Annotated in this window: 53 protein-coding genes and 1 pseudogene (2 of these 54 cut by a window edge); 21 read left to right on the top strand and 33 right to left on the bottom strand. The window is 66.5% G+C overall.

Going from position 1 to position 55441, the window contains the following annotated elements; translation table 11 throughout:
• Positions 1-1008, top strand: partial view of an ATP-dependent chaperone ClpB gene (gene clpB, locus AC5RWA_RS10050; RefSeq protein WP_494057494.1) — the final stretch only. Its footprint begins 1635 nt before the window's first position; only the last 1008 of its 2643 coding nucleotides appear in the window; its start codon lies beyond the left edge, outside the window; the stop codon is at positions 1006-1008.
• A gap of 38 nt (positions 1009-1046) precedes the next feature.
• Here clpB and AC5RWA_RS10045 read toward each other — a convergent pair whose 3' ends face one another.
• Complete coding sequence (locus AC5RWA_RS10045) at positions 1047-1754, bottom strand: septum formation family protein (protein ID WP_494057493.1); 708 nt, start codon at positions 1752-1754, stop codon at positions 1047-1049.
• Between the two features lie 273 nt (positions 1755-2027).
• On the opposite strand from AC5RWA_RS10045, the gene AC5RWA_RS10040 reads away from it, so the two are divergent.
• Both AC5RWA_RS10040 and AC5RWA_RS10035 read left to right on the top strand, forming a co-directional pair.
• A complete protein-coding gene (locus AC5RWA_RS10040; RefSeq protein ID WP_050053419.1) occupies positions 2028-2261 on the top strand; it encodes a DUF3073 domain-containing protein in 234 nt (77 codons plus the stop codon).
• A 247-nt stretch (positions 2262-2508) separates the two neighbouring features.
• Positions 2509-3285 (top strand): VOC family protein, encoded by a 777-nt coding sequence (locus AC5RWA_RS10035; protein WP_494057492.1) that lies wholly within the window; start codon positions 2509-2511, stop codon positions 3283-3285.
• Positions 3286-3348: 63 nt separating this feature from the next.
• Here AC5RWA_RS10035 and purM read toward each other — a convergent pair whose 3' ends face one another.
• From purM to AC5RWA_RS10020, 3 genes are read right to left on the bottom strand one after another with little or no spacing between them, the layout of a single operon-like run.
• Positions 3349-4494 (bottom strand): phosphoribosylformylglycinamidine cyclo-ligase, encoded by a 1146-nt coding sequence (purM, locus tag AC5RWA_RS10030; protein WP_115523662.1) that lies wholly within the window; start codon positions 4492-4494, stop codon positions 3349-3351.
• On the bottom strand, positions 4491-6161 hold the full coding sequence (gene purF, locus AC5RWA_RS10025) for an amidophosphoribosyltransferase (protein ID WP_079595245.1): 1671 nt from the start codon (positions 6159-6161) through the stop codon (positions 4491-4493). The genes purM and purF overlap by 4 nt, the downstream gene beginning before the upstream one ends.
• A 59-nt stretch (positions 6162-6220) precedes the next feature.
• Positions 6221-6535, bottom strand: a complete 315-nt coding sequence (locus AC5RWA_RS10020; RefSeq protein WP_115523663.1) for a hypothetical protein — start codon at positions 6533-6535, stop codon at positions 6221-6223.
• Positions 6536-6775: 240 nt separating this feature from the next.
• On the opposite strand from AC5RWA_RS10020, the gene AC5RWA_RS10015 reads away from it, so the two are divergent.
• From AC5RWA_RS10015 to AC5RWA_RS10000, 4 genes are all read left to right on the top strand, one after another.
• A complete protein-coding gene (locus AC5RWA_RS10015) occupies positions 6776-7861 on the top strand; it encodes an S-(hydroxymethyl)mycothiol dehydrogenase (protein WP_494057491.1) in 1086 nt (361 codons plus the stop codon).
• Positions 7861-8481 carry an MBL fold metallo-hydrolase gene (locus tag AC5RWA_RS10010; RefSeq protein ID WP_494057490.1) on the top strand — a complete coding sequence of 207 codons (621 nt, stop codon included), beginning with the start codon at positions 7861-7863 and terminating at the stop codon, positions 8479-8481. Before AC5RWA_RS10015 ends, AC5RWA_RS10010 begins: the two co-directional genes overlap by 1 nt.
• Before the next feature lie 99 nt (positions 8482-8580).
• Positions 8581-10932, top strand: a complete 2352-nt coding sequence (locus AC5RWA_RS10005; RefSeq protein ID WP_494057489.1) for an FdhF/YdeP family oxidoreductase — start codon at positions 8581-8583, stop codon at positions 10930-10932.
• Positions 10933-11080: 148 nt separating this feature from the next.
• Positions 11081-11746, top strand: coding sequence for a PhzF family phenazine biosynthesis protein (locus AC5RWA_RS10000; protein ID WP_494057632.1), 666 nt, complete (start codon positions 11081-11083; stop codon positions 11744-11746).
• An 83-nt stretch (positions 11747-11829) separates the two neighbouring features.
• Here AC5RWA_RS10000 and AC5RWA_RS09995 read toward each other — a convergent pair whose 3' ends face one another.
• The 4 genes from AC5RWA_RS09995 to uraD all read right to left on the bottom strand — a co-directional run bounded on the left by AC5RWA_RS09995 (position 11830) and on the right by uraD (position 16335).
• On the bottom strand, positions 11830-14337 hold the full coding sequence (locus AC5RWA_RS09995; RefSeq protein ID WP_494057488.1) for a GcvT family protein: 2508 nt from the start codon (positions 14335-14337) through the stop codon (positions 11830-11832).
• A 212-nt stretch (positions 14338-14549) separates the two neighbouring features.
• Positions 14550-15362 carry an IclR family transcriptional regulator gene (locus AC5RWA_RS09990; RefSeq protein WP_115523669.1) on the bottom strand — a complete coding sequence of 271 codons (813 nt, stop codon included), beginning with the start codon at positions 15360-15362 and terminating at the stop codon, positions 14550-14552.
• A 140-nt stretch (positions 15363-15502) separates the two neighbouring features.
• Positions 15503-15841 carry a hydroxyisourate hydrolase gene (uraH, locus tag AC5RWA_RS09985; RefSeq protein ID WP_275728995.1) on the bottom strand — a complete coding sequence of 113 codons (339 nt, stop codon included), beginning with the start codon at positions 15839-15841 and terminating at the stop codon, positions 15503-15505.
• Positions 15838-16335, bottom strand: coding sequence for a 2-oxo-4-hydroxy-4-carboxy-5-ureidoimidazoline decarboxylase (uraD, locus tag AC5RWA_RS09980; protein ID WP_494057631.1), 498 nt, complete (start codon positions 16333-16335; stop codon positions 15838-15840). The genes uraH and uraD overlap by 4 nt, the downstream gene beginning before the upstream one ends.
• A gap of 265 nt (positions 16336-16600) precedes the next feature.
• Here uraD and AC5RWA_RS09975 point away from each other — a divergent pair, with 265 nt between their 5' ends.
• Positions 16601-17827, top strand: a complete 1227-nt coding sequence (locus AC5RWA_RS09975; protein WP_494057630.1) for a GAF domain-containing sensor histidine kinase — start codon at positions 16601-16603, stop codon at positions 17825-17827.
• A gap of 45 nt (positions 17828-17872) precedes the next feature.
• Here the strand turns inward: AC5RWA_RS09975 and AC5RWA_RS09970 are convergent, their stop codons facing one another.
• From AC5RWA_RS09970 to AC5RWA_RS09955, 4 genes are read right to left on the bottom strand one after another with little or no spacing between them, the layout of a single operon-like run.
• Positions 17873-18298 carry an ATP-binding protein gene (locus tag AC5RWA_RS09970; RefSeq protein ID WP_115523672.1) on the bottom strand — a complete coding sequence of 142 codons (426 nt, stop codon included), beginning with the start codon at positions 18296-18298 and terminating at the stop codon, positions 17873-17875.
• The gene (locus tag AC5RWA_RS09965) at positions 18291-18623 is read right to left on the bottom strand and encodes an STAS domain-containing protein (RefSeq protein ID WP_079595233.1); all 333 of its coding nucleotides are present in this window, start codon (positions 18621-18623) and stop codon (positions 18291-18293) included. The genes AC5RWA_RS09970 and AC5RWA_RS09965 overlap by 8 nt, the downstream gene beginning before the upstream one ends.
• Positions 18613-20583 (bottom strand): glycosyltransferase family 2 protein, encoded by a 1971-nt coding sequence (locus AC5RWA_RS09960; protein ID WP_494057487.1) that lies wholly within the window; start codon positions 20581-20583, stop codon positions 18613-18615. Before AC5RWA_RS09960 ends, AC5RWA_RS09965 begins: the two co-directional genes overlap by 11 nt.
• The gene (locus AC5RWA_RS09955; protein ID WP_494057486.1) at positions 20580-21692 is read right to left on the bottom strand and encodes a PP2C family protein-serine/threonine phosphatase; all 1113 of its coding nucleotides are present in this window, start codon (positions 21690-21692) and stop codon (positions 20580-20582) included. The genes AC5RWA_RS09960 and AC5RWA_RS09955 overlap by 4 nt, the downstream gene beginning before the upstream one ends.
• Before the next feature lie 258 nt (positions 21693-21950).
• Between AC5RWA_RS09955 and AC5RWA_RS09950 the strand changes: the two genes are divergently transcribed.
• Positions 21951-22403 carry a hypothetical protein gene (locus AC5RWA_RS09950; RefSeq protein ID WP_494057485.1) on the top strand — a complete coding sequence of 151 codons (453 nt, stop codon included), beginning with the start codon at positions 21951-21953 and terminating at the stop codon, positions 22401-22403.
• Positions 22404-22735: 332 nt separating this feature from the next.
• Positions 22736-25030 carry a catalase/peroxidase HPI gene (gene katG / locus AC5RWA_RS09945; protein ID WP_494057484.1) on the top strand — a complete coding sequence of 765 codons (2295 nt, stop codon included), beginning with the start codon at positions 22736-22738 and terminating at the stop codon, positions 25028-25030.
• A 61-nt stretch (positions 25031-25091) separates the two neighbouring features.
• On the opposite strand, the gene AC5RWA_RS09940 is transcribed toward katG, so the two are convergent.
• The 10 genes and pseudogenes from AC5RWA_RS09940 to AC5RWA_RS09895 form a co-directional block, all read right to left on the bottom strand.
• Entirely contained in the window at positions 25092-25664 is a 573-nt protein-coding gene (locus tag AC5RWA_RS09940; RefSeq protein WP_494057629.1) for a GNAT family N-acetyltransferase, read from the bottom strand.
• A gap of 129 nt (positions 25665-25793) precedes the next feature.
• Positions 25794-26324, bottom strand: a pseudogene (locus tag AC5RWA_RS09935) (glycoside hydrolase family 16 protein); the annotation flags it as partial.
• A gap of 367 nt (positions 26325-26691) precedes the next feature.
• A complete protein-coding gene (gene bcp, locus AC5RWA_RS09930) occupies positions 26692-27171 on the bottom strand; it encodes a thioredoxin-dependent thiol peroxidase (RefSeq protein ID WP_115523679.1) in 480 nt (159 codons plus the stop codon).
• An 80-nt stretch (positions 27172-27251) separates the two neighbouring features.
• On the bottom strand, positions 27252-27926 hold the full coding sequence (locus tag AC5RWA_RS09925) for a winged helix-turn-helix domain-containing protein (RefSeq protein WP_494057483.1): 675 nt from the start codon (positions 27924-27926) through the stop codon (positions 27252-27254).
• Between the two features lie 9 nt (positions 27927-27935).
• Complete coding sequence (gene allB, locus AC5RWA_RS09920; RefSeq protein ID WP_079595225.1) at positions 27936-29279, bottom strand: allantoinase AllB; 1344 nt, start codon at positions 29277-29279, stop codon at positions 27936-27938.
• Entirely contained in the window at positions 29272-30468 is a 1197-nt protein-coding gene (locus AC5RWA_RS09915; RefSeq protein WP_494057482.1) for a glycerate kinase, read from the bottom strand. The genes allB and AC5RWA_RS09915 overlap by 8 nt, the downstream gene beginning before the upstream one ends.
• A gap of 21 nt (positions 30469-30489) precedes the next feature.
• Positions 30490-32280, bottom strand: coding sequence for a glyoxylate carboligase (gene gcl / locus AC5RWA_RS09910; protein WP_494057481.1), 1791 nt, complete (start codon positions 32278-32280; stop codon positions 30490-30492).
• A gap of 244 nt (positions 32281-32524) precedes the next feature.
• Complete coding sequence (locus tag AC5RWA_RS09905) at positions 32525-33403, bottom strand: 2-hydroxy-3-oxopropionate reductase (RefSeq protein ID WP_494057480.1); 879 nt, start codon at positions 33401-33403, stop codon at positions 32525-32527.
• A gap of 111 nt (positions 33404-33514) precedes the next feature.
• Positions 33515-34315, bottom strand: a complete 801-nt coding sequence (locus AC5RWA_RS09900) for a hydroxypyruvate isomerase family protein (RefSeq protein ID WP_494057479.1) — start codon at positions 34313-34315, stop codon at positions 33515-33517.
• Positions 34316-34568: 253 nt separating this feature from the next.
• Positions 34569-35081: a hypothetical protein gene (locus AC5RWA_RS09895; RefSeq protein ID WP_494057478.1), complete on the bottom strand. Its 513-nt coding sequence runs from the start codon at positions 35079-35081 to the stop codon at positions 34569-34571.
• 544 nt (positions 35082-35625) lie between these two features.
• On the opposite strand from AC5RWA_RS09895, the gene AC5RWA_RS09890 reads away from it, so the two are divergent.
• Entirely contained in the window at positions 35626-35796 is a 171-nt protein-coding gene (locus AC5RWA_RS09890; protein WP_494057477.1) for a hypothetical protein, read from the top strand.
• 9 nt (positions 35797-35805) lie between these two features.
• Here the strand turns inward: AC5RWA_RS09890 and AC5RWA_RS09885 are convergent, their stop codons facing one another.
• Positions 35806-37095, bottom strand: coding sequence for an MFS transporter (locus tag AC5RWA_RS09885; protein WP_079595219.1), 1290 nt, complete (start codon positions 37093-37095; stop codon positions 35806-35808).
• A gap of 70 nt (positions 37096-37165) precedes the next feature.
• Positions 37166-38398: a M20 metallopeptidase family protein gene (locus tag AC5RWA_RS09880; protein ID WP_494057476.1), complete on the bottom strand. Its 1233-nt coding sequence runs from the start codon at positions 38396-38398 to the stop codon at positions 37166-37168.
• 138 nt (positions 38399-38536) lie between these two features.
• On the opposite strand from AC5RWA_RS09880, the gene AC5RWA_RS09875 reads away from it, so the two are divergent.
• Positions 38537-39565, top strand: coding sequence for an Lrp/AsnC family transcriptional regulator (locus AC5RWA_RS09875; RefSeq protein WP_476245793.1), 1029 nt, complete (start codon positions 38537-38539; stop codon positions 39563-39565).
• Between the two features lie 3 nt (positions 39566-39568).
• Here the strand turns inward: AC5RWA_RS09875 and glgX are convergent, their stop codons facing one another.
• Positions 39569-41755, bottom strand: a complete 2187-nt coding sequence (gene glgX / locus AC5RWA_RS09870) for a glycogen debranching protein GlgX (protein ID WP_494057475.1) — start codon at positions 41753-41755, stop codon at positions 39569-39571.
• Between the two features lie 175 nt (positions 41756-41930).
• Between glgX and AC5RWA_RS09865 the strand changes: the two genes are divergently transcribed.
• Positions 41931-42230, top strand: a complete 300-nt coding sequence (locus AC5RWA_RS09865) for a putative quinol monooxygenase (RefSeq protein WP_079595215.1) — start codon at positions 41931-41933, stop codon at positions 42228-42230.
• 101 nt (positions 42231-42331) lie between these two features.
• Entirely contained in the window at positions 42332-43228 is an 897-nt protein-coding gene (locus tag AC5RWA_RS09860) for a Rieske (2Fe-2S) protein (RefSeq protein WP_494057474.1), read from the top strand.
• A gap of 7 nt (positions 43229-43235) precedes the next feature.
• Here the strand turns inward: AC5RWA_RS09860 and AC5RWA_RS09855 are convergent, their stop codons facing one another.
• The 4 genes from AC5RWA_RS09855 to AC5RWA_RS09840 are packed head-to-tail and all read right to left on the bottom strand — an operon-like array spanning position 43236 to position 47294.
• Positions 43236-44441: an N-acetylglucosamine-6-phosphate deacetylase gene (locus AC5RWA_RS09855; protein ID WP_494057473.1), complete on the bottom strand. Its 1206-nt coding sequence runs from the start codon at positions 44439-44441 to the stop codon at positions 43236-43238.
• Positions 44442-44443: 2 nt separating this feature from the next.
• Positions 44444-45208 carry a copper homeostasis protein CutC gene (locus AC5RWA_RS09850; protein WP_494057472.1) on the bottom strand — a complete coding sequence of 255 codons (765 nt, stop codon included), beginning with the start codon at positions 45206-45208 and terminating at the stop codon, positions 44444-44446.
• A gap of 2 nt (positions 45209-45210) precedes the next feature.
• Entirely contained in the window at positions 45211-45990 is a 780-nt protein-coding gene (nagB, locus tag AC5RWA_RS09845) for a glucosamine-6-phosphate deaminase (RefSeq protein ID WP_494057471.1), read from the bottom strand.
• A gap of 53 nt (positions 45991-46043) precedes the next feature.
• The gene (locus AC5RWA_RS09840) at positions 46044-47294 is read right to left on the bottom strand and encodes a PTS transporter subunit EIIC (RefSeq protein ID WP_079595210.1); all 1251 of its coding nucleotides are present in this window, start codon (positions 47292-47294) and stop codon (positions 46044-46046) included.
• A gap of 229 nt (positions 47295-47523) precedes the next feature.
• On the opposite strand from AC5RWA_RS09840, the gene AC5RWA_RS09835 reads away from it, so the two are divergent.
• The gene (locus AC5RWA_RS09835; RefSeq protein WP_079595209.1) at positions 47524-47754 is read left to right on the top strand and encodes a PTS sugar transporter subunit IIB; all 231 of its coding nucleotides are present in this window, start codon (positions 47524-47526) and stop codon (positions 47752-47754) included.
• On the top strand, positions 47754-48212 hold the full coding sequence (locus AC5RWA_RS09830; protein WP_494057470.1) for a PTS sugar transporter subunit IIA: 459 nt from the start codon (positions 47754-47756) through the stop codon (positions 48210-48212). The genes AC5RWA_RS09835 and AC5RWA_RS09830 overlap by 1 nt, the downstream gene beginning before the upstream one ends.
• Before the next feature lie 36 nt (positions 48213-48248).
• Here AC5RWA_RS09830 and AC5RWA_RS09825 read toward each other — a convergent pair whose 3' ends face one another.
• Together AC5RWA_RS09825 and AC5RWA_RS09820 are read right to left on the bottom strand one after the other, a co-directional pair.
• The gene (locus tag AC5RWA_RS09825; protein WP_494057469.1) at positions 48249-49001 is read right to left on the bottom strand and encodes a GntR family transcriptional regulator; all 753 of its coding nucleotides are present in this window, start codon (positions 48999-49001) and stop codon (positions 48249-48251) included.
• Positions 49002-49112: 111 nt separating this feature from the next.
• Positions 49113-50411 (bottom strand): MFS transporter, encoded by a 1299-nt coding sequence (locus tag AC5RWA_RS09820; RefSeq protein WP_494057468.1) that lies wholly within the window; start codon positions 50409-50411, stop codon positions 49113-49115.
• 172 nt (positions 50412-50583) lie between these two features.
• Here AC5RWA_RS09820 and AC5RWA_RS09815 point away from each other — a divergent pair, with 172 nt between their 5' ends.
• Both AC5RWA_RS09815 and AC5RWA_RS09810 read left to right on the top strand, forming a co-directional pair.
• On the top strand, positions 50584-51426 hold the full coding sequence (locus AC5RWA_RS09815; protein WP_494057467.1) for an IclR family transcriptional regulator: 843 nt from the start codon (positions 50584-50586) through the stop codon (positions 51424-51426).
• Between the two features lie 134 nt (positions 51427-51560).
• Positions 51561-52415 carry a hypothetical protein gene (locus tag AC5RWA_RS09810; protein WP_494057466.1) on the top strand — a complete coding sequence of 285 codons (855 nt, stop codon included), beginning with the start codon at positions 51561-51563 and terminating at the stop codon, positions 52413-52415.
• 45 nt (positions 52416-52460) lie between these two features.
• Here the strand turns inward: AC5RWA_RS09810 and AC5RWA_RS09805 are convergent, their stop codons facing one another.
• On the bottom strand, positions 52461-53069 hold the full coding sequence (locus AC5RWA_RS09805) for a nucleoside/nucleotide kinase family protein (protein WP_494057465.1): 609 nt from the start codon (positions 53067-53069) through the stop codon (positions 52461-52463).
• 224 nt (positions 53070-53293) lie between these two features.
• Between AC5RWA_RS09805 and AC5RWA_RS09800 the strand changes: the two genes are divergently transcribed.
• Both AC5RWA_RS09800 and AC5RWA_RS09795 read left to right on the top strand, forming a co-directional pair.
• Positions 53294-53566: a hypothetical protein gene (locus AC5RWA_RS09800; RefSeq protein ID WP_494057464.1), complete on the top strand. Its 273-nt coding sequence runs from the start codon at positions 53294-53296 to the stop codon at positions 53564-53566.
• A 1-nt stretch (position 53567) separates the two neighbouring features.
• Positions 53568-54500, top strand: a complete 933-nt coding sequence (locus AC5RWA_RS09795; protein ID WP_494057463.1) for a threonine/serine dehydratase — start codon at positions 53568-53570, stop codon at positions 54498-54500.
• Between the two features lie 34 nt (positions 54501-54534).
• Here the strand turns inward: AC5RWA_RS09795 and AC5RWA_RS09790 are convergent, their stop codons facing one another.
• Complete coding sequence (locus tag AC5RWA_RS09790; RefSeq protein WP_079595203.1) at positions 54535-54873, bottom strand: hypothetical protein; 339 nt, start codon at positions 54871-54873, stop codon at positions 54535-54537.
• Positions 54874-55024: 151 nt separating this feature from the next.
• On the opposite strand from AC5RWA_RS09790, the gene AC5RWA_RS09785 reads away from it, so the two are divergent.
• Positions 55025-55441, top strand: partial view of a YncE family protein gene (locus AC5RWA_RS09785; protein ID WP_494057462.1) — the 5' end (the start) only. Its footprint extends 522 nt past the window's final position; 417 of the gene's 939 nt are visible here — the first part of the coding sequence; the start codon lies at positions 55025-55027; its stop codon lies off the right edge, out of view.

The raw sequence follows: 55441 nt of genomic DNA, 5'->3' as shown, positions 1-55441 counted from the left end.
TCCGCCTGGACCGGTATCCCTGCGGGCCGCATGCTGCAGGGTGAAAGCCAGAAGCTGCTCCATATGGAGGAGGAGCTGGGGAAGCGGCTCATCGGCCAGGGCAAGGCCGTCACGGCCGTGTCCGACGCCGTCCGCCGTGCCCGGGCAGGCATCAGCGACCCCAACCGGCCCACCGGTTCCTTCCTCTTCCTGGGCCCCACCGGCGTGGGCAAGACCGAGCTGGCCAAGGCCCTGGCGGACTTCCTGTTCGACGACGAGCGCGCCATGGTCCGGATCGACATGTCCGAGTACGGCGAGAAGCACTCCGTGGCACGGCTGGTGGGTGCACCTCCGGGCTACGTGGGCTATGAGGAGGGCGGCCAGCTCACGGAGGCCGTCCGGCGCCGGCCGTACTCGGTGGTGCTGCTGGACGAGGTGGAGAAGGCCCACCCCGAAGTCTTCGACATCCTCCTGCAGGTGCTCGACGACGGGCGCCTCACCGACGGCCAGGGCCGTACCGTGGACTTCCGTAACGTCATCCTGGTGCTGACCTCCAACCTGGGCAGCCAATTCCTGGTTGACCAAAACCTGGATGCCGAAGCCAAGCGGAACGCCGTAATGGCCACCGTGAACGCCTCCTTCAAGCCGGAGTTCCTGAATCGACTGGACGAAGTGGTGCTGTTCGACGCTCTGAACATGGAGGAGCTCGCGCGCATCGTGGAACTGCACGTTGGCGAACTGGGCCGGCGCCTGCACGAACGGCGGCTCACGCTGGAGGTTACCGACGGGGCGAAGGCCTGGCTCGCCATCTCCGGCTTCGATCCCGCCTACGGGGCCCGGCCGCTCCGCCGCCTGGTCCAGCGCGAGATCGGCGACCGGCTCGCTAAGGCCATCCTCTCCGGCGACATCAGCGACGGCGACACCGTGCTCGTGGACACCGCGGCCGACCTAGGGGAGTTGGCAACAGGCGACGTGGACGCCCTGACCGGCGCGTCAAATTCCGGACTCTCCGTCCGTCGGAAGGAATAAACGCAAAAAGGGTGCGTGCTGCCCTGGCGGCCTGGCCGCTAGGGCAGCACGCTCGCGTTGATGACGTTGCCGCCGTCTGCAGTCACGTAGCAGTCCACCCTGCGGTCACCGGAGCCCCAGCTGGTATCGCTGGGGAAGCTGCGCTGGAAATTGAGCGGGTACTGGTCGGCCGCCGGGCCCAGCCTGGCAGCCTGGCAGGCTTCCAGTGCTTTGGCCTTGAGCGCGTCCGCCCCGGGGTAGTCCCCGGCCTCCGGGTAGCGGAAGACTGCCACCAGCTGTGCGGAATGGCCTGTGTCGCACGGGACCACCCTGGACGCCAGCGCTTCGGGGTTGAAGTCGGCGAAACAGTCGCCCAGCGCATACTCGGTGGCCGGCACTCCTTCCCGCGGCAGGGGCAGCGGTGTTGCGGGCGGGGTGACAGTGGTCTCAAGCACGCCGGAAGTTTCGGCATCCGCTGTTTGGGAACCCTGGCCGGAGTTCAGCCAGATGGCGAGCCACACCAGTCCGCTGACCACGGCCAGGAGCACGACGACGAAGAACGCCTTCCACAGGGCGCGTTTGGTTCCTGCCCGCATCCTTGGCTTCGCTTCCGGCACATGCTGGGACCAGGTGACGGATTCGGGTGCGGGGGCAGGGCCTGCGGCTGGGCTGTGACCGCGGCCGGGGTCCTCGTTCCCGGCAGGAACCTTCGGAAGGCCGCCAGTGGGCGGCGAGGTGGGCTTCGGCGGGACGTCCTGGTTGTTCACGTGGGTGCATCCTCCTGCGTTCTTTCCGCGGTGGCAGCCTGTCAGCCGTCCAGTTTCGGCAGTTGTTTTAGCGACTCTACCGAAGAAAAAAGCTGGAAACTCGCGGGTGGAGCAGAGGAATAGTAGCGCAAACCACGGCAGGGCGTCCCGTCTGGCAAGCAGGGCAGGCGGAAAGCATGTAATCTAGGTGTACGACAAATTGACCAAACATTCCGGGGCCTCACCTACGCCAAGGTGACCACCTCCGGTCCAAGTACAAAAGGGGGTCACGCCATGGGGCGCGGCCGTCAAAAGGCAAAAGCTACCAAGCAGGCTCGGGATATCAAGTACTACTCCCCGAACACTGACTACTCGGCACTTCAGCGTGAGCTGACGGGTCCAGGCAGTCGTGCCACGAGCCATTATGCGAATGAGCCGGTCGAACCGGACTATTCGGCTTATGTGGATAAGTACGCGGATGATTTGGAAGAAGACGACGACGAGGTAGACACCCGTCGGATCGGCTAGTTGTCGCAAGCTGCCAACGCCTGAGGGCGGCAGCCCTGTGACGCCGCGGCACCAATGGATGCAGCAGGTGTTTCTGCAGTTTCCAATGGATCAGTGCAGCGCTTCTTTTTCAGTACCCTGATCCCCGCGGATCCAGGGTCCTGACTTCAGTTGGAAAGCCCGCTGTCCGCACCTTCAAAGGTGCTGGCAGCGGGCTTTTTGTTGCCGGTTTGCCGGGCAGTCCTGCCCGCACTGGTAGCCTGACCGCATGACTGCCCGCACCAAGTACGCCGAGGGTGAGCCCTGCTGGGCGGACCTGCAGACACCCGATGTTGCCGCTGCCAAGGACTTTTACGCGACGGTGTTCGGCTGGACGTATGAAGACCTGCCCACGCCGGATGGCCGCAGCTTCGCCCGCGCCTTCATGAATGGGCAGCTCGTCGCGGTCATCGCCCCCCAAAACCCGCTGCAGCAGGCTGCCGGAACCCATGCCCAGTGGAACATCTACCTCGCCTGCAGTGATGCCGCAGCCACTGTGCAGGACGCCGGCCACGCCGGCGGGGCTGCGGAGTTCGGACCCGAAACAGTAGGGGATACCGGCGTCCTCGCTTTTCTGAGGCCTCCCGGGGGCGGTACTACCGGCATCTGGCAGGCCGGAACGCATGCAGGAAGCCACCTGTACGACGAACCCGGTGCACTGGCATGGGCGGAACTGTCAACGCCCGAGCCGCAGGCCGCCGTCGGCTTCCTCCAGCAGCTTTTCGGGCATGAGGTCACCGAATATCCCCAGGACGACGGCGGCAGCTACAGCACGCTGCTGGTGCAGGGTGAGGAGGTGGCCGGGGTTGTCCCTGCCGAGGCGGGGGAGGAAGCCGGCTGGCAGATTTACTTTGGTGTTGCCGACCTTGCCGCAGCCGTACAGTCCGCAGTGGCCGCCGGCGGCGGGATTCTTGTGGAGCCGGACGACCGCCCGGGGAATGGTTCGTTGGCCACCATCCGCGATCCGCAGGGCGGGATCCTGAACCTCATCCAGGTACAGGGTTAAACGCAGCGGCGCCCCGCAGCCGCCCGTCAGAGGGCGGCCGCGGAGCGCCCACGGGAGTAGTGCTTACGCGTAGGCGTTGACCAGGCGGACTGCGCCGCCGTCCACGCCCTTGGCGCCCTGGACATAGTCCGGGCCGGACTTCAGGATTGAGTCCGAATCCTCGGTGACAGTGCCCATGACCCAGGACGGGAGGCCACGGTCGTTCAAGCGGGATACGGCGGCGTCCGCCGCTTCGGGGGAAACGATGGCCACCATGCCCACGCCAAGGTTGAGGGTGCGCTCCAGGTCTGCCAGCGGGACGTTGCCCAGCTCGGAGACCAGCTTGAAGATGGCCGGCAGTTCCCAGGTGGCGCGGTCCACCGTTGCCACCAGCCCCTGGGGGAGGACGCGCGCCAGGTTGGCGGCGAGGCCGCCGCCGGTCACGTGGCTGAAGCCGTGAACGGCAGCGCTGCCCGTCACCGGGAACGTGCGGGCCAGGTCCAGGCAGTCCGCGGCGTAGACGCGGGTGGGCTCGAGGAGCTCCTCGCCCAAGGTACGGCCGAGTTCGGAAACCTGGCGGTCCAGTGCCCAGCCGGCGTGGTTGATCACGCGGCGCACCAGGGAGTAGCCGTTGGAGTGCAGGCCTGAGGAGGCCATGCCGATCACCACGTCGCCCGCGCGGACGCGCTCCGGGCCCAGGAGGTGGTCCGCCTCGATGACACCGGTGGCGGCACCGGCGACGTCGTACTCGTGCTCGCCCAGCAGGCCCGGGTGCTCGGCGGTTTCGCCGCCCACCAGCGCCGTGCCGGCCACCGAGCAGGCAGCCGCGATGCCGCGGACGATGTCTGCGATGCGCTCCGGCACCACCTTGCCGCAGGCGATGTAGTCGGTCATGTACAGGGGTTCGGCGCCCACCACCACGATGTCGTCCACCACCATGCCCACCAGGTCGAAACCGATGGTGTCGTGGATGTCCATGGCCTGGGCGATGGCAACCTTGGTGCCCACGCCGTCGGTGGAGGTGGCAAGGAGCGGCTTCTTGTAAGTCAGCAACCGGGAGACGTCGTAGAGGCCGGCGAAGCCGCCCACCCCGCCGATCACCGAAGAGTTGTGGGTTGCCTTGATGGCACCCTTCATGAGCTCGACGGCGCGGTCGCCGGCTTCAACATCGACGCCGGCGGAGGCGTAGGTGATGCCGGCGTTGTTTGCGGCGGGCGTTGCGGAAGTCATACGGACTCTTTCTTGTCAGCGCCGGCGGCGGCGTGTACGTCCGGCACGAGGTCGGCTTCGGTCAGCAGGTTTTCAAACTCGGAGTCCGGTCCGGGGTCGCAGCCGGTGGCGCCGGACTTTTCCGCCGGGTCCACTTCGGGGTCCACGGCAAGGGCCGCAGTTTGGCCCGGGAGGGCGGACGGGGAGGGCTTCAGGCCGCCCAGGTCGGTGCGCTCCAGGAGGTTCTTGCCCAGCTTGTCCGAACCCGGGAGTTCGATGGGGTACTTGCCGGTGAAGCAGGCGGTGCAGAGGCGTTCACGCGGCTGCCGGGTGGCGCCGATCATGCCGTCCTCGGAGATGTACGCCAGCGAATCGGCACCGATGGCCTGCGAGATCTCCTCGATGGTGGCGCCGTTGGCAATCAGTTCCGCCCGGGAGGCGAAGTCGATGCCGTAGAAGCAGGGCCACTGGACGGGCGGGGAGGAAATCTTGACGTGCACGGCGGCGGCGCCGGCCTCCCGGAGCATCCGGACGATGGCGCGCTGGGTGTTGCCGCGGACGATCGAATCATCCACCACCACCACGCGCTTGCCGCGGATCACGGACTCAAGGGCGTTGAGCTTGAGCCGGATACCCAGCTGGCGGAGGGTCTGCGAGGGCTGGATGAAGGTACGGCCCACGTAGGAGTTCTTGACGAAGCCGTGGGCGAAGGGGATGCCGGATTCCTCGGCGTAGCCCACCGCGGCAGGGGTGCCGGATTCCGGAACCGGAATGACGATGTCCGCAACCTGGGTGTTTTCCCGGGCCAGCTGGCGGCCCATCTCCACGCGCGATTCGTAGACGGAGCGGCCGGCGATGGCGGCGTCCGGGCGCGCAAGGTAGACGTATTCGAAAACGCAGCCGGCCGGCGTGGGCTCGGCGAAGCGCTTGGAACGCACGCCCTCTTCGTCGATGGCGATGAACTCGCCGGGCTCGATTTCGCGGATGAAGCTGGCGCCCACGGTTGCCAGTGCGGACTGCTCCGAGGCGACCACCCAGCCGCGCTCCAGCCGGCCAAGGACCAGCGGGCGGATGCCGTAGGTGTCCCGCGCGGCGTAGAGGGTGCCTTCGTCCATAAAGACAAAGCAGAAACCACCCTTGATCTTGGGCAGGAGTTCGGTGGCGGTCTCCTCGAGGGTCTTGCCCTCTTCGCCTTCCAACAGGGCCGTGACCAGGGCGGTGTCCGAGGTGTTGCCCTGCTTCATTTCACCGGTGAGGTTGCCGCCGTTGCGTTCCAGGATCATGGCGTTGAGCTCGGCGGTGTTGGTCAGGTTGCCGTTGTGCGCCAGGGCCACGGTGCCGGTGCTGGTGGCACCGAGGGTGGGCTGGGCGTTGGCCCAGTGGCTTGCGCCGGTAGTGGAGTAGCGGCAGTGGCCGACGGCCAGGTGCCCGGTCAGGGTGTTCAGCGTGGTCTCGTCGAAGACCTGGGAGACAAGTCCCATGTCCTTGTAGACGTTGATCCGCTTGCCGTCGCTGGTGGCTATACCAGCCGACTCCTGACCGCGGTGCTGCAGTGCATACAGCCCGTAATAGGTAAGTTTTGCTACTTCTTCACCTGGTGCCCAGACTCCGAAGACGCCACAAGCGTCCTGCGGGCCTTTTTCGCCAGGGAGAAGATCATGGGAAAGTTTTCCATCGCCGCGTGCCACTGGTCGATTATCTCACGACATGGGGTATGACTTTTCCGGCCCGCGGTTTATGACCGGAGCTAGGGCTGGGGATCGGTGTCCGGCTCAGAGTCGGGAACTGACTCCACCACGGCCCGCTGCCGGCGCTTAATACTGCGGCGGTCCAGGATAAGGGCCAGCGCGGCGCCCAGGATGGCACCGAAGCCGGCAAACATCACCAGGAAGAAGCCGAAGACCGAGCCGGCATCGAAGCTGGCGTTCCCGGGAAGGCCGTACGCCACTACCGCCGCGGCCACAATCCCCACCAATGCGCCCAGGATCAGGAAGGGCACATATTTGGGGGCCCGGCGCACTGTTACTTCGCGCCGCTCAGCAGGGGGTTGTTCAGAAGCCATGCCATCCAGCCTACTGCGGGCAGCAGATTAAGCACTCCAGACTGATATATCTATTGACAGGGGCTGTGGCCACTGTCATATTTTCCTGTAGCGCTATGCGCAATTGGTTGTGTAATACGCAATTTATTGCGGCTGGCAAACCAGGAGGACGGCCTCGTCAGGCACATTTGCGTCAGCTAGATTGGCACGTGGTGCCGAGTCGCCGGATCCGCCCGGGTCCAGGAAAGGAACACGAGAACAATGGTCCATAAAGTTCAAGCCGTCATCGCCCGGGAGAAGGATGCCCCGGTTTCGCTGGAGACCATCCTGGTGCCGGACCCGGGTCCGGGGGAGGCGCTGGTGGATATTCTCACCTGCGGCGTCTGCCACACTGACCTGCATTACAAGCAGGGCGGCATCGGCGACGAGTTCCCGTACCTGCTGGGCCATGAGGCCACCGGCGTGGTCAGTGCTGTTGGTCCGGACGTCACCGAGGTGTCCCCGGGCGACCGCGTGATCTTGAACTGGCGTGCGGTGTGCGGCCAGTGCCGGGCGTGTGCCAAGGGCCAGCCGCAGTACTGCTTCAACACGGCCAACGCTACCCAGAAGATGACCCTGGAGGACGGCACCGAACTCTCCCCGGCCCTGGGTATCGGCGCCTTCGCGGAGAAGACGCTGGTCGCGGCGGGGCAGTGCACCAAGGTCGATCCCGAAGCTGATGCTGCCGCGGTGGGCCTGCTGGGTTGCGGTGTGATGGCCGGCATTGGCGCTGCCATCAACACCGGTGAAGTCAAGCGCGGCGAGTCCGTGGCCGTGATCGGCTGCGGCGGTGTGGGCATCGCGGCGATCGCCGGTGCGAAGCTGGCCGGTGCCACGACGATCATCGCCGTGGACATCGACGACAACAAGATCGAGATGGCCAAGTCCCTGGGCGCCACGCACGGGGTGAACTCCAAGCAGGAAGACGCCGTCGAGGCGATCCGTGCCCTCACCGGGGGCAACGGCGCTGACGTGGTGATTGACGCCGTCGGCCGTCCCGAAACCTACAAGCAGGCGTTCTACGCCCGCGACCTTGCCGGCCGGGTGGTCCTGGTGGGCGTCCCGACGCCGGAAATGACGCTGGAGCTGCCGCTGCTGGACGTGTTCGGCCGGGGCGGGTCGCTGAAGTCCTCCTGGTACGGCGACTGCCTGCCCTCCCGCGACTTCCCGATGCTGGTCAGCCATTACAAGCAGGGCAACCTGGACCTGGACGCCTTCGTGTCGGAGCGCATCACCATCGACCAGGTGGAGGAAGCCTTCGAAAAGATGCACCAGGGCAAGGTCCTGCGCTCGGTGGTGGAACTGTAATGGCAGTACAGATTGAGAACCTGGTCACCTCGGGCACGTTTTCGCTCGACGGCGGCACGTGGGACGTGGACAACAACGTCTGGATCGTCGGCAACGACGAGGAATGCGTGATCATTGACTCCCCGCACGACGCCGCGGCGATCATCAACCAAGTCCGCGGCCGGAAGGTCAAGGCCATCCTGCTGACGCACGCGCACAACGACCACATCGGCGCCGCCCGGGAAGTCGCAGACGCCGTGGGCGCCCCGATCGTGCTGAACCCGGAAGACCTGGTCCTGTGGAAGCAGGTCTACCCGGACTACGAACCGGACCGGGAGCACCACGATGGTGACCTGTTCGAAGTCGGCGGCGCTACGCTGCGGGCCATCCACACCCCTGGCCACTCGCCGGGCTCCACCTGCTTCTACCTGGAAAGCGAAGGAACGGTCTTCACCGGGGACACGCTGTTCAATGGCGGCCCCGGGGCAACCGGCCGGTCCTACAGTGACTACCCCACCATCCTGGCCTCGATCCGGGAGCGGCTGCTGGTGCTGCCGGCCGAGACGGTGGTCCGCACCGGCCACGGCGACAACACCACCATCGGCGCGGAGCAGGAAACCCTGGCGAAGGTCGCCCAGTAGCCATTGAAGTAACAGCAGTGTCCCGCAAAGGCGCGCCAGGAACCTTGGTGCGCCTTTGCTGGTGCCAGAACTACGTATGCCGGTAAGGAAGTTGGAACAATGAAGTTCGGTAAGCTGCCCGCACCCGTTGCGGACATCAACGAGGACGACCTCGAAGTCCATAAGCCCAAGACCGAGGCGGCAGGGGTGAAGGCCGTGATGGTCGCCCTGGAACGTGCGGTGGCGCAGGCGGGTGTGACGCGCACGGCGCAGTCGTTGCTGCGGTTGAACCAGCGCGGCGGGTTTGACTGCCCGGGCTGCGCGTGGCCGGAGTCGGACAAGAAGCGCAAGGCGGCCGAGTTCTGCGAGAACGGCGCCAAGGCCGTGGCCGAGGAAAACACCCTGCGTACGGTGGGGGCGGAGTTCTGGGCTAAGCACTCGATCGCGGAGCTCTCCACCAAGACGGAGTATTGGCTGGGCAACCAGGGCCGGCTGAGTGAACCGGTGGTGATCCGCGAAGGTGACACCCACTACTCACCGATCTCCTGGGCTGACGCGTTCGAGCTGATCGGTGAGCACATGCGGGCTACCACGGCTGACCGGTGCGTCTTCTACACCTCGGGCCGGACCGCGAACGAGACAGCGTTTATGTACCAGCTGTTCGCCCGGGCGCTGGGCACCAACAACCTGCCGGACTGTTCCAACATGTGCCACGAGTCCTCCGGCTCGGCACTGAACCCGACCATCGGCATCGGCAAGGGTACCGTGTCCCTGGAGGACATCCACGATTCAGAGCTGATCTTCGTGGTGGGCCAGAACCCTGGCACCAACCACCCCCGGATGCTGTCCGCGCTGAAGGAATGCAAGGACAAGGGCGGCAAGGTGGTGGCGGTCAACCCGCTGCCCGAGGCCGGGCTGTTCAACTTCAAGGACCCGCAGACCGTTTCCGGTGTGGTGGGCGGCGGCACTCCGCTGGCCGACGAGTACCTGCAGATTAAGGTGGGCGGGGACCTGGCGCTGTTCCAGGCGCTCGGGCACCTGCTGCTGGCGGAGGAGGAACGGAACCCGGGCACCGTCGTCGACCATTCCTTCATCGCAGCCCAAACTGACGGGTTCGACGCCTACCGCGACGCCCGCAAGGAGCTGGACTGGGCCGAGACCGAGCAGGCCACCGGCCTGTCCCGGGAACAGATCGAGACAGTGGCCGGGATGCTCATCAAGTCCAAGGCCACCATCTTCTGCTGGGCGCTGGGCGTGACGCAGCAGCCGCACTCGGTGGACACCATCAAGGAAATGGTCAACGTCCTGCTGCTGCAGGGCAACTTCGGCAAACCCGGCGCCGGCGCTTGCCCCGTGCGCGGGCACTCCAACGTCCAGGGCGACCGGACCATGGGCATCTGGGAAAAACCCAAGGAATGGCTCCTTAAAGCGCTCGACACCGAGTTCGGCATTACCTCCCCGCGGCACCACGGCTACGACGCCGTGGAGTCCATGGAGGCGTTCGAACGCAACGAGGTGGACGTGTTCGTCTCGATGGGCGGCAACTTCTCCCTGGCCTGCTCGGACACCGAAATGCTGGAGGCAGGGATGCAGCGGATCGGGCTGACCGTGCACATCTCCACCAAGCCCAACCGCTCCCACATCGTCCACGGCCGCACCTCGCTGATCCTGCCCACCCTGGGCCGGACCGACAAGGACGACAAGCACCCCAAGGGCGCGCAGTTCCTGTCCGTGGAGGACTCCATGTCCGTGGTCCACTCCACGCAGGGCCGGCTGACGCCGGTCTCGGAGCACCTGCTCGCCGAGCCGGTGATCGTAGCCCGGATGGCTGAGGCCACCTTTGGCCCGGACCACTCCGTGGACTGGAAGGCCATGGCCGAGGACTACGACGTGATCCGGGACCACATCGAACGGGTCCTGCCCGGGTTCGAGGACTTCAACGCCCGGGTCCGGACCAAAAACGGGTTCGTGCTGCCCAACCCGCCCCGGGACACCCGCTCGTTCGCCACGGACATCGGCCGCGGCCGGTTCACCGTCAGCCCGCTGGAATACCTCACCCCGCCGGCCGGGCACCTGGTGCTGCAGACCATCCGCAGCCACGACCAGTACAACACCACCTACTACGGCCTGGACGACCGCTACCGCGGCATCTCCGGCGGCCGCCGCGTGATCCTCATCCACCCCGAAGACCTCGCCGAACAGGGCTACAACGACCGCGACCTCGTGGACGTCGTCAGCACCTTCGGCGGCGTTGACCGCCGTGCCGAGAAGTTCCGGCTCGTGGCCTACCCCACCGCGAAGGGCTGCGCCGCCGCGTACTTCCCCGAAGCCAACGCCCTGGTGCACAAGGAAAACGTCGCCCGGGAATCCAACACCCCCGGCTTCAAAGCCATGTTCGTACGCTTCGAACCACACACCGAAGCAGCAGCGGAGGATGCTGCCGGGGCGCTGGAGCCGGCCACGGCCGGATAACCCGCGGCTACCCGCCACAAACAGCGACGGCGTCCTTCCGGCTGATGCGGAAGGACACCGTCGCCGTGTACGCCAAGGCCACTTCCTGCAACTGGCTCTAACTTTGCAGTCCAGTCCGCCGCTACGGTAGTGGGAACTCGTCCCGGAGATCCCGGATGGGGCCACGCCCTTCGACTTCGCGCAGCCCGCCTACCACCTCCGCTGGTTCACGCCGGCCATCGAGGTGGACCTGTGCGGGCATGCAACCCTGGCCACGGCGTCCTACCTCTTCACCGATGTCCACCCGGACGCCAAGCGCCTGCAGTTCTGGAGCCGCAGCGGCTGGCTGTATGTGGAGCGGGACGGCGAGGGCTACGTCCTGGATTTCCCTTCCGAAATGCCCGAACCGGTGGCCGTCGACCCGGTTGTCAGCGAGGCCCTCGGGGTTCCGGCGCTGGAGGCTTTCCTGGCCACCGACCTCATCCATGTGGTCGAGGATGCCGAGACAGTGCGCACGCTGTCGCCCGATTTTGGCGCGCTTGCGAAGCTGCCCGTCCGCGGCGTTGTAGTGACCGCTGCAGGCGGTGAAACGGGCTATGACTTTGTCTCCCGGTTCTTCGGTGCCCGGGCCGGCATCGACGAGGACCCCGTGACCGGTTCGGCCCACTCCCAGCTTGCGCCGCTTTGGGCCGGCCGGCTGGGCAGCACGGTCCTGGCCGCCCGGCAGCTCTCTGCCAGGGGCGGCACGGTGCTTTGCCGCGTGGAGGGCGCACGCACCCTGCTCTCCGGCACGTGCGTGCGGTACCTCGAAGGCTCAGTCCAGCTGGCGGACTAGCGGAACTGAAAGGTGGTTGAGCCCGCCGGGTTTCGACAGGCTCAACCACCGGGGGTTTCCGGTGGGCCCAGCCACTGGTTTGCTTAGCCGCGCAGGCGCTCCATGCCCGGATCGAACAGCGGTTCGGCGGTGACGGTGGCGGCGACGCGCCGGCCGAAGTATTCGATCTCCACAGCGTCCCCGACGTCCACGGCGGACGGCAGCCAGGCGTAGGCGATCGGTTTGCCGATGGAGAAGCCGTAGGCGGCGCTGGTGACGTAGCCCGAGGCTTCGCCGTTGACGTAGACAGGTTCCTTGCCCAGCACCACCGAGGTGCCGTCGTCGACCGTCAGGCAGCGCAGCGTCTTGGCCGCCGGCTGCGACTTGCGGGCGGCCAGCGCATCGCAGCCCACGTACCCAACCTTGTCCTTGGCCACGGAGAAGCCCAGGCCGGACTGGTAGGGGTGGTGCTCCGTGGTCATGTCCGTGCCCCAGAGCCGGTAGCCCTTTTCCAGCCGCATGCTGTTGAAGGCGCCGCGGCCCGCAGCGATGATGCCGTGCTCCCGGCCCGCTTCGAAGAGCAGGTCCCACAGCTTCAGGCCGTATTCGGCGGTGGTGTACAGCTCCCAGCCGAGCTCGCCCACGTAGGAGAGCCGCATTGCCGTGACGGGAATGCCGCCGATGGTGATTTCCTTGGTGCGGAAGTACTTCAGGCCGTCGTTGCTGAGGTCGGCGGTGCTGACCTTGGCCATCACTTCACGCGCCAGCGGTCCCCACAGGCCGATGCAGCAGGTGCTGCCGGTGATGTCCGTGACATGCACCCACCGCGACGGGTCCCCGGCGGACTGCTTCCGGGCCTCCACGCGCAGGTAGTCGAAGTCCACGTTGCTGTTCACGCCCAGCTGGAAGTCCTGCTCGCCAAGCCGGGCGACGGTCACGTCGCTGCGGATGCCGCCGTCGTCCGCCAGCAGCAGGCAGTAGGTGACTGCTCCGGGCTTCTTGGCGATGTTGCCGGTGCTGAGGCGCTGGAGCAGGTCCAGGGCTCCGGGGCCGGTGACGGCAAGCCGCTTGAGCGGCGTCATGTCGTACAGCGCGACGGCGGTACGCGTCTTCCACGCTTCGGCTGCGGAGATGGGGGAGTGGAACATGCCGGACCATTCATCCCGTTCCGGGGCCTGCCACTCGGCGGGCAGCTCCTCCAGCAGGCCGCGGTTGGCCTCGAACCAGTGCGGCCGCTCCCAGGCTGCGGACTCCAGGAAGAACGCCCCCAGTTCCTTCTGCCGGACGTTGAAGGGGCTCACGCGCACGTCCCGCGGGGCTTCCCGGGGCTGGAGCGGGTGCAGGATGTCGTAGATTTCCACGAAGTTCTGCTGGGATGTTTCGCTGACGTAGGCGTCGGAGGTCTGCGCCTTCTCGAAGCGGGAGATTTCACAGCCGTGCAGGTCGGTGCGGGACTCGCCTTCCACCAGCATCTCGGCCATCGCCTTGGCCACGCCGGCGGAATGGGTGACCCACACGGCCTCCGCCACGAAGAACCCTTCGACGTCGGGCGATTCGCCCATGAGCGGGCCGCCGTCCGGGGTGAAGGAGAAGATGCCGTTGAAGCCGTCGTTGATCTGCGTCGCGTGCAGGGCCGGCAGCAGGTCCTGGCAGTCCTCCCAGGCGGGGGCAAAGTCTTCCAGGGTGAAGTCCAGGCGGGAGGGCATGTTGTGGTCCGACATCTCACCGGCACCGACGCGCGGAAGCCGTTCCATGCACACGGGCATGGGCTTGTGCGCGTAGCTGCCGATGCCGATCCGGTTGCCGTGCTCGCGGAAGTAGAGGTCGCGGTCCTGGTAGCGCAGGATGGGCTTGCTGGCGCCGTTCGGAAGCTCATTGACGTCCCGCAGCCCCTCGAGCGGAGTGGTCTTGACGTACTGGTGCGCCAGGGGAAGGAGCGGCACCTGCATGCCCACCATCCTGCCGAGCTCGCGGCCCCAGAACCCGGCGCAGGACACCACGATGTCAGCCGGGATCACGCCGTCGGGGGTTTCAACACCGGTGACCTTGCCGGCCGACTGCTGGATGCCTGTGACCGGTGTGGAGCCCAGGAATGTCACGCCTGCCGCCCGGGCCTTGGCGATGAGGAGCTGGACGGCGCGGGCTGCGGACGCCAGGCCGTCCGAGGGGACGTACAGGCCGCCCAGGACCCGCCGCCCGTCGGCCAGGGCGCCGCTGTTCAGCAGCGGCCAGTGCTTTTCGCATTCGTCCGCGTCGATCAGCCGGCCGTCGACCGCCCAGGAGGTGGCGTAGCCAAGCTTGCGCTTCAGGTCCTCGAGCCGCGCCTCGGTGGTGGCCAGCTCAAGCCCGCCCACCTGGTTGAAGCAGGAGACGCCGTCGGCGCTGAGCGAGAGCAGCTTGTTCACGGTGTAGGTGGCGAACTCCGTCATGGTCTTGGACGGATTGGTCTGGAACACCAGGCCCGGTGCGTGCGAGGTTGACCCGCCTGCGAGTTCCAGCGGACCTTGCTCGACGACGGTGATGTTGGTCCAGCCGCGGCCGGCGAGTTCGTCGGCAAGGTTGGTGCCGACGATGCCGGCTCCGATGATGACAACGCGTGGTGATGCGCTCATGGTCTGTGGTTCTCCTGGGTGGCGTTGGCGGGAGCTGGCTGTCGTAGGGATAAACGCGCCCGCTCGCTATGAGCAACACGCATCACCATATGCAACACCGTGACGGAGCGCACAGGAGATGTCAAGGGTTTTTGCCTTTGTTGCCTGTTAAACGCCGAAAGGCTGCGGCCCTCCGCTTTCACGCGAAGAACCGCAGCCCGGCTCGAAGTGGTTCAGCGGCCGCCGGTGTAACCCATCTTTGCGCTGATCTGCAGTCCGGCCTGCTTGAGTGCATCGATGAGTCCGGGCGTCTCCTCGGGAATGAAGCGGAAAGCCGGTCCCGAGATGCTCACGGCCCCGACGACGACCCCCAGGTGGTTGAAGACCGGAACGGCGGCAGCCGTCAGGCCGATCTCGAACTCCTCGTTCACCACCGCGTAGCCGTTCCGGGCGACGTCGAGCAGCTGGGTTTCCAGCTCTTTCCTGCTGGTGATGGTCCGCGGGGTCCGCGCCGACAGGCCAGTTTCCTTCAGGATCCGGTCTCGCTCGTCCGCGCTCAGGGCGGCCAGCAGGATCTTCCCGCTGGACGTTGCGTGCAGGGGTGTCAGGCTGCCCACCCAGTCGTACGTGGCGAGCGTGGACGGGCCCATGGCCTGGTCCACGTTGACGGCGTAGTTGGAACGCAGGACGGCCAGGTTGACGGTTTCCTTGAATTCCAGGGCCAGGCTCTCCAGCACGGGCCGGGCTTCCTGCACCAGGCTCAGCCGGCCGGGTATGGAGCTGGCGAGGCGCAGGATGCCGAACCCCAGCTGGTATTTGCCGCGGTCGCTGTTCTGGTGGACCATCTCGCGGCTCACCAGGGATCCCATCAGGCGGGAGACGGTGGACTTGTGGATCCCCATTTCTTCGGCGATTTCGCTCACGCCGGCATGGCCTTCCCGGGCCAGGATCTCCAGGACGGTCAGTGCCCGTTCCACGGATTGGACTCCACCGTGCTGGGTGCCCTCGGTATCGGCGTCGGATTCAAGGTCATTGTTCGAAGCCATGATCCACTCTCACGTAGTTTCTGCGGCTCACTGCCCGCCACAAGGCTGCAAAGCGGCCCCTCGGTTAGTCTCCTTCCTGATCCTATGACGTGATCTGTGACGCGGCCGACATTGCGTTAATCCGCTTGACGCAGCCCGCCCTAACTGCCCCGGTAGGTGGAGTAGGCGAACGGGCTCAGGAGCAGCGGCACGTGGTAGTGCTCAGGCCCGGTGACTTCAAAGACCAGGTCCACTTCCGGGAAGAATGTGGCCGTCTGCAGCCCGGCGTAGTAGTGGCCCGTGGCGAAATTGAGCTTGTAGTGGCCGGGTTCCAGCTGCTCCGGGCCCAGGTCTTTCGCCCTGCCGTCCGCATCGGTGCTGGATGCTGCCAGCCGGCGCCAGGTGCCGCCGTCGTTCTGGAAAAGGACGACGGCGACTCCGGCCGCCGGGCGTCCGGCGCCGGTGTCCAGGATGTGGGTGGTGACGTGGGAGACGCTCATTCGCTGATCAGTCCTTCCAGCCGCAGGACGGCAATTTCACGCAGTTGCTGGGCCACGATGGTGTCCTCCTGGGCGGGGGTGTTGGTGAGGCGTTCGTTGAGGGACTGCAGGATTTCCGGGGCGGTGCGCCCGGCGGCGCGGATCAGGAAGACCCGGCCGAACTTTTCCTCGTAGTCCCTGTTGCCCTTGGCCAGGGCCTCCGCGGCGGCGGCATCGGCGGGGTCGACGCCGGCCTGCTCGGAACGGGACATGGATGCTTCGGTGGTGCCCGCCGTCGGGCGTTCCCCGATCCGCGGATGGTGCGCCATCGCTGATACCACCTCGGCAGCGGTGAACGGGTTGGCCGCTTCGGACGCGAAGGCCAACAGGGCTTCCTTGCTGGCGAAGGGCCGGGCGGCGGCGACGGTGTCCACCCATCTGGTGATGTCGATGCAGGGCCGGAGGGTGTCCGCGGCGGCGGCCGGGTCCGCGGTGTTGAATTCGGCAAGCTTCATGCTGGCTGGTTCCTCGGTACGAATGCTGGCATCCATGGTGACGGCTATGCGGAGGCCGGACTTCCCGGCACCCGGCAGCGATGACATCGCAACCGAGCTTCCGCATCATGGAACTGTTATTTCAGCATACGTAATATCTAAGGGCAGTCAACGACTAGTGTCAAGAGAGTACAACGGCTCTTCCGCGCAGCCGGTATTATCGCGGAGGGGCCGCAGGCCGTGTCAACCAATAATGGAATATCAAGTGAATACGGACGGGGCGGCTATGCAAATGCTGACCGAACAGGATGCCGGGCGGGACGTTGACCTGCGGGAGTACGGGCTGGTGCCCGCGAGCCCCGGGACCATACCGGCGCTGGTCGATGACCGGGCCCAGCGTGCCCTCAATAACCTGGTGCGCCTCGCCGCATCGTTGTGCGGTGTCCCGTACGGCGTGGTCAACATCATCACATCCAGCCACCAGCTGCAGGTTGCGGCCTCGGGAATCGACGCCGGCATCTGCTCGCGCGAGGATTCCATGTGCGCCACCGTGTTTATGGGCCCCGGCACCACCGTGGTGCGTGACGCATCCCAGGACCCGCGCTTCGCGGCCAACCCGTTCGTCACGGGGGAAATTGCCGATGTCCGCTTCTATGCGTCGGTGCCGCTGAAAACCTCAACCGGGCTGGTGCTGGGCTCCCTGTGCGTGTTTTCCACGGAGGCTGCGCTTCCCACGCCGGATCAGATAGACCTGCTGGAGGTGCTGGCGCAGCAGGCAGTGGAGCTCTTCGAGCTGCAGCACCGCACCCTCCAGTTGAACGACGCCCTGGCCGAGCTCCGGCGCAGCAACGCCATGCTGGCGGAGTTCGCGGGGCGCGTCAGCCATGACCTGCGGACGCCCCTGACCACCATCCTGGGATACGTGGAGCTCGCGGAAGATGATCAGGGCATCGCACCGGACCATCCGTCCATGGAATACCTGGGGCTGATGGCCAGTGGCGGACGGCGCATGCTCGGAACCCTCGATGATGTGCTGGATTACTCGCGCACGGACGGCTCGCTGAACCGGGAGCGGGTGTCCCTGCTGGCGGTGACGGCGGAGGCTGCGCAGGATCTTGGCGTGGACCTTGGGCTGGGCAGCGGCATCCTGTGTGAAGACGCAGAGCTGTTTGCCGACCGTGCGCAGCTGCGCACCCTGGTCCAGAACCTGCTGGCCAACGCCATGAACTACCGCAGCCCGCAACGCGCCCTTGAGGTAGCGGTGACTGCCGGCACCTGCCCCCGCGGGGTCACCGTGCACGTGGCGGACAACGGCAAGGGCATCCTGCCGGCCGACCGGGAGCGGGCACTGCAGCCGCTGGTCCGGTTGAACCGTCCCGGTGACGGCCCCGGGACCGGTCTTGGCTTGGCTACCTGCCGGCGGATCGCCCAGTCGCACGGGGGAGAACTGGCCATCAGTGAGACGCCCGGCGGCGGCACCACCGTATCGGTGCACTTTCCCGCCGGTTCCTGAAACGCGAAGAGCGCCGGCCCGCTGCCCGGGCCGGCGCCCGCGTTCCTAGTCGCGGGACGAGGTCCGCGACAGTACCCAGGTGTTGGTGCCGTCCTGCCGCTCGAAGGTGACGGTGGTGACCAGTGCCTCGATGAGCGCCAGTCCGCGGCCGGACTCGGCATCCTCGCCGGGCGCCCCGGGTTCCATCGCGCCGAACGGCGGCTTGGCGTGGTACGCGCTGACGCGGGCCTGCAGCACGGTGGGCCGGACTTCGATGTCCACGCCCAGCTCCACGGGGTCCTGCCCCGCCGGCTCCGCGTGCTGGACGATGTTGGATGCGGACTCGATCACCGCCGTCGTGAACGTCATCTGGTCCATGTCCCCAACGAACGGGACGTCCAGCCAGAGGCTGTCCAGGTCATTGTGGACTGATTCGATGGCGTCCTCCGCAGCCAGTCCCCGGTAGCTGCGCGAGGCGAGGACCTCAGTCATTGCTGAACGCCTCGGCGGCGGAGGCATAGGCGGTCAGCACCTTGTCCATGCTGGTGAGCTGCAGGACCATCTTGACCTGCGGCTGGACGGCCGCAATCCGGAGGTCGCCGCCTGCCTGCCGGGCCGCCTTAAGGCAGCCGATCAGCGCGCCGAGCCCCGAGGAGTCCATGAATGCAGTGTTCTCCAGGTTCACCACGATCCGGTTCGATCCGCCGGCGATAACGTCCGTCACAAACTCGCGCAGCTTCGGCGCGGAGACCATGTTGAGCCGCCCGTCCGCCTTGACCTCCGCATATGAGTCCTTGACCTCATAGCTAAACTCCATCGGGATTCCTCTCTGTGTTTGCAGGTTCTGCGGCCGGTTCGTAGCCCTTGTAGAGCACGGCCCGGACCAGGATGCTCATGACCACCAGGTCGAAAATGACCCAGGCCACGTTGACCAGGGTTCCCAGCGGTTCGGCCAGTCCGGTGGCCAGGCGGATGATGCCGACGACGGCGGCCACGGCAAGCAGGACTGACACCACGATCTGGGGCTGGATGAGGCTCCAGCTGGGTCCGCCGCTTTGGCGGGCTTTGGGGGTAACGGCGAACCCGAGGGGACGGCCGAACCACACGTTCCGTGCCGCCGTCGAACATGCCTTGATCCAGGTGGGGAACAGCGCCAGGCTGTACTGCTGGCCGCGCCAGGTGGGGATGCCGCGGCCGGCGACGGCGAACAGGAGCTGGTTGACCACCATGAACGGGATGAACCGGACAAAGAAGTCCCAGCTCAGGCTGGTGACCGGCAGGATGCCCAGCAGGAGGTAGATGATGGGGGCCGCGAAGTAGATGACCGCCGCATAGCCGCTCAGGTACGTCCACATGGTGGCGAAGTACATCAGCCGCTGGCTGAACTTGAGGCCCTTCTGCACCAGCGGGTTTTCCCGGAGCAGCACCTGGATGGTTCCCTGTGCCCAGCGCAGCCGCTGGGTGAGCATGGTCTTCAGGTCCTCCGGGGCCAGGCCGTAGGCGAGGACCTCGTGGTGGTAGACGCTCTGCCAGCCCATGGCGTGCATGCGCATGGCCGTTGCCATGTCCTCCGTGACGGAGATGGTGGCCAGCGGCATCACCGGCTGGGCTTCGTCGTTGCGTTCCACGGAGAGCGCGTCCAGGACGGCCTGGACGGATTCCAGGGCGCCCAGCGGGGACCAGTCGCGGCGCGACATCCGCTGGACGGCGTCGTCCGCCACCACGGGCACTCCGGATTCGCCCACGTGCGCGAGTTCCATGGCGGCGATTTCCTCCAGGTCGGACTGCAGCGCCTCGACGTCGGCCAGCACCAGGGTCTGGACGGCGGCGTCCACGCGGCGGCGGACCCGGTAGGTGATTTCGCCCAGCGGCTGACCGGCCTCGAGCTCCTGCTGGGCTTCGCGGGTGGCAGCCTCCACTTCGTCCAGCACCTCCGCCACCAGGGGCGTTTCCACGTCGGCGGACTTCCGGGCCTGCCTGATGGCCGAGCGGGAGGCCGCGAGCGCGCGGCGGATGCTCTTCTCGGTTTCCTTCACATAGCCCACCAGGCCCAGCTGCATCAGGGCTTCGCGGCGCAGGATGGCGTTGGAGCCGCAGAAGAAAGCGGCGTTCCAGCCGTCCTTGCCCTGCTGGATGGGGCCGTAGAACAGGGGTGCCTGGCTGCCGAGCGGGTCATCGGCGGGAACGTTGCTGAAGTACTGGGGCGTCTGGACCAGGGCCACCCGGCGGTTGTTGAAGTAGCCGAGGGTTTTTTCCAGGATGTCCGGCTCGGGGATCTGGTCCGCATCCAGGATCAGGAGGAACTCCCCGTCCGTCTGCATGAGTGCGTTGTTGAGGTTGCCGGCCTTGGCGTGGCGGGGGAGGTCCGGGGTCCAGTCCCCGCTGCGCGTGACGTAGCCCAGGCCGTGCTCTTCGGCAAGGGCCTTGAGCTCGGGGCGGGCGCCGTCGTCCAGGATCCAGGTGCTGTGCGGGTGCCGGATCTTCTGGGCGGCCAGCGCGGTGGTCATCACCATGTCCAGGTCTTCGTTGTAGGTGGTGATGAAGACGTCCACGGTGGCGTCCGAGGGAGGCGGCGGAGCGCCCTTGCGGATCTTCAGTTTCCAGACCGTCATGCCGAAGAGCATCACGTCGATGAGGCTGTAGGTTTCGGCGATCACCAGCGGCAGCGCGATCCACCAGGCATCCCAGTTCAGGGAGGCCGCCCAGCGCCAGGCGATGTAGTTAAGGCCGGTGAGGACGGTCAGCACCACCACCAGCCGTGTCCAGAAGCGGGTCATGCACCCACCTCCTGCGGCAGCCGGCGGACCACCACCACCGTGACATCGTCCTCGGCGGTCTCCGCCGGGGCAAGGGCCATAATGGCACTGCTGGCTGCCTGCGCGGAGTCATTGGCCTGCGTTGCCTGCTGCACAGCCGCGGTGAAGTCTTCCACGGAGCCGAAGACGTCCAGCACGCCGTCGCTGACCACCACCAGGGAGTCCCCGGGGGCAAGTTCCAGCCCTGATTGCGGCCACTGCGTTCCTGCCCATGCGCCGACGGGCGGGCCGCCGGAGGGGAGGCGGTGTGCCGTCCCGCCGGACTGGACGTGCAGCGCAAGCCCGTGTCCGGCGTCGACATAGCTGACATTCCCTGACGCGGCGTCAAGGCGGGCGTGGAACAGCGTCACGAAGGAGTTGGATGAATCGAGGTCCGTGGCGATGGCCTTGCTGGCGGAGGCGAAGGCGCCGTCAAGGTCCTGCCGGTGCCCGGTGGACCGCATGACGGCCCGGACCGTCGCGGCGATCAGCGCAGCACCCATGCCCTTGCCCATGGCGTCGGCAAAGGTGAGGTGGAGTCCCTCCGGGGTCTGGTACCAGTCGTAGAAGTCGCCGCCCACGCTGCGGGACGGGCGGAAAACGCCGGCAACGTCGTAGCCTTCCACGCTGATGTCTTCCTTGGGCAGCAGGCTCTGCTGCACCTCAGTGGCGCGCTCCAGCTCACTGCGGGCCGCGGAGTCCGCCGCGGTGGAGGGCCGGCGGCGGAACAGGGCGTTGATCCGGGACTGGAGTTCGCGCGGGCTGAACGGCTTGCTGATGTATTCGTCGGCGCCGTTGTCCAGGCCGGTGAGCTTGTCCAGCTCATCGGCGCGGGCGGTCAGCATCACGATGAAGGCATCCGAAAACTCGCGGAGCAGCTTGCACACTTCCAGGCCGTCCAGGTCCGGCAGGTTCAGGTCCAGAGTCACCAGGTCCGGCTGGCTGCGGCGGACTTCCTCCACTCCCACCAGGCCCGCAGCCGCGTAGGTGACCTCGAAACCCTGCTTCGTCAGGACACGGACCAGCAGCCCGCGGATGTCCGGGTCATCTTCAATGACGACGGCACGGCGAATTTCGGGGGGAGAGACCATAGCTCTACTTCTACAGTATTAAGCCCCACAGGGCATGTCGCAGGGCTTCACAAGATCGGTGCATGCTGCGTTATGGCAGCTTCCGGGGGCGCCGCGGCCCCGCTGCCGGGGTCCCGCGAGGATCTTTCGCAAATCTTGGGATGCCCTTGCCCGGACGTTGAGCAAGGGCCGGGAGACTCGTAGCCAGGCAGCAGTCTCCGCGGGCGGGTCAAAGGCGACCCGCCCGCGGGCTGGACGGCTTGGGGAAGGCAAAGCGCTATGGCACACCACAATTTCAGGAACCACAAAGTGGCGCTTGCCGCTGCGAGGCCGGATGCGTCCGCAGGGGACGGGGCCGCGCCCAAAGTCTCCGCGGTGGATGCCGCCGCGAAGCCCGAAGTTCGGATGGAGCACGCAGCCGCGAAGCCCGCCGTCGGACTCGACTTCATAGTGCGGGAGGTACTGGCGGCCGGCGCGGGCAAGGCCAAAGCGCTGCTGCGCGTCTACCTGCACTCCCGCAAGGTGCGGGCCGCCGCCCAATCCCTGGCCGAGGCGCTGGCTGAATCGCGGGATGTCTGGAACTGGCCCGGGGACCGGCTTCCGGTGGGGGCGGAGATGTCCCAGCAGGTGGAGAAGCTGACCCGCCGCCTGAAGCTGGAAACCGAGGCGCATTACCGGCTTGAGGCACTTTTCAGGACTGCGGCCGGGGGCCGTTCCGTACCGGCGCTTTAAGTGCCACACTTAGGAGCAATCGAGTGGCTGGGGGATACAGTCAGGAGATTGCCATGGGTTGGTGGACAGGTTGGGCGTACCTTATTGCCGGCCTTATGACAGTTGACGCGCTGCTCCTGGCGTTGTGGGCGATCGACGAAGACTGGCCCGGCAAATGGTGGAAGAAACCATAACCCCCTCCCCGTGATTCCTGGTCCTGGCAGTGCACCCGGCAAGCGATCGTTTTGCATGCCCAAATGGACTCTCGCTGTGGCTTCCGCTCATGGTCAAATAGGAGGGTTGAACCGGCTGCCCGAGTCCGACCACGGCCTCGGCCATATGGAAGGAAGCACATGACCGATCGTCAGGACCACCCCCCGGTCCCTACCCCGGGAAGCGCCCAGGGCCTGGACAGCAAGGTTGAGGGTGGCTGCCCGGTTGCCCATGACAGCGTGACCTCGCACGGCAGCGAGAGCGAAAATCCCGCCATCGATTCGCCGCAACCCAAGGCTCACCGGCCGCGCACCGTCGCCGACTGGTGGCCGAACCAGCTCGACCTCTCCGTGCTCCACGCGCACAACCCGGCCGGCAACCCGCTTGGCCCCACTTTCAGCTACCGCGAGGAATTCCAGAAGCTCGACGTCGAGGCCCTCAAGCAGGACATCACCCAGGTCCTGACCACCTCCCAGGACTGGTGGCCCGCGGACTTCGGCCACTACGGCGGCCTGATGATCCGGCTGAGCTGGCATGCAGCCGGCACCTACCGCGTCCACGACGGCCGCGGCGGTGCCGGGGACGGCAGCCAGCGGTTCGCGCCGCTCAACAGCTGGCCGGACAACGCCAACCTGGACAAAGCCCGCCGGCTCCTGTGGCCGGTGAAGCAGAAGTACGGCCAAAAGCTCTCCTGGGCAGACCTTCTGGTCCTCGCGGGTAACGTGGCCCTCGAGTCCATGGGTTTCAAGACCTTCGGTTTCGCCTTCGGGCGCGAGGACGTGTGGGAGCCCGAGGAAATCTTCTGGGGCCCGGAGGACACCTGGCTCGGCGACGAACGCTACATCGGCGAAGGCCAGATGGCGGAGGACGTGGGCTCCACCGAGATGGGCCTGATCTACGTCAACCCCGAGGGGCCGATGGGCAACCCGGATCCCAAACTCGCCGCAGCGTTTATCCGCGAGACGTTCAAGCGGATGGCGATGAACGACGAAGAGACCTTCGCGCTGATCGCCGGCGGACACACCTTCGGCAAGACCCACGGCGCCGCTGACGCCGACGCGCACGTGGGACCGGAGCCGGAGGCCGCGAACCTCGAGACGCAGGGGCTGGGCTGGCTCAGCACCTACGGCAGCGGAAAGGGCGGCGATACGATCACCTCCGGCCTTGAGGTCACCTGGACGGACCGGCCCACCCAGTGGAGCAACCGCTTCCTGGAGATCCTGTTCGAGTACGAGTGGGAGCTGGTCAAGAGCCCGGCAGGGGCCCACCAGTGGGTGGCCAAGGATGCCCCGGAGATCATCCCGGACGCGCACAACCCCGCGAAAAAGCACCGGCCCACCATGCTGACCACCGACCTGTCACTGCGCTTCGACCCGGTCTACGAGGAAATCGGGCGGCGCTTCCTGAAGAACCCCGACGAGTTCCAGCTCGCCTTCGCCAAGGCCTGGTACAAGCTGCTGCACCGTGACATGGGACCTGTCGGCCCGCACATGCTCGGACCGTGGGTTCCGGAGGCCCAGCTCTGGCAGGACCCGGTCCCGGACGTTGACCACGAGCTGGTCAACGAGGAGGACATCGCCTCGCTGAAGGCACGGCTCCTGGACTCCGGCCTGACCGTCCCGCAGCTCGCCGGCACGGCGTGGGCCGCGGCCTCCACCTTCCGCAAGACCGACAAGCGCGGCGGCGCCAACGGTGCCCGGATCCGGCTGGAACCCCAGCGCGGCTGGGAAGTCAACGAACCGGAGCAGCTGGCCACCACTCTGCAGAAGATCGAGGCGGTGCAGCAGGAGTTCAACTCGGGCCAGGCCGGGGGCAAGAAGGTTTCGCTGGCGGACCTTATTGTGCTCGGTGGCTGCGCAGCGGTGGAGAAGGCGGCGAGGGACGCCGGGTTTGCCGTCACCGTGCCGTTCCGGCCCGGCCGCACCGACGCCTCCCAGGACCAGACCGACGTCGAGCAGTTCCAGTACCTGAAGCCGCGCGCGGACGGGTTCCGCAACTACGTGCGCCCCGGCGAGAAGCTCCAGCCGGAGACCCTCCTGCTGGACAAGGCGTTCATGCTGGACCTGTCGGCACCGGAAATGACGGTGCTGGTCGGCGGCATGCGGGCCCTCGGCACCAACGTGGGCGGTTCCAGCCACGGCGTCCTCACCGACAGGCCGCAGGTCCTGACGAACGACTTCTTCGTCAACCTGCTTTCGCCGGGGACCAAGTGGAAGGCCTCGGAAGGCGAGGAGAACGTCTACGAGATCACCGACGTCTCCACCGGCGAGCTGAAGTGGACGGCCACGCCCGTGGACCTGGTCTTCGGGTCCAACTCGCAGCTCCGGGCGCTCGCCGAGGTCTATGCGAGCGAGGACGGCGGGGAGAAGTTCGTTAACGACTTCGTGGCGGCCTGGGTGAAGGTGATGGAGCTGGACCGCTTCGACCTGGGCTGACCCCAAGGCACTGGATGGTCCGTCCGGGCCGGCTGCATCTGCGGCCGGCCCGGACGCCGTCTCACAGCAGCGAAAGCCGCATCAGCACCCGCGGAAAACCGTTCAGCACCGAGTCCGTGTCCGCGGCCTTGGTGAAGCCTGCGTCCTCGAAGAGTTTGCGGGTGCCAACATAGGCCATGGTGAGGTCCACTTTCTTCCCGCCGTTGTCCACCGGATAGCCTTCGACGGCGGGTGCCCGGTAGGTGCGGGCGAGCTCCACCGCGCCTGCCAATAGTGCGTGCGAAATGCCGTTGCCGCGGTGGCCGGGCCGGACACGGATGCACCACACGGACCACACATCCAGGTCATCCACGTGCGGGATGCGGCGGTTCGTGGCGAAACTTGTGTCCGCGCGGGGGTGGACCGCGGCCCACCCCACTGGCTCGCCGCCGTCGTACGCCAGCACACCCGGCGGCGGATCCTCCGCCACCAACTGCTTTACCAGCTCCCCGCGCTCCGTTCCGTGCAGCGCCTGGTTCTGCTTGGACGGGATGCGGTAGCTCAGGCACCAGCAGACGTTCGCGTCGGGCCGTTTGGGCCCGACGATCGCGCGGACGTCCTCGAAGCTGGTGGCTGGACGGACCTCGATGACCATTCGGCCATCCTGTGATTGGGCCGGGGAAGCGGCAACGGCATTCGGTTCACGGCGGTAACCGCGGACCCAGTCCACCAGGAACTCCTTCGGATACGTGGACGCCGACGGGGATGGGCTTTCAAACTCGTACACGTTGAGCATGAGCTGCATGGGATAGTCCGGCGACTGTTCCACCGCGGCCACAAACCGGTCATCGACATAGAAATCGACACCGTCCGGCGTCCAGTCCGCGCTGTAGGTGTGGAATTCGGTCACGTCCGCAGCCACTTCTATTTTCCGGAAATCGTCCTGGATGCGGGGGTCCCCGAAGGGATGCACTCCCATGCCGACCTTCGCGGTGCCGGCACCGATGTCCGAGCCGAAGATCTCGAAGATGCAGATCTCGGCGGAGTGTTCCGGGATGTCTTCGAACCCGATCATCCACAGGGCAACCATGCAGGCGGGGTCGGCGATGGCGGCAACGCGGGCCTCGATGAGCCCGTAGTGCGGGGTGTACAGCCGCTGCTCTGCCTGGGCCTCGGTGACCCTGAGGCCGGGGGTGAAGTGGTGCTGGCCTTCGGTGCTCCCCAGCGGCCCGGAAAAAACGCCTGTCTGGAGGTTGGAAACGCGCAGTCCCCCGTTGTGTTCAGGGGACCACGGAGCCTGGTCCTCCTCGATCATCAACGCCAGCCCGCCGGAGGTGAAACGGTACCTTGCGCGGGCGCTTTCGGAGTTGCTCCATTGCGGGAGGTAGCGCGGGATCCACTTGCTGCTGTCCAGGTCCGGTCCTTCAAACGTGTCCTCGAACTGCAGGACTAACCCGCTGCGGTCCAGTTCTTTCCTTGCCATCCGGGTCCTCCTCGTGAAGCGGCTATACGGCCATTCTGCCCGGCGGCATCTGCCTGTGGCCCGGCTTTGCCCGGAAAACGCCTAACGCCCCCGCAGGATCTGCAGGGGCGTTAGGGGAAAACACGCAGGACGTGATGGAGCGTCCTGAAAAAACACGCAGGACGTGAGAGAGCGTCCTGGTGATGGGAAGACGGGGAGGTTAGATTCCCAGGGCTTCCTTCAGCGCTGCAACGTGTCCGTCGGCCTGGACCTGGTACTGGGCCAGGGTGACGTTGCCGTCCGGGTCCACCACCACGGTGGAGCGGACGATGCCCTCGACGATCTCGCCGTTAACCAGCTTCTCGCCCCAGGCGCCGTAGGCCAGGGCAACCGCGTGGTCCTCGTCGGAGAGCAGCGGGAAGGTCAGGGAGAAGTCGCCGGTGAAGCCGGCCAGGGCCTCCGGGGCGTCCGGGGAGATGCCGATGACCTCGTAGCCCTTGCCCTGCAGTGAGGCCAGGCTGTCGCGGAAGTCGCAGGCCTCGGTGGTGCAGCCGGGGGTGGCGGCCTTGGGGTAGAAGTACACGATGACATTTTTGCCACGGTAGTCGGCCAAGGCAGTCTGGCGGCCCTGGGCGTCCTGGAGGGTGAAGTCAGGGGCCTGGGTTCCGGGCTGAAGCTTGGTGGTCAGGGTGTGGCTCATGGCGTTCCTTTGGAAGGGTTTGTCATTACTGGCAAGACATCAAGTGAAGCGGCTTCCCGCTCAGTCATACAACTCCGGCGTCATATGCAGTATTCCGCCGGGCCGCGAACTGTTGCCGATTTTCCCGGCACGAACTGGTATCCGCCGCCGCGGACAGTGGCCACGGCATGGCGCGCATTGCCCAGTTTCCGGCGGATCCGGCCCACGTAAACATCGATGGATCGAGCCGAGGCGCCGGGGGTTTCGAACGAGTCCAGGAAATCCTGCAGCTCCTCCCGGCCCACGGTGCGGGACAGGTGGGTCACCAGGTAGCGGAGCACCTTGAATTCGACGCCGGTGAGCGGCACCGGCCTGCCGTCCAGGAGGACGGTATCGGCGGCCAGGTCCACGGCCATGCGGCTGACGGGGCCGGCCGACGGCGGCAGCCGGGTGCCGCCGTCGTCGTCCGTTTGTGCGCCAGGAGAGGCGGCGCCGGGGTTCTCCGCTGCGGAGGAAGGCTGAGAGGAGTCGTCTGCGGCTCCTTCCGCCGTGGCGGAGACCCCGGACGTGGGAGCTCCGGCAGCAGGCCAATGGACTTCCGCCTCCGGAGCAGTCTGCAGGGCCCTGGCAAGGACCAGTTGGGCGGCGCGGGCGAGGAGTTCCGGGCTGGTGCCCTCCTCCGGAACCACCCACACGGCGAGGCCGCGGGCGGCAGCTTTGGGCTGGGCCATCCGCGGACGGTAAGCCGTCCGCGGATGGTGGACTTCCACTGCCATGGCGCGTCCTTACACTCCGCCGCGGCGGATCAGCTTGCCCGTGGGGGTCTGGCCGTCCACCACGGCGCCGCGCAGGAACGTCTTGCGGACCACTCCGGAGAGGGCCTTGCCGTCGTACGGGGTGATGGGGTTCTTGTGCTTGAGCTTGGAGACGTCCACCACGAAGGCCTCGTCCGGCGCGAACACCGCGAAGTCGGCGTCGTAGCCCAGCGCCAGCTGGCCCTTGTTGGTGAGCCGGGCGAGGTTGGCGGGCTTTTCCGCCATCCAGCTGACAACCTGCTCCAGCGGGATGCCGCGGTGGCGGGCTTCGCTCCAGATCAGGGACAGGCCCAGCTGCAGCGAGGAGACGCCGCCCCAGGCCACGGCGAAGTCGCCGTTTTCCAGGTCCTTCAGGTCCAGGGTGGAGGGGGAGTGGTCCGAAACGATGCAGTCGATGGTGCCGTCCTGCAGGCCCTGCCACAGCAGCTCCCGGTTGGAGGCCTCGCGGATGGGCGGGCAGCACTTGTACGCGGTGGCGCCGTCGGGGATTTCCTCAGCCATCAGCGTCAGGTAGTGCGGGCACGTCTCCACGGTGAGCTTGACGCCGTCGCGCTTTGCGGAGGCGATCATGGGCAGCGCGTCCGACGACGACAGGTGCAGGATGTGCGCACGCGCACCGGTCCAGCGGGCCCGTTCGATGACCTCGGCGATGGCCTTGTTCTCGGCGCCGCGCGGGCGGGAGGCCAGGAACGTGGAGTAGTGGTCGCCGCCGGGGTGGGGTGCGCGGTCGATGGCGTGTGAGTCCTCGGCGTGGACGATCATGAGGGAATCGAAGGACTTCAGCTCGGCCATGTCCTCCTCCATCTCGTCCGCGTCCAGGTGCGGGAACTCGTCCACGCCCGAGTGCAGGAGGAAGCACTTGAAGCCGAACACGCCGTCGTCATGCAGGGGGCGCAGGTCGGCCTTGTTGCCGGGGATGGCGCCGCCCCAGAACCCGACGTCGATGAACGCCTGGTCTTCGGCGACCTCGCGCTTGAGTTTGAGGTTCTCCACCGTGGTGGTGGGCGGTACGGAGTTCAGCGGCATGTCGATGATGGTGGTGACGCCGCCGGCTGCGGCGGCGCGGGTGGCGGAGGCGAAGCCCTCCCACTCGGTGCGGCCGGGCTCGTTGACGTGGACGTGGGTGTCCACCAGGCCGGGAAGCAGGGTTTCGTCGTCGGCGAGTTCGATGATTTCGGTGCCGGCCAGGCCGTTGCCCAGCGGCTCGAGCGCAACGATCTTGCCGCCGCGGACGCCCACCTCGCGCGGGGCGATTCCGGCGGTGGTCATGATGCGCCGGCCCCGGATGACCAGGTCGTAACGGTCTTCAGACATGGAGGTCCTCCTTGGTACTTGCGGTGCGGGCGGGCCTTTCGGCCGCCAACCTCCCGCTGATCTGGGTGCCCAGCTGCTCCAGAAGCTGTCCGGCCTCTGCTATGCACCTGTCTACATTGCTTTCGAGCTCTGTCAAAGCGTAAATCTCCTCGAACCCGGCGGCGACTGCCTGGTCTTCCGCCAGCGTGGTGCGGCCGCAGACGGCGATGACCGGGACGCCCTGCGCGGCGGCTGCCCGGGCCACACCCATGGGAGTCTTGCCCAGCAGGCTCTGCTCGTCCAGGCTGCCTTCCCCGGTAATCACCAGGTCGGCTCCGGCCAGGCGTTCGGCGAGTCCCGTGAATCCGAGAACGACGTCGATTCCCGGGCGCCGGGTGGCGGCCAGGGCGGCGATGGCTGCGAAGCCAACCCCGCCGGCCGCCCCCGCGCCGGGGGCCTCCGCTGCCTTGACGGCGCGGAATCCGATTTCCCTGGCCAGGACTTCGACAAACCTGGCCAGGGCGGCGTCGAGCATGTCGACGTCCTGTTGTGTGGCGCCCTTCTGCGGGCCGAAAACCGCCGCGGCGCCCTGGGCGCCCAGCAGGGGATTGTCGACGTCGGACGCCAGCACAAAGCGTGTGTCCACCAAACGGGGTTCAAAGTGCGTGAAGTCGATGCTGTGCAGGTTGGCCAGCGCAGCACCGCCCGGCGGCAGTTCGTTGTTCCTTGCGTCCAGGAACCGTGCGCCGAGTCCCTGCAGGAGCCCTGCACCGCCGTCGGTATTGGCGCTGCCGCCCACGCCCAACACGATCCGGCGGCAGCCGGCGTCCAGGGCCGCGCGGATCAGCTGGCCGGTGCCCAGGCTGCTGGCCGTCGTGGCATCCGCGGACGTTGGCTTTCCGCCGCGGGCCACCTGGGGCACCAGCGCCAGCCCGGAGGCGGTGGCCATCTCGATGACGGCCTCGTGGTCCCGGACGGCGAAGTCCGCGCGTACCGGCTGGCCAGTGGGGCCGCTCACCGTTGCCGTGCGGCGGGTGAAGCCGGAGCCGACGGCGGCGTCGAGGGTGCCCTCGCCGCCGTCGGCCACCGGAATCCGGACGACGTCAAGGTTGCCGCCGGCGCCACGCTGCAGTCCCTTTTCCAGGTGCGTGCAGACGTCCGGGGCGGAGAGCGATCCCTTGAACTTGTCCGGGGCAATGACGATGCGCATGGCAGTGCTGTCTTTTCTGGTCTAGGCCTGCAGGGCCAGGATGGCGGTGGGGGAGTCGGCGGCCGTCTCAGCCAGTTCCTCGAACTCGTTCACGGCGTTGATTTCCACACCCATGGAGATGTTGGTGATCTTTTCCAGGATCACTTCAACCACCACGGGAACCTGGAACTCGCCCATCAGCGCCTTGGCCTTGTCGAACGCGGCAGCGAGGTCGTTGGGGTCCTCCACGCGCACGGCCTTGCAGCCCAGGCCCTCGGCAACCTTCAGGTGGTCCACGCCGTACCCGCGTGCGGTTTCGGACAAGTCCGCGCTGTTGACGTTTTCGAACGCCAGGGACACGTTCTGCTCCATCTTGAAGCCGCGCTGCGACTGGCGGATCAGGCCCAGGTAGGAGTTGTTCACCACCACGTGGATGTACGGGAGGTTGAACTGGGCGCCCACGGCCAGTTCCTCGATCATGAACTGGAAGTCGTAGTCGCCGGAGAGGGCAACAACGGTCTCGTCCGGCTTGCCGCGCACAACGCCGAGAGCTGCCGGGGCGGTCCAGCCCAGGGGGCCGGCCTGGCCGGCGTTGATCCACTTGCGCGGACCGAACACGTGCAGCATCTGGGCGCCGGCGATCTGCGACAGGCCGATGGTGGACACGTAGATGGTGTCGCGGCCGAAGGACTTGTTCATCTCCTCGTACACGCGCTGCGGCTTGATGGGGATGTTCTCGAAGTGGGTCTTGCGGTGCAGGGAGGCCTTGCGGTCCTGGCATTCGGCAACCCAGGCGCTGTAGTCCGGCAGGGACCCTGCCGCCTTGCGCTCCCTGGCGAGCTCAACCAGCCCGCCCAGCGCCGCACCGGCGTCGGACGCGATGCCCAGGTCCGGCGAGAACACGCGGCCGATCTGTGTGGGCTCGATGTCGATGTGCACGAACTTCCGGCCTGCCGTGTAGGTCTCCAGGCCGCCGGTGTGGCGGTTGGCCCAGCGGTTGCCGATGCCGATCACGAAGTCGCTCTGCAGGTAGTTCTCGTTGCCGTAGCGGTGCGAGGTCTGCAGGCCCACCATGCCGGCCATGAGCTGGTGGTCGTCCGGGATGGTGCCCCAGCCCATCAGCGTGGGGATCACCGGAACGTTGAGGATCTCGGCCAGTTCCACCAGCTGCGCGGACGCGCCGGCGTTGATGATGCCGCCGCCGGCCACGATCAGCGGGTGGCTGGCTGCGGTCAGCATGTCCAGGGCCTTTTCCAGCTGCTTGCGGGAGGCCTTGGGCTTTTCGATGGGCAGGGGCTCGTAGGTGTCGATGTCGAATTCGATCTCGGCCAGCTGCACGTCGATGGGCAGGTCCAGCAGCACCGGACCGGGGCGGCCGGAGCGCATCAGATGGAAGGCCTTCTGGAAGGCGCCGGGAACCTGGCCGGGTTCCAGGATGGTCATGGCCATCTTGGTGACCGGCTTGGCGATGGACTCGATGTCCACGGCCTGGAAGTCTTCCTTGTGCAGTTTGGCAACCGGGGCCTGGCCGGTGATGCAGAGCATGGGGATGGAATCTGCCCAGGCGGCGTAGAGGCCGGTGATCATATCGGTGCCGGCGGGGCCGGAGGTGCCGATGCAGATGCCGATGTTGCCGTCCTTGGCGCGGCTGAAGCCGTCGGCCATGTGGCTGGCGCCTTCAACGTGGCGGGCCAGGGTGTGGCGGATGCCGCCGTGTTCCCGCATGGCGGAGTAGAAGGGGTTGATTGCCGCGCCTGGCAGGCCGAACGCCTCGATGGCGCCTTCCTTTTCCAGGATGGCAACCGCTGCATCAACGGTACGCATCTTGCTCATGGTGTGCTCCTTGGAAGCTTTTGGTTGGGCCCGGTGGTTGAGCCTGCTGAAACCTGTTTTTGGGTGTGCTGAAGTAGCCCGGCGAGCCGTCGCGGGGCACTTTGGGGGAGTCGGCGTCGTAATTTACGACGGCGGCCGGCGTGTCCGTGTCAATGTGCCCCCTTTTGGGAGGGGGCTGGTGGTTGAGCCTGCCGAAACCTGGATTTCGACAGGCTCAATCACCGGTGGTTGAGCTTGTCGAAACCTACTCGCGGCCGGAGAGCTGCAGGACCTGCTTGAAGAGTCCGGAGTGGTCCAGTGCGCCGTCGCCCTGGTTGACGGTGGCGGCGACGAGCTGTGCGACGACGGCGCCGAGGGGGACGGCGACGTTGGCTTCACGGGCGGCGGAGGTGACGATGCCCAGGTCCTTGTGGTGCAGGGCGAGACGGAAGCCGGGGTCGAAGTTGCGGTCAAGCATCTTCTGGCCCTTCTGGTCCAGGACCTTGGAACCGGCCAGGCCGCCGCCGAGGACCTTGAGGGCGGCGTCGGTATCCACACCGTAGGCCTCGAGGAAGGCGATGGCCTCGCCGAGGACCTGGATGTTGACGGCGACGATCAGCTGGTTGGCTGCCTTGACGGTCTGGCCGGAGCCGGAGGGGCCGACGTGGACGATGGTTTTGCCGACGGCGTTCAGGACGTCCGACGCTGCGTCGAAGTCTTCCTTGTCGCCGCCCACCATGATGGAGAGGGCGGCGTCGATGGCGCCCTGTTCGCCGCCGGAGACCGGTGCGTCGAGGGGCCGGATGCCGGCTTCGCGGGCGTCGTCGCTGAGCCGCTTGGCAACGTCGGGGCGGATGCTGGAGGCATCGATCCAGAGCGTGCCCTGCTTGGCATTGGCGAAGACACCTTCTTCGCCGGTGACCACGCCCTCAACGTCGGGGGAGTCCGGCACCATGGTGATGACGACGTCGGCGTCCTTCACGGCGTCCGCGATGCTGGTGGCGCCCTTGCCGCCTTCGGAGACCAGCTTGTCGATCTTGTCCTGGCTGCGGTTGAAGCCGGTGACGGTGTGGCCGGCCTTGACCAGGTTGATGGCCATGGGCAGCCCCATGATTCCGAGTCCGATGACTGCAACGTTGCTCATGATGGTTCTCTTTTCTGAAGTCTGTGGGGGGTTACCCAACTAGGTCGCAGTAGATGTCGTTTTGAGGGCTCTAAACGACATCTACTGCTACTCAGTTGGGCGGGGTGGGGATTATTGGCTGACGCGCTGGCGGATTGCCCAGCTGAAGGCCGTTTCCTGCGGTTCCTTGTATTCGAGGCCGATGTAGCCGTCGTAGCCGAGTTCGCGGCTGCGGGCGATCCACTCGCCGAGGGGAAGCTCTCCGGTGCCGGGTGCGCCGCGGCCGGGGTTGTCGGCGATCTGGATGTGGCCGAAGTCCTTGGCGTGGTTTTCGATGACGGACTCGACGTCGTCGCCGTTGACTGCCAGGTGGTAGAAGTCGGCGAGGAGCTTGACGTTGGTGGCGCCTGACTCGGCCTTGACGCGGGCGATGACCTTGAGTGCGTCGTCAGCGGTGAGGAGCGGATACTTGGGTGCGCCGCTGACGGGTTCGAGGAGGACGGTGCCGCCGATGCGGGCGACGCCTTCTGCGGCAGCTGCCAGGTTCCTGGCGGCCAGCTCGTCCTGCTCTTCGGGGCTGAATTCGTCCTGCCGGTTGCCGTAGAGGGCGTTGAAGGCCCTGCAGCCCAGGCGCTCGCCGATGCCGGCCACGGCGTCGATGTTGTCCTTGAATTCGGAGCAGCGTCCCTTCCAGGAAACCAGGCCGCGGTCACCTCCGGGCATGTTGCCGGCGTTGAAGTTCAGGCCTGTCAGCTGGACACCCGCGTCCTTGATGGCGTTCTCGAATGCGGTGACCTGGGCGTCGGCGGGAACGGAGGACTCAAACGGCCACCAGAACTCGACAGCGTCAAAACCCGCTGCCTTTGCGGCTGCCGGGCGCTCAAGCAGGGGCAGTTCCGTGAGGAGGATGGAGCAGTTCACTGTGTACGTCATCGTAGGTCCTTCCGGGGAGGGCTTTGATCTATCTTCCCGCGCTTCCCCGGCCCTTCAACCGTTTCCGCTTTGTGGAATTTAGATTCTGCTTTATGAAAAGTGTAGGGAAGGGTAGGGCAGCGAGTCAAGGGGGCGTTCCAACTCCTGGGCGTCCTCCAACCAATGACGAACCTCGTTACAAAGACGAACCGTGGCACAAATAAGGAGCCAGGGGCTTGTGCCCCTGGCTCCCGTATGAGGGTCCTTCTATTCACTAATGATGCGAGTTGACGCCCGTCAATGTCTGGCTCTTGACCCATCCGGACCACTCAAGCCGGCCATGTCCTTTATCCACAGCGAACCTGATCTCGTGGTAAACCTCTTCCGGGCCACGGCGGTCAAGCCTACGGCTCACCTGGTCGTACCTGTCTTTGACCTCCTTGCGGTCGGCGCGGTGCACATAGACGTGGAATGCGTCGTGGTTGCCGTCGTGCAGCCTTGTGTCGCGACCGCGATCCTTTTCATAGCGCTTCTGCTGGATGTGGACGACCTTTCTTCCGTCATCGCATTTCACGCTGACCGGGAAGTTCACCCAATCGCCGCGGGCATCGGTCGGTTTCAAAGGTTGGACGTTGCAGCCGTGTCGGTGGTCGCGGTCGCGGTCGTCATGGGCTGCAGCCGGGGCGGCGACAGCCGCGGCACCCGCGAGCAGACCGAATGAAAGGACCGGAACCAGGGCGATCTTTGCCCGGGTTGAACGGGTTTTCATAGTTGGAGTGATGGACATTTTTTGTGCTCCTGTAAGGATGCGATTCACCATTTTTGGACAGGTTGAGGCCGACGCGACTGAACAAGCTCGTGGTTGATCAGCGTGGCGGCCGCAGCCTGCCCGTCCCATTTTTAATCAGCGGCCCCGTCAGAGGCGGGGGGCTTAACGTCGGATCCGTCTGAGTGTTTGTGATCCGGTACGTTCAATCCTGCACCCGGATTTTGGCGCTGCGCTAGGGCCACGCCTACCCTTTTAAACCCCGCATTTTAGGGGGAAAAACCCTCTGGTTTTCCAGTTGCAGCAGGAGTAAGCGCCGTGCCGTTCGGCTCCAAGGAAATTCCAAGTGGACCACACAGGATTCCCCCAATCTCCACTCGCTACCGTCAGGTGCATGGTTACTTGTTCAGTGCTTCGGTGTACGAATCCCGGCTCCGCCTTCACTGCGGGAAGCCGCCCGGCTGCCACTCATCACCGGGCCCATATTTGTGGTGAACACCAGGCGCTGATCGAATCCGGCTCCCCTTGGGACATGGAGGGGTGCTCCATCCTGATAGGCCAGGACATGCCGCAGATCCTGGAGAACTGGTTTGCCCGCCCCAGCGTTGGGACCGAGGGCTTCAGGCTCACCCTCGAAGTCGCTGGCCAGATCAAGCCCTTTGAACTCTTCCTGACGTCCACCGAGGCAAAGGTTCTGGCCTCGTTCCTGTGTGCAGCGAATGGTGACGCTGCCTGAGGGATGGGGCTAGTGCGTAAGATCCTTGCCCTTCGTCTCAGGGATGGTGAAGACAAACGCTGCGCTGATGGCCAGCAGCACCACCGCGTACACGTTGAACACCTGTGGCGCGCCCAGGGTCGTCCCCAGCCACTGCTGCAGGTACGGGGCGGTCCCGCCGAAAGCGGCCACACAGATGGAGTACGGCACGCCGACGCCGACGGTGCGGATGGACGTGGGGAACAGCTCGGCGTAGACGGCCGGGACAATAGCGGCGCTCGCGGCGATGAAGACCAGCATGACGGACATGCCTACGGCCAGCTGCCAGGCCGAGTCCTTCAGGAGCCAGGTCATGGGGAAGTGCATCACCGCGGAGCCGATCGCGCCGGACCACAGCACCTTCTTGCGTCCAATCCGGTCTGAGAGCTTGCCCCACACCGGCAGCGCGGCGATGAACACGACATTGGCGATTACGCCGGCCCACAGAGCTTCGCCGCGGTCGATCTTCAGCGCGGTGGTGGCGTAGCTGGGTGCCACCACGCCCCAGATGTAGTAGATGACCGTGAGGCCTACCGTCAGCCCGATGACCTGCAGGGCCTGCTTGCGGTGGCGGACGATCTGCGGCCAGATGGGCGCCCGCTTCTGAGAGGTGGTTTCGCCCTCGAATGCCTCGGTTTCATGCAGCCGCGACCGCATGATCAGCGCGTAGAGGCCCATCGCGGCGCCCAGCAGGAACGGGATGCGCCAGCCCCACTCGTTCATTGCCTCGGTGGTCAGCGCCATGTTCAGCACTGCGCCCAGCAGCGTGCCGAACAGGATCCCCACGGTTCCCGAGGTGTAGATCAGCGTGGCCCAGAATCCCCGGTGCTCCTTGGGAGCCATCTCGGAAAGGTACGTCTGGGATGACGGCAGCTCACCGCCGTGCGCCAGGCCCTGGACGAGCCGCGCCACCAGCAGCATGAGCGAGGCCCAGGCGCCGACGCTGGCGAATGTGGGTGCGATGCCGATCATGAGGCTGCCCAGCGATGCCAGGCCGACGGCGAGCGTCATGGATGTCTTGCGGCCCACCCGGTCGCCGATCCAGCCAAAGAGGAAGCCGCCGAAGGGCCGTGCCACGAAGCCGACGGCGAAGATCGCCAGGGTGGACAGGACGGCCGACGCGGGGTCCGCCTTGCTGAAGAGTTGGCTGGCGATGAACGGCGTGAAGGTGGCGTAGATGGCCCAGTCGTACCATTCAACGGCGTTGCCGATGCCTGTTCCGACGATGGTCTTCGCGGTGGACGTGCGTCCAGCCTGCTGCTTGTGCGCTGTGATGGACATGATGACTTCCTGGTGGTCGGTTCGAAGGTGCTTCGAGGGGGATGCCGGGCAGCGGCGCTGCTGCCGGTGGTTACGACGCTGTTGAAAGTGCGGCAAGCCGCGAGATGGCGAGCTGGGCGTAGAGCGCGGCTCCGTCAGCCAGCACGCCGTCGTCGAACGTGGCGTAGGGGGAATGGTTGAAAGGGGAGGTGGCGGGGTCGCCGCCCGGAGCAACGGCGCTGAGGCCCACGAACGTGCCGGGGACCTCGGCCAGCACCCGGGAGAAGTCCTCGGAACCGCTGAGTGGGGTGGCCCAGCGTGAGAGGCGGCTTTCGCCGAAAAGCGTGGAGATGACCTTCTCCGCCGTGTGCGTTTCGTCCTCATCCGTGATGGTGAGGGGGTACTCCTGCTGGTAGTCCACGTGGACCTCAACCCCGTGCGCAGCCGCAATGCCTTTGAGCAGGCGCGGGACGGCCTCCATCATTTTCAGCCGCGAGGCCTCGGAGAAGGTCCGGACGGTGGCCTCGATACGGGCCGATTCGGGGATGACGTTCCGCTTTGTGCCGGCGTGGAGTACGCCCACGGACAGGACCACGGGATCGAACATGTTGAACTGCCGGGTGACCATCACCTGCAGGGCGGTCACCATCTCGGCGGCGACTGTCACCGGATCTTTGGCCGCATGCGGGGCGGAACCGTGGCCCCCGGCGCCGAGGATGGTGACCTCAAGTCCGTCAGAGGCGCTGAGCATAACGCCCGGTTTGGTGCAGAAGGTGCCGTGCGGCTCGAGCGAGGAGAACACATGCATGCCGTAGGCAGCCTGGACGCCGGTTCCGGCTGCGTCCAGGACACCTTCGCGGAGCATGTAGCTGGCGCCGTCGAACCCTTCCTCGCCGGGCTGGAACATCAGGACGACGTCGCCCGCCAGCTGGTGCCGTTTCTCGGCCAGGAGGGTGGCGGCTCCGGCGAGCATGGACGTGTGCAGGTCGTGGCCGCAGGCGTGCATGGCGCCGTCGGTCCTGGACGTGTAGTCAACACCGGTCTTCTCCTGGACGGGAAGGCCGTCCATGTCCGCACGGAGGAGCACCGCCGGCCGCTGCTTCCCTTTTTCATTCGCGGCTGAGCCGGTGCCTCCGCGCAGCACGGCGGTGACCGACGTCGTTTCCTTGCCCAGCGTGATCTCGAAGGGCAGGCCGTCCAAGGCCTGCAGGACACGCTCCTGCGTGCGGGGAAGTTCCAGGCCGATTTCCGGCTGCCGGTGCAGGTCGTGGCGCAGGCGGATGAGGTCGTCCTGCAGGTCGCGGGCGTCGGCGGTAATCGTCACGAATAACTCCTTGGCATTGGCTTTCCGGCTTGTGGACTATTGTGAAGTGGTGTGGTTCACAATCCGTGAAAGCGCAGAAAGTATGCAGGCTCTGCATTCTGCAGGCAGGATTCGTGCAGAAGAGGAGCGGGACTAAGCGTGGAATTGAGCGAGGAAGACCTGGCCCTGATCCAGGTCCTGCAAACCTCTCCCAGGCTGGGCTGGGCCGACGCCGCAAAGGTCCTCGGCGTCCATGCCACCACGCTGGCGGCACGATGGGAACGGCTGAAGTCCGGCGGCGCGGCCTGGGTTACCGCGCATCTGGCGGGTGATCCGCAACAGATGCTGCTCGCCTTTGTGGCCGTCGACTGCGACATGAACCTGCGGGACAGCGTCACCGCCCAGCTGGCCGCCATCCCGGAGATCATCACCGTTGAAGAGGCGGCGAGCAACCGGGACCTCATGCTGACAGTGATCACCAGGTCGCTGGAGGAGTTCAGCACCAAGGTGATTGCCCAGCTGAAAACCATCGAAGGGCTCACCAAGTACCAGACGGCACTGTGCACCCGGCTCCACACCAGCGCCGATGAGTGGCGGCTCAACATTTTGAGCCGCGCGCAGCTGGCGACCCTGCGGACGCTCGGTCAGCCGGGCACGTCGGACGGAAAACAGGCTGTGGCGGGGCAACTCCCCGAAAGCCACCTGGACCTGCTGCCGTTCCTGGCCCGGGACGGCAGGGCAACCGCGGCCGAGATCGCGCGGGATTTGGGGCGGCACCCGGCAACGGTGCAGCGGCAGCTCAACCGGGTGCTGGCCAGCGGAATCCTGTTGTTCCGGTGCGAAATTGCCCAGGGCTACTCTTCCTACCCGGTCACGTGCCAGTGGTTCGCCAACGTCCCCGCAGGCCGGCATGAGGAAGCGGCTGCTGCCATCCGCACCATCAGCAACGTCCGGCTGAGTGCCTCCACCACGGGGCCCACCAACTTCGTGATCATTATGTGGCTGCAGTCCCTCGCGGACGTGATGACGGCAGAACTCGCCCTGCAGCAAAAGGTCCCGGGCATGGAGCTGGTGGAGAGCGTGGTGATGCTGCGGACGGTCAAGCGGGTGGGCTGGATGCTGAACGGAGACACGACGGCGAGTGGCGCCGTCGTGGTTCAGGCCGGCGCGCTCAACGCCGCGGACTGACGCTCAGGACGTCCGCACTCCTCCTGCTTCCGGTGCTGCCAGCAGGGCAAGGGAGGCCGCCACGGAGTGGTCCGGTTTTTCCGGTGGCTTGGCGTACGCCCGGAGGACCAGCAGGGACTTGCCGGCCAGTTTCACGGTGCCGTTGGCCTCAAGGAAACCTTGGTCCGCATGTTCACCCGCGGTGTCGATCAGTTGCTCCCAGGCGGGCGAGTACTCGGCACTGGGCAGGGTGAAGTCCACGGGGTCGTCCCCGGAATTGCAGAAGAGCAGGAAGTTGTGGTCGTGGATGACCCGGCCTCGGTGGTCCTTGCCCACTGCCTCACCGTTGTAGAACACTCCGAGGGCCCTGGCGAGGGGGTTGCCCCAGTCCTCGGGAACCATCTCGGACGCATCCGTGTTGAGCCAGACGATGTCCGGAAGGGGCTGCCCCAGGCTGCGCCGCACGGGCCTGCCCTGGAAAAACCTGTTGCGGCGGAAGGTTGGGTGCTCCCTGCGGAGGGTGGTGACGGCGGCGAGGAACTCTGTCAGCGGCTGGTCCGCGGTGTCCCAGTTGATCCAGGACAGCGGTGAGTCCTGGCAGTAGGCGTTGTTGTTTCCCTGCTGCGTGCGGCCGAGTTCGTCACCATGGAGCACCATGGGCACTCCCTGGGAGAGGAGGAGCGTGGCCAGCAGGTTGCGCTGCTGCCGTGCCCGCAGCGCCAGGATGCCCTGGTCCGTGGTGGGGCCTTCGGCGCCGCAGTTCCAGGAACGGTTGTGGGATTCGCCGTCGTTGTTGTTTTCGCCGTTGGCCTCGTTGTGCTTGGCGTTGTAGGAAACCAGGTCGCGCAGGGTGAAGCCGTCATGGGCAGTGACGAAGTTGATGGAGGCCACCGGCCGCCGGCCTGAACTTTCGTAGAGGTCCGAGGAGCCGGCAAGCCGGGACGCGAACTCGCCCAGGGTGGCGGGGGCGCCACGCCAAAAGTCGCGGACGGCGTCGCGGTACTTTCCGTTCCACTCCGTCCACAGCGGCGGGAAGTTGCCCACCTGGTAGCCGCCCGGGCCGACGTCCCAGGGCTCGGCAATCAGCTTCACCTGCGACACCACGGGGTCCTGCTGGACCAGGTCGAAGAAGCTCGACAGCCGGTCCACCTCATAAAACTCCCGTGCCAGTGCCGAGGCGAGGTCAAAGCGGAAACCGTCCACATGCATCTCCAGCACCCAGTACCGCAGCGAGTCCATCAGCAGCTGGAGGGCGTGCGGGTGCCGGACATTGATGGTGTTGCCGGTGCCCGTGTAGTCCAGGTAGTGCTGCTTGTCGTGGTCCACCAGCCGGTAATACGCCTCGTTGTCGATGCCCTTGAAGGACAGGGTGGGACCCAGGTGGTTCCCCTCGGCGGTGTGGTTGTAGACGACGTCGAGGATCACCTCGATGCCCGCGGCGTGCAGGGAGCGGACCATTGCCTTGAACTCCTGCACCTGCTGCCCCGGCCTGCTGCTGGAACTGTAGCTTTCGTGCGGGGCGAAGAAGCCGATGGTGTTGTAGCCCCAGTAGTTGCTGAGGCCTTTGTCCTGCAGCACGCTGTCCTGGACGAACTGGTGAACGGGCATCAGCTCGATGGCGGTGACGCCAAGTTTCTGCAGGTGCTCGATCACCGCCGGGTGCGCGATGCCCGCATAGGTGCCGCGTTCTTTTACCGGCACCTCCGGATGGGTCATGGTCAGGCCCTTGACGTGTGCCTCATAAATCAAAGTGTCGTTGTAGGGGATTTTCGGCGGGCGGTCGTGCTGCCAGTCGAAGAAGGGGCTGATGACCACGGACCGCATGGTGCTGGATGCCGAGTCTTCAGCGTTGAAGGACGAAGGATCGCCGAAGTTGTAGGAGAACATGGGCTGGCCCCACGTAATGCCGCCGCTCATGGCCTTCGCATACGGGTCCATCAGCAGCTTGTTCGGGTTGCAGCGGACGCCCTCTGCCGGATTGTAGGGGCCGTCCACACGGTAGCCGTACAGCTGGCCCGGCAGGACATGGGGAAGGTAGCAGTGCCACACGAAGCCATCCACGGCTTCCAGCCGGATGCGCTGTTCAGTGCCGTCCTCGTCGAACAGGCAGAGGTGAACAGCGGTCGCGGCCTCGCTGAACAACGCGAAGTTCGTGCCGCTGCCGTCGTACGTCGCACCCAACGGATAGGGGTTCCCCGTCCAGACTTCCATGTCAGCCTCCATCCCCAAAGAGAACACCATCCAACCACAGGGGTGCGACATCTGTTGGGAGGGGCGGCTAATGAACCAAGCGCGAACGGCAATAGAGCCGGCACCGCTGCCCGGTCCTGCCACGCAGGTCCTGTTTTAAGGGCGTTCTGTCGCACCCGTCCTGCAGACTGTCCGTATGACTTTTGCAAATGTGGGAAGCCTCGGAACCAAGCCCGGCCAGCGCGACGCCGTCGTATCCATCCTGCTCCGGCCCATGCCCGGGCTGAAGGAAGCCGGTTGCCTGCTCTACGAAGTGGGCATCAATGACGACGTTCCGGACACCGTTTTTGTGTGCGAGCTGTGGGAATCGCCGGAAGCGCATCGGGCTTCGCTGCAGCTGGACAGCGTGCGGGCAGCGATCGCCGAAGCCATGCCCCTGCTGTCCGGTGAGATGGGCGGCAACCAATTCAGGGTGCTGGGATCGCCGCTCCGCTGACCTCCGCTCCCGGCTTCGGAACAGCCCTGTTGCCCGCGTGCGCCAGCGGCTAAGCTCGCGGGCAACGACTGGACACCGGTTAACGGGGTAAGGGGACACACATGAAGCCACTGCCTGCACTTGAGCTTGTTACCCGACTCGAAGACGCCGAATGGCTTGATCCGCTGGCCAAGAGCGTCCGGAAAGCCGTGAAAAGGGTGATCCGCCCGCGGTGGGCCCGGGACATCCTCCACGGAGTGCCCATCGGCCACCCCGTTCACCCGCTCGCCGTCCAGGTGCCCATCGGCGCCTGGATCTCGGCCGCAGTCCTGGACGCGCTTCCCGGCAATGAAAAAGCTGCCACCCTGTTGATCGGGGTGGGGACCGTGAGCGTTGTACCGTCTGCCGTGGCCGGATTTACCGACTGGTCCCAACTGCACCCGCAGCAGCAGAGGGTGGGACTGGTCCACGCCTCCGCCAACATCGCTGCAACAAGCCTCTACATTGCGTCGCTGGTGCAACGCGCCCGCGGCAGCCAGGGCAGCGGGAAGGTGCTGGCGTATCTCGGGCTTGCCACAGTGAGCGCCAGCGGCTTCCTGGGTGGCCACCTCACCTACCGGCAGGCCGCTGGAGTGAACCACAGCGAGGAGATCCCGCACCGCTTCCCGTCCGGCTGGCACCCCCTCGCGCCGCTTGAGGAACTGCCCGACGGAACGCTCCACAAGCGCGATGTTGCCGGATTGCCGCTGCTCGTCTTCCGGGAGGGGGACACGCTCAACGTACTCTCCGACGTCTGCAGCCACCTCTCCGGGCCGCTGCACGAGGGCAAACTCAAACAGGGTGCACCCGAGGCCGGCAGTGATAGCGGTGAACCCTGTGTCGTCTGCCCCTGGCACCGGAGCACCTTCTCGCTGCGGACCGGTGAGGTGCAGGCCGGGCCGGCCACCTCGCGCCAGCCGCGCTTCGAAACCCGCATCACCGACGGGCTTGTGGAGGTCTGCCTGCCGGGCGCGGATTAGCTGTCGTCTACCCGGACCGTTCCAGCGCGGTCACCCACTCGCCCCGCCGCAGCACACCGGCAAGGTTCAGGTCCGCATCAACCACGACGACGTCGGCCGGCATTCCCGCGCGCAGGTCGCCTGCCTGCGAGGACAGTCCCAGGACCTCGGCGGGAACGCCGCTGGCCGCCAGTACGGCATCCTGCAGCGGCACACCCGCAGCCACGGTACTGCGGACAACATCCAGCAGAGTGGAGGTTCCACCCGCGATGGCACCGGTGCTGTCCACCCTGGCCACGCCCTGATCCACCGTCACGGCCAGCGAACCCAGCCGGTACTGTCCGTCCTGCAGGCCGGTAGCCGCCATGGAATCCGTGACCAGGGCGATGTTTTCTGCGCCCACCAGGTCGAACACCAGCTTGACCGTCTCCGGAGCAAGATGGACACCGTCGGCAATCAGCTCCACCACGGCATTGCCGGCGCGGGCAGCACTAAGGCTGGCCGAGACCGGGCCGGGGGAACGGTGGTGCAGGCTGGGCATGGCGTTGAACAGATGGGTGACCGTTGGGCGGAGCCGCCCCGTAGGATTCGCCGGACCGGCGAGCCCGGCGGCCACATGCTGCAGGAAATCGGCGGCAGCGTTGTTGTCGGCGGCAGTATGCCCCAGCGAGGGGATGATCCCGCGGGCTGCGAGGAGGTCCGCCAGCCCGGACGCCCCGGGAAGTTCGGCCGCGAGAGTCATGGAGGCCAGGGAGACGCCGGCCGCGTCCAGCAGTTCGGCCACCAGGCGCGGATCCGGTTCAAGCAGCAACGCGGGATCGTGCGCGCCGCACTGCCCCGAAGCGAGGAAGGGGCCCTCCAAATGGGAACCGGCAATCAGGCCCTCATCTGCCACAGTCCGCAGCGCCGTGAGGTTCCGGACCAAGTCCTCAGGCGACCCGGTCACCAGGCTGGCCAGCAGTGTGGTGGTGCCCCGGCTGTGCAGGTAGCGCGCCGCGGACCGGGCACCGTCGACGGAACCCTCCGAGAAGTCCGAGCCGAGCGCGCCGTGGCAGTGCAGGTCCACCAGGCCGGGCAACAGAAACCGGTCAGCTGAATCAGGGGAACCTTGCCCCGCAAAGCCGGACGCCGGACCCGCGTAGGTGATGCGGCCGCCGTTGACCGCTACAACACCATCGGCCACGTCCATGCTTCCGGTGACCACGCGGCCACGGAGTACCAGTTGGTTACCCATCGCTAGCGGCCTCCCGTTGTCAGTGCTGCCGCCATCCGGGCTGCAAGGGCGGGGTCTGCGGCAGCCGTCCGGTCCGCACCGGAGATGCCGAGGCGAGGCCGCGCGGACGTGTGCACGGCATGGACGCCGGTCTCGAGAAGCGACGGTACCAGCTCAAGCGTCACCCCGCCGCCGGCCATGATCTGGACCGCCGGCGCGTGCGTCCGTCCCAGCTCCACCAGCCGGCCCAGCATGCTGAGGCCGGCCGCACAGTCCGGGCTGCCGCCGCTGGTGAGCACCCGGTCCACACCTGCTGTTTCCAACCGGGCCAGTGCATCCGCAGGGTCGAATCCAAGAGCAAGCGCGGCATCGAACGCGCGGTGGAACGTGACCTCTGCGGAGGGCTTGTACCGGCGTGCCACCTCGGCTATCCGGCGGATCGCCGGAGCGTCCGGGCCGCCGTCAGCTGCGAGTACGCCCACCACCACCCCTGCGGCGCCGGCATCCATTGACGCAGCCACATCACGCTCGATGACCTCCAGTTCCTCCCGCGTATAGCTGAAGTTGCCCGGGCGCGGCCGCACCAGGACGTGGACGGGAAGGCCCGCACGGCACGCCTGCTCCACCGTGCCGATGCTGGGGGTGATGCCCTCCGTCTCGGCAAGGGCTGCGCAGAGTTCCACCCGGGCAGCGCCGACGGCGGCAGCCAGCCGTACGCCGTCGGCATTTTCCACGGCAAGTTCAAGCTGCGGCGGGCCGATGACAGTAACGGGTGCGTCGCGTCCCATGCTCAGAGCCCCTGCCACGCCGGCTTCCGGCCGAAAGTGTCCGTGTAGTAGTCCCGGTGCGCCAGCCGGGAAGCCGCCGCCTCGTCCACCAGCACAGAGACGTGCGGGTGCATCTGGAGCGCCGAAGCCGGGCAAAGGGCAGCAACAGGGCCTTCGACGGCGGCCGCGATGGCTTCCGCTTTTGCCTCCCCCATGGCCAGCAGCAGCAGGTGCCGTGCTTCGCGGATGGTGCCCAGCCCCTGCGTCAGGACGTGGTCCGGGACATCCGCCGGGTCACCAAAGAAGCGCGCGTTGTCCTGCCGCGTCTGGCGGGTGAGCGTCTTGATCCGGGTGCGTGAGCCGAGCGAGGACATGGGCTCGTTGAAGCCCACATGCCCGTCGGTCCCGATGCCCAGGATCTGGATGTCCACCCCTCCCGCCGCTGAAATCCGGGCCTCGTACTGTTCCGCCTCGGCCTCGGGGTCCGCCGCCATCCCGTCCAGGCCGTGCACTGTGTCCGCAGCAAAGTCCACGCTGGCCGTGAACTCGTCCCGGATCACGGAGTGGTAGGACTGCGGATGTGCGCTGGGCAGCCCCACATATTCATCGAGGAGGAACGCCTGCGCCTGCGCGAAGCTCAGGCCGCCGGTCCGGTGCCGTTTGATGAGTTCCTGGTAGGTGCCCAGGGGCGTGGACCCGGTGGCCAGTCCAAGGACGGACGGGCCGCTGCGGACCTGCTCTTCGATGGCGTCTGCCGCCGTGCGGGCGACGTCGGCCGGGGTGGGAAGGATGATGATTTCCATGCGGTGAAGCTGCTTTCGGTTGCAGGTGCAGTAGGGGGAGGAGCGGAGCGCCGTTACTTGGCGGCGTCCGTATCCACGCTGACTTCGTCGTCCTCACGGCCGGGCGTCCGCAGGTTCCAGCGTTTGATGACGATGGAGAAGAGGAAGTAGTAGATCACCGCATAGCCCAGTCCGATGGGGATGAGCAGCCAGCCGTTCTCTGATTTTCCGAAGTTGAGGACGAAGTCGATCAGCCCGGCGGAGAAAGTGAAGCCATGGTGGATGTCCAGGGCGTTGACCAGTGCCATGGAGGTGCCGGTGAGGACTGCGTGGACGATGTAAAGCGGGAAGGCGACGAACATGAAGGAGTACTCCAGCGGTTCGGTGATGCCCGTGAAGAACGCGGTGAGGGCGGTGGAGAGCATGATGCCGCCCACGATCTTCTTCTGTGAGGGCTTGGCGTGGCGCCAGATGGCGAGGGCTGCTGCCGGCAGGCCGAACATCATGATGGGGAAGAAGCCGGTCATGAAGATGCCCGCGCTGGGGTCGCCGGCGAAGAAGCGGTTGAGGTCGCCGCGGACCAGCTGGCCGGATGCGTCCGTGTAGTCGCCGATGAGGAACCAGACGGCGGAGTTGAGGATGTGGTGCAGGCCTGCGGGGATGAGCATGCGGTTGGCGAAACCGTAGACGCCGCCACCGGCCACGGCGTTGCCCGCGACGGCTTCACCCACTGCCGAGAGGCCGGCGTTGAAGAGCGGGTAGAACAGGGCAAGGACGACGCCGGCAACCAGGCTGGTGACGGACGTCAGGATGGGCACCAGGCGGCGGCCGCTGAAGAAGCCCAGGAAGTCCGGCAGTTTGGTGCGGTAGAAGCGCTGCCAGAGCATGGCGGACAACAGGCCCACCACAATGCCGGCCAGGACGCCGTAGTTGATCATCGCGGGCTTGCCGGCGGGGTCAAGCTGACCGGCCAGGACCAGCGGGGACATGGCCTTGAAGACGCCGTCGATCACCATGTATCCCACCACTGCTGCCAGGGCGGTGGAACCGTCGGCCTTCTTGGCCCAGCCGATGGCGATGCCGACGGCGAAGATGAGCGGCAGCCAGGTGAACACGGCATTGCCTGCCGCGGAGATGACGGCAGCGCCGCCTTCGAAGCCCGGTATCGCGCCCAGCAGGTCGGCCTGGCCGATGCGCAGCAGGATGCCGGCTGCGGGGAGGACGGCGATGGGCAGCATCAGGCAGCGGCCCAGCCGCTGGAGGGTTGCGAAGGCCCTGTTTGGCTTCTTCTCTGGAGCCAGGGCGGCGGTCTCGGATGTTGACATGGTTACACCTCTGCGGGGATCGGGTGGGGCTTGTGGAGAAACGGTTCCAGCCGGTACTGTCTGGTTATGACCAGTTCAGTGTGATTCATCCCACGAGCGACTGTCAAGGGAGAAGATCTTCCGGCAGCCGCTGACAGTTCCGATGAACCGGCACATAATTGGTCGCACTTGGGCCGCCGGTCCTGGTGCTGAAGCAGTGCTCCCCGGGGCACCGTCAGAAAGGGCAGCCATGTCCAAAGCAGAAAAGATCATTGAGGGCCTGGGCGGAGCCGCCAACATTGTGGAAGTCGAGGCCTGCATTACCCGTCTCCGCACCGAGGTCAAGGACGGGTCGCTGGTCAACGAAGCCACCCTGAAGGCCGCCGGAGCCCACGGCGTCCTTGCGGCCGGCACCGCAGTGCAGGTCATTGTGGGCCCGGAAGCGGACAACCTGGCCGAAGACATCGAGGACCTGCTCTGATGCCGGAAACGCTGGTTGTCCACGCGCCCATCAGCGGCAGCGTGGTTCCCTTGTCCGACGTCCCGGATCCCGTTTTCGCGGGCCAGATGGTGGGTTCCGGCGCGGCCGTCGAGCCGCCGGCAGGCGAGGCATTCGACGTCGTGTCCCCGGTTGCCGGAAAAGTGGTCAAGCTCCTGCCGCACGCCTTTGTGGTGGTGGAGCCAGCCGGGCGGGGAGTGCTCACCCACGTGGGCATCGACACCGTCAAGCTCAAGGGCGAAGGCTTCAAGCTGCTGATCGCCCAGGGAGATTCCGTCGCCGCCGGTGAGCCCGTGATGCATGTGGACCCTACCGCCGCCCTGGCGGCCGGTTACTCGATGGTGAGTCCCGTCGTCGTCCTCGATACAAAGCCGGACACGGCAACGCTGGCGGCAACCGGAGCGGTGTCCGCGGGTGCCCACCTGTTCTCGTTGGACTAACGCCTGCCCTGGGCCGGCATTCGCCGGGAAGTCCGTTTAGAGCCGGACTTCCATGTTCAGCGAGTAGCGGTCCGAGCGGTACCAGGAGCGGGAATGTTCAATGGCCAGGGACCCTGAATAGGAAACCCGGTCAAACGCCAGTACCGGTGCGCCCGTCCCGGTTCCGAGGAGCGCCCCCACGTCGGCGGGGGCGCCCTCGGACCGCACGCTTTGCCGCGCCCGGTCGATCTGGTGGCCGAACTGCGCCGCCAGGGCCTTGTACACCGAGCCGGTCAGGTCAATCTCCAGCAGGCCACGGGCGTGCTCCGGGTTGTACCAGGCGTCGTCCACGCTGACCGGCCGGCCGTCCGCCAGGCGCAGCCGCTTCAGGTGGATGGCCTCGGAACCCGGCAGCAGGCTGAGCGCTTCGGCGGTGTCCTCCGGGGCGGTGCCGGTTTCCGCCACCAGTACCACCGTGCTGGGGACGTGCCCCATGGACTCCATTTCCTGGGTGAATGAGGCCAGGTGCAGCGTGGACTGCACCGGCGAGTCCGCCACGAACGTGCCCTTCGCCGGAACCCGGACCAGGTGCCCCTCGTTGACCAGGCGTCCGATGGCGGCCCGTACCGTGATGCGGCTGACGCCGTAGGAATCCATGAGGGTCCGCTCGCTGGGGAGCCTGGCGCCCGGCTCCAGTTCTTCCTTGGCGAGCTTGAGGATGATCAGCCGCAGCTGTTCGTGCTTGGGGACCTGCGAGTTGTTGATGGCCGCGCCGGCCGCCCCGGCGGTGCTCCTTGATGTGGCGGACAAAGCGGGCCCCTCCTGATCCTGGAGCGGTCCGGTGAGGACCACTGCTTCGGATTATTCCACAGGAGGGGCCGCAGTGGCTTTGCTTGGCCGCTGCAGGCCGGGCGGGAGAGGTCAGGCGACCAGCTCGGCGTCCCGGTCCAGAGCTGTGCGCCGGGCGGCCTTGGTGCGGAGGGCCAGCATCAGCACCGCGCCCAGCACGGCCGGTGCGGCAAAGGCCATGGCGGCCGCGGGCACTCCACCGCCGAAGCTCACCAGCAGTGCGCCGTACGTGGGCCCGGCGATGGCACCGATGCGTCCCACCGCCAGCGCCCAGCCCAGCCCGGTGGCGCGCGTGGCCGCAGGGTAGAACTGGGCGATGTAGTCGTTGATCATGTTTTGCGTGCCCAGCCCGCCAAAGCCTGCGACGGCGGCGAGCACCGTCATCACCGCGGCGGGCGGGTTGACGGACATCAGGAGCAGGGCGGCGGCGGCACTGGCGAAACCAACGATCACCAGCGGCCGGGGTCCGAATTTCTGGCTGGCAACCGAGGCCAGGACGGTGCCCACCACGGCGCCCACCGAGTAGGCCAGCAGGAAAGACACGGAGGAGCCGACGCCGAACCCTGCCGTCCGCATGATCTGCGGGAGCCAGGTGCTGACGCCGAAGATGGTGAGCAGGCTCAGTACCGTGATGGCCCACAGCAGGAGGGTGGTGCGGGCGGTGCCCTGGGCAAACAGTGCACGGGTGGGGGAGATGCGGACGGCGGCTGCCGGCACGTCGGCCGTGCGGGGAAGGCCGTATATGGCTTCAATCCGGTCTGCCTCCACGGTGCGGAGCTGGGTCCGCAGGAACGACGGCGACTCCGGCAGCAGGAACCAGGCGAACGGAACCAGCAGCAGGCCGCCCGCGCCGATGGCGTAGACCGGGCGGAAGCCGCTCGATTCCAGCAGGGCCAGCGAGGTCAGGGAAGCCACTACTGTGCCTGTCGCCGGCCCGGTGAGGACGGCGCCCAGGACCAGGGACTTTTTGCCCGGCGGGGCGAACTCGTTGGTGAGCGCCACCGCCGTCGGAAGCAGGCCGCCCACGCCGAAGCAGGCGATGAAGCGGAATACCGCAAACAACTCCCAGGTGGGCGCCGCGGCGCATGCCAGCATGGCCAGCGAAAACAGGGCCAGGGCGCTGACGAAGATCCGCCGCCGGCCCAGCCGGTCCGTCAGGGTTCCGACGATGAGGGAGCCGAGCAGCATTCCCACCAGCGCGATGGACCCTACGGCGCCCGCGGCGGCAGGCGTGACGTTGAACGGCGGCTGGCCGATCAGGCCGGGAAGGGTGGCGCCGTAGACGTAGAGGTCATAACCGTCGGCGAGCAGGCCAAGCCAGCACAAGACAAAAATTCCGAGCAGGGATTTCCTGGGGGCATTGGAGTTCATCGTTGATTCCAATCGGGGGAGGGGCGGCAACAGGATCGCCGGCGGGACGTCCATCAGCCTGTCCCCGAACCCAAGCTTCCGAAATCGTACTTTTCACTCAGTGAAAAGTCACTTTGTGGCGGGGGCCACAAACGGAAGGCTTGGAGGAGAACATCAAGGGCGTGGAGGCATTATGGCGGGAGCAGGCAGGGTGGCCGGAGTGGTTCCCCAAGGTGCCGGCCAGCCAGTGGTGGTCCGGGCGCTCAGCCTGCTGGGGCAGTTCACGGAACAGCGCCGCGCACTCAACCTGTCCGAGCTGTCCCGCCTGGCCGGCCTCGCCCCTGCCACCACCCTTCGCCTGGCCAGGCACCTGACGGAGTGGGGCGCTCTGGAAAAGTTGGAGGACGGGCGCTATGTGGTGGGTGTCCGGCTCTGGGAGATCGCGTCGCTCTCGCCCCGCGGCCACGGTGTGCGGCAAATAGCGCTGCCGTACCTTGAGGACCTGTACGAGGTGACCCGCCACCATGTGCTCCTCGCCGTCCGCGAAGGCAGCGACGCGGTACTCATCGATAGGCTCTCGTCCAGGACCGCAACCGAGGTGGCCTACCGCGTAGGAGGCCGGCTGCCCCTGCGCACGACCGCCGTCGGGCAGGTGCTGCTTGCCCATGCCGGACCGGAACTGCAGGCCGAGGTGTTCGCGCAGCCTGGGGATGCCGAGCCCGGGTCCGAAAGCATGCCAGCCAAGGAGCTCCGGGCGGCGCTCGCCGGAGTCAAGCACTCCGGCGCCGCCTTGGTCCGCAGGACCCATCCCTCCCGCACGGTATCCGTAGCGGCGCCCATCCACGGAGCGGACGGCGACGTTGTTGCGGCGCTGTCCATCGTGATTCCGGATGCGGCCACACCGGCCCATGAACTGGTGCCCCTGGTGAGGGCTGCTGCCCGGGCCATCTCCAGGAACCTGGGACACCAGGCGAAGGCCAGCGGCGCGTGGCGGCATCCGCCGTCCACCCCATCCGCCGTCAGCGGCACCCCCTGACCGGGACCCCCTCTACCGGGACCCCCTGATGCGGACACGGCCCTAAAGTTATCGCTCCGTGACGTGCGAGTCCGGCGCAGACCCTTTACGCTGGAAACACTAAGCATGCTTTCTATCTCGAAAGGGTTGTCCTCATGCGAAAAGTTCCAGCACTCGGACTGATGACTGCTGCAATGCTGGCCCTGGCCGGCTGCACCGGAGGCGGCGGCGGTTCCGCCAGCCCCAGCCCCACGCCGACGCCGACGTCCTCCGCCACGGAAGACGCAAAGGTGTACACCGAGGATGAGCTTCGCAACCTCATCTCCGGCAAGACCGACGCGGACGGCAACGAGCTCAAGCTCTACTCCAAGGAGCAGGTGGACCAAGGCGGGAACCTCGCCAACCTGCTCCTGAGCACGGCCACTGTGGATCCCGAGGACTGCAAGGACATTGCCACCGCAGGCCTGCTGGACACCGTGGAAAACGGCGAGGTGGCCGTCGCGATTTCCGAAGGCAACTCGCCCCGCACCCTCTCCGCCCAGTCCGGCAGCGAAGGGCCTGACGCAGAGCAGGTCCTCACCGACATCAAGGGCAAAATGAGCCAGTGCGCCACCTTCACGGTCCAGGCGCTGGGCCAGAGCTACGAAGTGTCCAGCGAGGAACTGCAGGCGAACACCGATGCGGAGGAGACGTTCGCGACCCTCAGCACCCGCAGCGGCGAGAACCAGCAGAAGCTGATGCAGGTTTCCGCGGCCGAGGACAGGCTGCTGGTAGTGGCCACCAAGAGCGGCGCGGACCTGGGTGACGCTGACCAGAAGGAACTCGAGGACCTCATCAATGAGGTGCTTGAGCAGGCCGACGGCGGCGGCGCGACGTCCAGCCCGACGTCGACGTCCACGTCGCGTTCCACGGGCACTGCCTCGCCTGACGAGTCACCGTCACCAACAGTGACGGTCACCGAGACGGTTGACAGCGAAACACCGGCGGCATCGCCGACGGCCTCGCAGTAGCAGGGCAAACCAGAAAGGTGGGCGGGACCTGGTCCCGCCCATCTTTCACTTCGTGGCTGCTTTCTTTGCCGGAGCCGGGATGCGGCCGGCGACGTCCCTGACAACGGACTCAAGGCGGTCAGCCAGTTCCGAAGCCGGAAGGGTGGCATCCACCTTGACGAAGCCTTCGTATTCCGGCAGCCCCGCGTAGGCATCCCGGAAGGCGGTGAGGTCCTCCAGGGTCTCGGCGTCTGTCCCGCGGGCAACAATCCGCCGGTGCGCCTCACGCGGGTCCGCGTCCAAGTGGATGACGGCATCCGGGTGTGGCAGCACGGCCAGGAGCCACGGCAGAAAGCGGCCGCGGGGTAGGCCTTTGGTGGCGCGGAGGGCCAGCTGGCAGTAGAGGTGGCGGTCCATGACCACCAGCCCGTCGAAGCGGCCGGCCCGCACGTGGGAGACCAGGACATTCCAGACGCGGAAGATGGTTTCGATGCCGTCAGCCAGGCGGTCCGGCAGCCGGATCCCCCACTTTGCGGCGAGGACCGACATGCTGCGCCGGCCCGCATGGTTGTTCAGCAGCAGTACCTTGCCGCCCTTGGCTTGAACGGCGGAAACCAGGGCACGGGCCGCCGTGGACTTGCCGGAACCGTCGATTCCGGTGAGAACAATAATCACGTGGCCTCCTTCCGCCATGGGGTTAAACGCCGGGGACGCCGCGGAAGTCCCGGTTGAGTCGCAATTCACAGGTAGCGGGCCGGTTTTCACAGCTTACGCCGGACAATTCACAGGTTCGGCCCTGCTGCCTGCCCGAACCCGCGTGTGCAGCCGTAGGCTGGAAACCGGTGCCGGGCTCCGCTCCGGCCCCGGCAGCCAGTTTTCCCACGGTGAAAGGCAGGACCATGACCGCTTCCAACGACGAACCCCAGAACACCGCGGACCTTCGGGGGCCCGGCGATCCTGACGAAGCCAAGGGTGCTCAGGATGCCCTAACGGAGGCCCCGCAGAGCGGGCAGCACCCCGAGCTTCCCCACGCGTCCAACATCCGCGAGGAGCAGCAGGCGCACGCGGCCGGCACTGTACCGGCGTCGTACGTGGGAAGCGGCGACCCTGGCCAGGACGACAAGCCCGAGGAAGCGCTCGAGGAGCCGGGAACCTGGGACGACGAGGTCTGACATGATCACCCGCGCCGACGTGGACCGGGCCGCGCGCCGGACCGCCGGCCTCACCCGGTTGACCCCCGTGATGGAGGCTGACCGGGACGCGTTTCCCGGCACCGTCTGGTTCAAGTGCGAATTCATGCAGCACACCGGGACCTTCAAGGCCCGCGGAGCCCTCAACCGGATCCTGGCCAGCAAGGAACGCGGCGAACTGCGCCCGGAGGTGGGCGTGGTGGTGGCCTCCGGCGGAAATGCCGGGCTCGCCAATGCCTACGCCGCCGCGCAGCTCGGCGTGCCCGCCACCGTGTTTGTTCCTGCGGCCGCACCGGAGGTCAAGGTCCGGAAGCTGAAGGCCATCGGCGCCACGGTGGTGCAGGGCGGCGCGGAATATGCCGTCGCGTACCAGGCGGCCGTTGCGCATGCCAAGGCAACAGGCGCGGTCTACTGCCATGCCTATGACCAGCCGGAAATCGCGGCCGGCGCAGGAACGGTGGGATCCGAACTGCTGGACCAGGTGCCTGGCGTGGAGACCGTCCTGGTGGCCGTGGGCGGCGGCGGACTGATGGCAGGGATCGCCGCTGCCGTGGAGGGCCATGCCAAGGTGGTGGCGGTGGAACCCGCAAGGGCGCCCACGCTGCACGCGGCGCTGTCCGCCGGAAAACCGGTGGACGTGCCGGTCTCCGGAGTGGCCGCGGACTCTTTGGGCGCCCGCAGCATCGGTGGCATCGGCTTCTCCGTGGCGGTCCGCACCGGCGTCGAAAGTGTCCTGGTGTCCGACGACGACATCATTGCCGCCCGTGCGGCCCTCTGGGACGGCTACCGGATGGTGGTGGAGCACGGTGCCGCGGCCGCGTACGCCGCGCTGGCCTCCGGCGCCTATGTGCCCCGCCCGGATGAGCGCGTGGCTGTCATCCTGTGCGGCGCCAATACGGATCCGGCCACCCTGTAGTCCAGGCGGCCGGGTCCGGTCAGCGAAGAAATACTTAGCTGCAGAACTGGCTGTACGTGCTGCCGGCCTGCTCGTAGCCTGCCTGGAGTTCGGCGAGCTTGGCCTCGTCCGGCGTCTCCTTGGCCTGCTCGTCCGTGTATTCGAGGATGGACTCCAGTGCGGGCTTGAGATCGTCCGATGCCACCGCGTGGATGGGGCGGATCTGGTTGGCGAGGCGGTTCATGCCTGTCTTGCCGGCGTTGTTGGCGGGGTTCGACACAACGGACTGGATCCGCTCGCAGGTTTCAGCGGTGGACAGTTGGTTGGAGGCGGAGCAGGCCGTGGCGGAGACAACGAGGCCGGCGGCGAACAGGGCTGTGGCGAATTTCTTCATGGGTCCCTCAGTAGTCGATTGAGGTTTCGATTGTAAGCAGAAGGGGGGCTTTGATGCCTTGGCGGGCCTATCCGGCAGTCTTAAACTGGCAGCACCATCGTGCGGAGCTGCCGCAGATCGGCCCCGCGCATCCGCCAATCAAGGAAGCATCATGCGCCGAAACGTACAGCGCCGTACCGCGGTCGGATTCATCGCTCTTCTAGCTCTGCTGTTGCCCACCGCACTGCCGGCAACGGCCTCACCGCCGTCCCGGGACGACGTCATTGTGCTCGACGGCGCCACCTCCGCCGAGGGCATAGCGGCCGGCGAGGGAACAACTTTTTACGCCGGCGAGCTGATGAGCGGTGATATTTTCCGCGGCGACATTGGTGAGGGAAAAGCCACGCGCTTCATTGACGTGCCGGCTGGCAGGATGGCCGTCGGCATGAAGGCGGACACCAGGAACGATCTGCTGTTTGTGGCCGGTGGTATGACGGGCAAGGCGTTCGTCTACAACACCGAAACCAAGGCAACGGTCGCCGAGCTCACCCTGTCCACAAAGGAAGGGGCGTTCATCAATGATGTGACG

This window comes from Arthrobacter sp. 210 2 (assembly GCF_059093025.1).
This window is presented reverse-complemented; position numbering and strand designations above follow the sequence as displayed.

What these genes read in the sequence shown, in the direction of transcription:
- AC5RWA_RS10040 (WP_050053419.1), top strand. Translation starts at nt 2,028, where the DNA reads ATGGGGCGCGGCCGTCAAAAGGCAAAAGCTACCAAGCAGGCTCGGGAT.
- AC5RWA_RS10035 (WP_494057492.1), top strand. Translation starts at nt 2,509, where the DNA reads ATGACTGCCCGCACCAAGTACGCCGAGGGTGAGCCCTGCTGGGCGGAC.
- purM (WP_115523662.1), bottom strand. Translation starts at nt 4,494, where the DNA reads ATGACTTCCGCAACGCCCGCCGCAAACAACGCCGGCATCACCTACGCC.
- AC5RWA_RS10020 (WP_115523663.1), bottom strand. Translation starts at nt 6,535, where the DNA reads ATGGCTTCTGAACAACCCCCTGCTGAGCGGCGCGAAGTAACAGTGCGC.
- AC5RWA_RS10015 (WP_494057491.1), top strand. Translation starts at nt 6,776, where the DNA reads ATGGTCCATAAAGTTCAAGCCGTCATCGCCCGGGAGAAGGATGCCCCG.
- AC5RWA_RS10010 (WP_494057490.1), top strand. Translation starts at nt 7,861, where the DNA reads ATGGCAGTACAGATTGAGAACCTGGTCACCTCGGGCACGTTTTCGCTC.
- AC5RWA_RS10005 (WP_494057489.1), top strand. Translation starts at nt 8,581, where the DNA reads ATGAAGTTCGGTAAGCTGCCCGCACCCGTTGCGGACATCAACGAGGAC.
- AC5RWA_RS09995 (WP_494057488.1), bottom strand. Translation starts at nt 14,337, where the DNA reads ATGAGCGCATCACCACGCGTTGTCATCATCGGAGCCGGCATCGTCGGC.
- AC5RWA_RS09990 (WP_115523669.1), bottom strand. Translation starts at nt 15,362, where the DNA reads ATGGCTTCGAACAATGACCTTGAATCCGACGCCGATACCGAGGGCACC.
- uraH (WP_275728995.1), bottom strand. Translation starts at nt 15,841, where the DNA reads ATGAGCGTCTCCCACGTCACCACCCACATCCTGGACACCGGCGCCGGA.
- uraD (WP_494057631.1), bottom strand. Translation starts at nt 16,335, where the DNA reads ATGAAGCTTGCCGAATTCAACACCGCGGACCCGGCCGCCGCCGCGGAC.
- AC5RWA_RS09975 (WP_494057630.1), top strand. Translation starts at nt 16,601, where the DNA reads ATGCAAATGCTGACCGAACAGGATGCCGGGCGGGACGTTGACCTGCGG.
- AC5RWA_RS09970 (WP_115523672.1), bottom strand. Translation starts at nt 18,298, where the DNA reads ATGACTGAGGTCCTCGCCTCGCGCAGCTACCGGGGACTGGCTGCGGAG.
- AC5RWA_RS09965 (WP_079595233.1), bottom strand. Translation starts at nt 18,623, where the DNA reads ATGGAGTTTAGCTATGAGGTCAAGGACTCATATGCGGAGGTCAAGGCG.
- AC5RWA_RS09960 (WP_494057487.1), bottom strand. Translation starts at nt 20,583, where the DNA reads ATGACCCGCTTCTGGACACGGCTGGTGGTGGTGCTGACCGTCCTCACC.
- AC5RWA_RS09955 (WP_494057486.1), bottom strand. Translation starts at nt 21,692, where the DNA reads ATGGTCTCTCCCCCCGAAATTCGCCGTGCCGTCGTCATTGAAGATGAC.
- AC5RWA_RS09950 (WP_494057485.1), top strand. Translation starts at nt 21,951, where the DNA reads ATGGCACACCACAATTTCAGGAACCACAAAGTGGCGCTTGCCGCTGCG.
- katG (WP_494057484.1), top strand. Translation starts at nt 22,736, where the DNA reads ATGACCGATCGTCAGGACCACCCCCCGGTCCCTACCCCGGGAAGCGCC.
- AC5RWA_RS09940 (WP_494057629.1), bottom strand. Translation starts at nt 25,664, where the DNA reads ATGGTCATCGAGGTCCGTCCAGCCACCAGCTTCGAGGACGTCCGCGCG.
- bcp (WP_115523679.1), bottom strand. Translation starts at nt 27,171, where the DNA reads ATGAGCCACACCCTGACCACCAAGCTTCAGCCCGGAACCCAGGCCCCT.
- AC5RWA_RS09925 (WP_494057483.1), bottom strand. Translation starts at nt 27,926, where the DNA reads ATGGCAGTGGAAGTCCACCATCCGCGGACGGCTTACCGTCCGCGGATG.
- allB (WP_079595225.1), bottom strand. Translation starts at nt 29,279, where the DNA reads ATGTCTGAAGACCGTTACGACCTGGTCATCCGGGGCCGGCGCATCATG.
- AC5RWA_RS09915 (WP_494057482.1), bottom strand. Translation starts at nt 30,468, where the DNA reads ATGCGCATCGTCATTGCCCCGGACAAGTTCAAGGGATCGCTCTCCGCC.
- gcl (WP_494057481.1), bottom strand. Translation starts at nt 32,280, where the DNA reads ATGAGCAAGATGCGTACCGTTGATGCAGCGGTTGCCATCCTGGAAAAG.
- AC5RWA_RS09905 (WP_494057480.1), bottom strand. Translation starts at nt 33,403, where the DNA reads ATGAGCAACGTTGCAGTCATCGGACTCGGAATCATGGGGCTGCCCATG.
- AC5RWA_RS09900 (WP_494057479.1), bottom strand. Translation starts at nt 34,315, where the DNA reads ATGACGTACACAGTGAACTGCTCCATCCTCCTCACGGAACTGCCCCTG.
- AC5RWA_RS09895 (WP_494057478.1), bottom strand. Translation starts at nt 35,081, where the DNA reads ATGTCCATCACTCCAACTATGAAAACCCGTTCAACCCGGGCAAAGATC.
- AC5RWA_RS09890 (WP_494057477.1), top strand. Translation starts at nt 35,626, where the DNA reads ATGCCGCAGATCCTGGAGAACTGGTTTGCCCGCCCCAGCGTTGGGACC.
- AC5RWA_RS09885 (WP_079595219.1), bottom strand. Translation starts at nt 37,095, where the DNA reads ATGTCCATCACAGCGCACAAGCAGCAGGCTGGACGCACGTCCACCGCG.
- glgX (WP_494057475.1), bottom strand. Translation starts at nt 41,755, where the DNA reads ATGGAAGTCTGGACGGGGAACCCCTATCCGTTGGGTGCGACGTACGAC.
- AC5RWA_RS09865 (WP_079595215.1), top strand. Translation starts at nt 41,931, where the DNA reads ATGACTTTTGCAAATGTGGGAAGCCTCGGAACCAAGCCCGGCCAGCGC.
- AC5RWA_RS09860 (WP_494057474.1), top strand. Translation starts at nt 42,332, where the DNA reads ATGAAGCCACTGCCTGCACTTGAGCTTGTTACCCGACTCGAAGACGCC.
- AC5RWA_RS09855 (WP_494057473.1), bottom strand. Translation starts at nt 44,441, where the DNA reads ATGGGTAACCAACTGGTACTCCGTGGCCGCGTGGTCACCGGAAGCATG.
- AC5RWA_RS09850 (WP_494057472.1), bottom strand. Translation starts at nt 45,208, where the DNA reads ATGGGACGCGACGCACCCGTTACTGTCATCGGCCCGCCGCAGCTTGAA.
- nagB (WP_494057471.1), bottom strand. Translation starts at nt 45,990, where the DNA reads ATGGAAATCATCATCCTTCCCACCCCGGCCGACGTCGCCCGCACGGCG.
- AC5RWA_RS09840 (WP_079595210.1), bottom strand. Translation starts at nt 47,294, where the DNA reads ATGTCAACATCCGAGACCGCCGCCCTGGCTCCAGAGAAGAAGCCAAAC.
- AC5RWA_RS09835 (WP_079595209.1), top strand. Translation starts at nt 47,524, where the DNA reads ATGTCCAAAGCAGAAAAGATCATTGAGGGCCTGGGCGGAGCCGCCAAC.
- AC5RWA_RS09830 (WP_494057470.1), top strand. Translation starts at nt 47,754, where the DNA reads ATGCCGGAAACGCTGGTTGTCCACGCGCCCATCAGCGGCAGCGTGGTT.
- AC5RWA_RS09820 (WP_494057468.1), bottom strand. Translation starts at nt 50,411, where the DNA reads ATGAACTCCAATGCCCCCAGGAAATCCCTGCTCGGAATTTTTGTCTTG.
- AC5RWA_RS09815 (WP_494057467.1), top strand. Translation starts at nt 50,584, where the DNA reads ATGGCGGGAGCAGGCAGGGTGGCCGGAGTGGTTCCCCAAGGTGCCGGC.
- AC5RWA_RS09810 (WP_494057466.1), top strand. Translation starts at nt 51,561, where the DNA reads ATGCGAAAAGTTCCAGCACTCGGACTGATGACTGCTGCAATGCTGGCC.
- AC5RWA_RS09800 (WP_494057464.1), top strand. Translation starts at nt 53,294, where the DNA reads ATGACCGCTTCCAACGACGAACCCCAGAACACCGCGGACCTTCGGGGG.
- AC5RWA_RS09795 (WP_494057463.1), top strand. Translation starts at nt 53,568, where the DNA reads ATGATCACCCGCGCCGACGTGGACCGGGCCGCGCGCCGGACCGCCGGC.
- AC5RWA_RS09790 (WP_079595203.1), bottom strand. Translation starts at nt 54,873, where the DNA reads ATGAAGAAATTCGCCACAGCCCTGTTCGCCGCCGGCCTCGTTGTCTCC.